This is a genomic window from Corallococcus praedator, assembly GCF_003612125.1.
GTDB lineage: Bacteria > Myxococcota > Myxococcia > Myxococcales > Myxococcaceae > Corallococcus > Corallococcus praedator.
This window is the reverse complement of record NZ_RAWI01000005.1, coordinates 1-55,616: the sequence shown is the minus strand read 5'-3', so window position 1 is coordinate 55,616 and position 55,616 is coordinate 1. Positions and strand designations below refer to the sequence as shown.

Here is a 55,616-nt window from a genome sequence, read left to right as displayed (position 1 = left end):
GCCTGGTCGGTCTACCTTCTTTTCATCAAGCAGCTTCGATACGTCCCTTTGAGGGATTACGAGGAAGATTGATGGTTTCTCGCCATTCAGAAGAACAATCACGAGAACGTCGAATTTGGCGCTAGGTCTTATTTGGGTGGCGATTTTTTGGGGCCAGTCGACGGATTTTACTGATACGCGAAGCGGTGCGCTTCGGTTGTGCAGAATTACTCCGATGTCCCAGTCGCGCTGTGTTTTTCCGAGGGCAAGGTATGCCTCTATTTTTCTTTTTAATAGCTCCCCAAGCACAAGAAATTCACCCGCGTTGCCATGGAATCTCTTGGTCTCTTCTGGACTGCCTGCATGTGTCGTGGTCGATTCACTCATTCTAAGCCTCGCTGGTTGCCACCGCTGTATCGAATGTCCCACATGCTCTAGGATCCTGCCATGCCTCTATCTATCCCAGCGGGCGGTGCGGCATAGTTACTTCTAATGCAGCCTCGTATGGGCGCCTGTCTCTTGGGAAGGTTTGCAGTTCAATCGTGCGTGGTCCAGTTCAACAGCTTCAAGAAGCCGGAGAGCTAATTGTGGGAGACTCGGGCTTCCAGTGCGGCAGGTGCAGGGCCCCGCTCCTCAGGCGCGGTACGGAGCGCCTCGGGCACAACCCAGACTCGGCGCCGCACGGTGGCCACGCTCTGGATGCGCTTCCGGAAGCCGAGGTCACGCAGGACGCTAGCAATTTCCCTGTCCGTGGCCGCGTTGAGGTTGCCCTTCATGACGCCCAGCGCCTCCTCCGCCACCGTCAGTAGGGGCACGTCCACCGGGCGTCGCGCGGGCGGCATGCGCAGGAGCCACTGGACGATGGCATCCCGCTTCCCGTCGTTCGGCGTCTCGCTGCGCTCCTTCGCCTGGGACTCGGCGCGGGGGATTTCCTCCTCCGACAACCACCACTTCTCGCCCTCTCGGAAGCGCGCCACGGCCTCCGCCCAGAGCTGCGCGCGGTCCGCCTTCAGCGCCTCGATGTCGATGGACGTGCAGCGCACCGGCCACCAGCGCCGGTAGCCGCTCGGGTCGTTGCGCAGGTACTCCTCGCTGTTGGTGGTGCCGACGAAGACGCAACGCCGCGCCGTGCGAACCGTGACGCGCCCGTAGGGCGGCCGGTAGGTGTCCTCGCTTCGCGACACGTAGGCCTTGAGGGCCTGCACATCCGACGCGCGCCGGACGGCGTCCAGCTCCGCCAACTCGATGACCCAGAACTGGGATGCGAGCGCCGCGGAGTCCTTGTGGCCGATGTCCAGCGTCGCGTCGCTGAACCACTCGCTCGCCAGCACCCGGAAAGCCGTGGACTTCCTCAGTCCCTGGGGCCCCTCAAGAATCAGCACCGTGTCGACCTTGCAGCCCGGCTTGAGGGCCCGCGCCACGGCGCTGATGAGCCACTTGGGACCGATGGTCCGCAGGTGCGCCATGTCGCCGCTGGCGCCCAGGTAGCGCTCCAGGAAGGTGTCGATGCGCGGCGTCCCGTCCCAGACGAGTCCCTCCAGGTAGTCGCGCAGCGGGTCGTAGGCGTTGGCGTGGGCTACCTGGCGAAGCACGTCGCGCACCTGGGCGGGGCGCGGCATGAGACCCAGGCGCCCGTAGCTACTGCCCTGGACCCAGACGGCGATTTCCGTATCCAGGTCGTCCTGGCGCACGTCCGCGCGCAGCGGGCTGCCCGTGTGCTCGATTTCCTTCGACGTCTCATTGAAGCGCAGCGTCCCCCGCCACTCAGGCGAGCGCAGGAGCACCATGGACAAGTTGGCCTCGCAGTTGCGCAACTTCGTCTCCCCCTCGCGCGTCTCGTAGGTGAGCAGCGCCTTTCCCCATGCCTCCGGCGCTTCCTGCCCCTCGTCCGCTGGGATCAGCTTCTCTGCGGACGACGCTGCCCCGGAGGATGTGCCCAGGAGCGCGACGAGGTCATGGTTCTCCGCGAGGCGCTTCGTGTCGCGTTCCACTTTGCGTGCTCGGGCCCGGTGCAGCTTCTTCAGGGCCTGGGTCATGAGGTGCTCGGTGCCGTCGCCCCAGTCCGTAGCGGCGAAGCACGGGCGCAGCAACTCGATGACGGCCACGTCCGGCGTGTCGTTGGGCAGGCAGAAGGCCACGGTGCTCATGAGCTGCTGCAGGGAGGTGTCCTGGCTGCCGCGGGGAGCCAGCGCCTCGCCGCGAAGCGCCCGGCCGACGAGCGGCTTGTTCTCCGGGCGCGCATGGCGACGCAGCAGCGTGGCCAGGTGCTGCATGTCCACGGTGGCTGGCGGCAATGGGAGCGGCAGTGTTGTGCGCGGCGACGCCAGGAGGGCCTCGACGTCCAGCGGCTTGCCCTCCGCGCTCTCCGCGAAGCACTCCGCTCCCTCGGGCGCGTCGGGCAGGAAGTAGAGCCGCGACAGGTCCTTCGTGGCTGGGTCTGCCTGCACGCGTAACAGCGCCAGGGCTGCGGTCCGTACCGTGGGCCATTCGCGCGGGAGCACCGGGCGACTCAGCGGCATGACGAGGCGCATGCAGAAGTCTGGTGGTCGGTGGCTGTGCGTGCTGTGCAGGGCGTAGGCGTAGCCGCCGCTCTCCAGCGCTTCGAGGGGTGCGAGTTGCTCCGCCTTCAGGTGGTCCAGGTCGAAGACGGCCAGCGTGACGGCACGGACGAAGTCGTTGCCGCGTCGCTCGCCGATGTCCACCGGGCTCCAGGCGGGGCCATTCTTCGCGGGGCAACGGCCGGGGCAGGGTATCTGGGGGCACCGGCTGCGACGGTGCTTGGTGAGCAGGGCGCGCAGCCGTGTCCAGTCCCAGTCCTCAACGCGTGGGGTGTTGTCCTGGGCTGATTCGTAGAATGCGACTTTCATGGGTGATGTGTGCTCCAGCCGCGTGGCGACGGGCCACGCCCGGCATGGAGGAGACCTCGCCATGCTTCAATGGGGGCACTTGTCGCGGATGGCTCGCAGCGCTGTCCGGCAGTCTCATGCGCGCGAGACACACGGCAACACCACACACAGGGCACTATCCCTATCTCCTATTGGCCTACGCGCGTATATATGTAGTTCTCTTTCATTCTCTCTATAGAGATAGAGAACGAGAGTGATGTGTGTGAAGGGCTCGCCGCCCTCCGGCCTTGGCGCCCGTCGCGGAAATGCCACGCCGGAAGTCCGCCCCCATTTGCAGGGGTAGGTGGGCCGCTGCCCCGGCGCTACAGGCCGCGAGCCCCATGTCAGAAGGGGATGTTACTCCCCAGGTCCTGGCGAATGGAGGAAACCATGCGGGTCGAACAGGACACGGCCGGGCGGCATGCCGGCTGCCGCGCCCTGTCACACGAGGGCGGGTGTTTCACTCTCGGCGGAGCACTGTCCTCCGTGGGTGACATGGCAGGCGCATTGCTTGGTGTTGCCCACATTGTCGCATGGGGTGCGGCGGTTTTCTCGAAACACGGAAGGAACGGGGAGTGATGCGACGTCGTGCAGCGAAGGGTGAGGCCCGTGTTTCACGAGGTGGGACGGCGCGGCCGAGCCCGGATGAGCTGGTGAGCGAGATTCACGGACGACACGCGGCGGGAGAGGCCTCGCGAGCGCGGCAACTGACGGACGCACTGCTGCGCCTGCTGGAGCCCCAGCTTCGTCGGCAGGCGAGGACCTTCGAGAAGCTGAGTGGTTCGCTGCTAGAGGATGACCTCGTGCAGGTGGCGCTCATCGAAGCGCTGAAAGCCGTGGGCACGTATAAGCCCGAGAAGCGCGGCGGGCAGACGTTCGCCACGTGGGTGGAGTGGCGGGCCCGGCGCGCCATCATGGACCAGATTCGCATGCACAGCGCGGACGTCCACCCGTCAGACAGCGCGCAGCGTGGGCGCAAGGGCAAGGCGAAGACGCCACGCGTGCCGCTGCTGGTGAGCCGCGACTCGCCCACGGAGTTACTGCCCAACTCCGCCACGCAGCTTCACGACGCAGCCCTGGCGCTGGAGGTGGCCACCGTCGAGGAGCTGTATGCCGTGCAGGAGGAGTGCGCCCGCCTCCGGCGCGAGGTGCTGAAGTTGGATCCGCAGCTGCGCGAGCTGGTGTCCCGCGTCCATGGGCTGGGCCAGAAGGCGCATGGCGTGCGGCAGGTGGCCATCGAGTGGAACCAGCCGCGGAGCCAGCTCGACGTGATGCTGGCCCGTGCTCATGAGCAACTGCGCGAGCGGATGGAGGCGAAGGGCCGCTGATGCCCGTCCTCGTCGCCCAGCGTGGCGGCCCCTGTGCCGCGTGCGGCGCGCTCGTGCTGAAGGGCGAGCGCATCGAGTACACGCTGGGCACGGGACCGCGTCACCTCGCGTGTGCCGACAGGACGCCGGAGCTGCGTCGCAACCGGCACGCTGCGTCGTGCGTCCTGTGTGGCGTCCAGGTGCCGAGGGGCGCCGGAGCCCTGGCCGTCACCGAAACGTGCGAGGGCGGGGCGTATACGCGGCGCTGGGCGGTGTCCTGCGTGGACTTCCTGGCATGCCACGAGCGCATCGTGACAGGTGCCTGAGTCGTCACCGATTAATGCGATTGCAAACTTGATTTGGTGCGCGGGCCCGATGCGCGGTGATTAGCTGAGTTTCGAGCATGCGGCGCTTTTCCAAGTTTGGTTCGCGGCGGATGAGTTTGATGACAGGATCAGGTCCCAAGCAGTCGATGTTCTCTCGTGCGGATAAAGGAGCGCGATGCTCGACGTTTTCCGACTCCCCATAGCGGACGCGACCATTGCGCCCAATCTGCATGTACACACCAGGAGTGCGCTTCTTCCTTGAGCGAGAGCTTGTCTTCAGCAATTTACGGGTTAGGTAGAAGCCGAAGGCTGCCAAGACAGGAACGGGAATGCTCATGCTCGGATGCTACAGGTTGATTTCAGCCTGTGGGAAGGTTTGGTTTAGCCCTGTGGGCGTCTCCCCAAGCCGCATGTAGCTGTCACACTCTATATGTGCGCGGGAGTGGGTGTGATGCCCCCCCCCCGGTCCAGATTTGGGACGGTCGTCCCTTTTCAGCCTTGCTCGGCGGGCCCCCACGCTCGAAAAATCTTGAGAAAAATCGGCCCCGGCCCGCGCCGCCCTGAGTTTTGTCGGGCGTAGCGCCGAATTCTTCAGCGAAACCGCCCCCATTTCACAGGGGAAATGGCTCGCCCGTCCAAGCTGACTCCCGAAGTTCAGGCACTTATCTGCGGCCACCTGGAGCGCGGCCTCTTCCGCAGAGCCGTCGCGGGCCTCGTTGGCATCAACGAACAGACGCTTTCGCGCTGGTTTCATCGTGGTGCGGGGGAGGAACGCGGCGTTTACCGCGACTTCCACCTCGCGGTGAGCGCGGCGGAAGCGAGGTTCATGCAGTCCGCCACGGACATGCTGATGGCGGCTGCCGCGCACAACCCGAAGCACGTCCAGTGGCTGCTCTCCCGTCGCTTCCCGGAGCTGTACGGCCGGCGCGACAACGTCGAGGAGAAGGCGCCCGAGGACAAGGCCGCCGACGAGGTCGCCCTGCGCGAGCTGCTCATGGAGCGGCTGGGGCGCTTCCTACCGGATGCTCCGGAGCCCAAGGCGGATGCCAGCGAGGCAGGGAGCGACGATGCCCCGTGACGCCCCTTCCTGGGAAGTCGCCCACCGCGAGCGCCTGCGCTTCTCCGGAATGGTGGAGACGTTGGCCCCGGACGAGTCCCCCGCCGAGCACCTGGTGAAGCACGCGGGCACGCGCCAGGGCCTCGCGCGCCTCTTCGGGAAGCTCACCCATCCCGAGGTGGAAACGCTCGTCCACGACCTGGACTTCTGGGCCCGGCGCGAGCAGGTGCCCCCGGCTTCCTTCTCCACCTGCTTCATCATGGCGGGGCGGGGCTTCGGGAAGACTTGGAGCGGGGCCCGCTGGGTGATTCAGAAGGCCCGCGAGGCGAAGACGATTGGCGCCCTCATCGGCCCCACGGCGGCCGACGTGCGCGACACGATGATTCGCGGCTCCAGCGGCATCCTGGCCCTGTCGCCGCCCTGGTTCCTACCGGTGTACGAGCCCAGCAAGCGCCGGGTGACGTGGCCCAATGGCGTCTACGCCATCTGCTACTCGGCGGATAAGCCGGACCGGCTGCGTGGCCCCAACTGCGGCTGGGCCTGGGGCGACGAGCCCGCTTCCTGGAAGCACGAAATGGCGGCGCTGGACCAGCTCCCCATGGTGCTGCGCATCGGCACCGCGGCGCGTCCTCCCCAACTGCTGCTCACCGGCACGCCCCGGCCGTTGAAGAAGCTGGAGGAGCTGCTCTTCGCGGACGCGGAATCGAAGGCGCTGCGGCCCGGCGTGGTGCTGCGCACGGGCTCTTCCCTGGCCAACCGCGCCAACCTGGCGCCCAGTGCCGTCGCCACCATGCGCGCCCTCATGCACACGCGCTGGGGTCAGCAGGAGGTGCTGGGCCGGCTGCTCATGGATGTTCCCGGTGCCATCTTCGGCTCGGCGAAGTGGGGCAGGGTGGAGGCGGATGCCCACGAGTACGCGCGGGGCCTGGACCGGCGCATCGTGTCCGTGGACCCGGCGCCCACCAGCGAGACGGGCTCGGACGAGACGGGCATCGTCGTCCAGGGCGTGAGGAGCAGTCCGCTTGCCGGGATGGATGGTGCGCCCCTCAAGCGCATCTCCGTGCTCAAGGATGCGAGCCTCCGGGGCTCGCCGCGTGAGTGGGCCGCCGCAGCGATCCGCGAGTACCTGGCCTTCGGCTGTGACGCCCTTGTGGCCGAGGTGAACTCGGGCGGGGAGATGGTGGAGACGACCATCCAGACCGTGGCCTCGGAGATGGGCGTCCAGGTCAACGTGAAGCCGGTGCGCGCCCGGGAGGCGAAGTCGAAGCGCGCCGAACCGGTAAGCGCCCTGGCGGAGACGGGCCGAATTGAACTGGTGGGCACCTTCCCGAAGCTGGAGGCCCAGCTTGCCAAGTTCAGCGGCATCAACGGCCGCCGCGATGACCGTGTCGATGCCCTGCTCTGGGGCGCGCACGAGCTGGTGTTCGCTGATTCGTTCTTTTGCTTGTGAGGGTGGACGGGATGGGACTGTGGAACCGGATGAAGTCGGCGGTGGTGCGCCAGCCGCGACAGGGGACAGGGCTTGAGCTGGCGCGCTGGCAGCAGGCGCCGCCGCGTCGTGGCACCACCCAGCTCCTCGCCGCGTACCGCGAGATGCCGTGGCTGCGCACGGTGGTGGATACCGTTGCGGACTCGGTGGCCGCAGTGAACTGGCGCGTGTACCGCCGCGTGTCGCGGGATGGGCAGCCAGTGAAGGACTACGCCCTGCGCAGCGCGACGCGCGAGGTCCGCGCCATGCGGCTGAAGTCCATGCTCGACGCGGGCGAAGTCCAGGAAGTGCCGGACCATCCCGTTCTACGGATGCTCGCAGACCCTAATGACTACCTGACGGGCCGCTCCGTGACGAAGCTGGTGCAGGTGTACCTGGACCTCGTCGGAGAGTCCTTCCTGGTGCTGGAGCGCGTGGCGGGCTTCCCCGTGGGCTTCTGGCCGGTGCCTCCCAACGTCGTCACGCGGCTGCCCGCGATGGACGTCCCGCGTGAGCAGCGGACCTTCACTGTCACCGTGGGCGGTGTGTCGCGGCAGGTTCCAGCGGCGGATGTTCTGCACCTGCGCAATCTCGACCCGGAGGATCCGCTCGGGCGCGGTGTGGGACCCGCCTTCGCGCTGGGCGACGAGCTGGACACGGATGAGTTCGTGGCGCGGTTTCTCCGAGCGAGCTTCTGGAACAACATGCTGCCGCCCGCCATCGCGTCCATTGAGGGGCTGACGGACGCGAACAGCGCGGGGGCGAAGGCCTTCAAGGAGTCTCTGGCCCGCGAGCACCAAGGGCCGGACAAGGCGGGGAAGCTGCTGCTGACCAGTGGGCGGGTGACGTTCGCCCGCCTGGATACAAGCTTCCGCGACATGCAGATGGTGGAGCTGCGGAAGTTCCTCATGGGCTTCGTGCGGATGACGTACCGCGTGCCCCCCGAAATCGTGGGTGACATCTCCAGCTCGAACAAGGCGACGGCCTTTGCGGCGCGGGAGAACCTCGCCGAGCAGGCGACGTTCCCCCGCATGGAGTTCCTCCGCACCGAGTACCAGATGCGACTGATGCCACTGTTCGGCGACGCGGAGGTCATTCTCGACTACGACAGCCCAGTGCCTGCGGACCGCGAGCACCAGCTTCGCGTCATGGGCACCATGCCGGAGGCCTTCAGCTACACGGAGTGGCGGGAGCTAGCGGGCTTCAAGCCGGACCCGAACCGGCAAGGCTATCCGCTGCCAATGCCGGGACAGGCCCTGGAAAACGATCAGGATCCCAAGTCGGAGTAGGGACGTCCCTCTTCAAGAGGATCTGAGAGTCGCAAAGGCGAGTGTCAGGTTGCAGAGAGGACTGTTGAAGCGCTCATCGATTGCTCCCTTCATGGTCCGGATGGGGCCTCCGCAGGGCTACGACTTGTCCTGAGCGGCGCACATCAGGAGAATGGGCGCAACCGAACGACCAAGGCCCTGGCCAGTCAGCCTGGGGACATAGAATCTTAATATGGCCTACTGGTGGGAATCCGAATCTCAGGAATGCTTCTGGTGCGAGGTCACTGGTCGCGACGATATTGGTGCGGACTTGAAGTGCCCTTCTCGGGATGAAGGAGGGCGAGACTATTGGTCGTACTCTTTGATCCAGGCCATCTGGACGGGCGACGTCGTTTTTCATTACTCGACGGTAGCTAAGGCGTTCGTCGGTGCATCAGTCGCTGGCGGCCCACTTGAGGATCGCCCTATTGATTGGACGCCCCATGGCACCTATGGACGCGCAAAACATGCGGGAGCGGAGCGCCCTGGGTGGTGGCTGCCCCTTCATCGATATACACCTGCCGCTGAGCCGCTCTCGCTCGCACGGTTAGCCGAGCTCCAAAATCGAGACTGGATACTTCAGTGGCTAGACGGCATGAAGAAGAGGCATGATTTCATCGCCGCTCCAATATCACGATATGCGGATACGTTGAGGGCAGGGCAAGGCTACCTTTTTAAGATGCCTGCCGAGTGGGTTGACCACTGGCCTGAGTTATCTTCGCTAACAGCCTCTCTTGATGAAACTCAAGAGAGGCTGGCTGCTTTGAGCCCAGTCGTTGGCGCTCCCCGGGCGCTGATGGCCAGATTTCCACGAGCACTCGGTCAGTTTCGACTGAAAAATGATGCTGATTACGAGGCCGTAATTCGCGGCGGTTTGCAGAGGCGTACGCGAGGTCACGAGAAGTTAGTGGCAGTAGTGGGTAGTGCACTGCAATCCGCAGGTGCTCACGTCACCATGCCGCATCCTTTGGATCTTGTTGTTCATAGCCCCGTTCAAGTAATTTTTGAGGTCAAGACACTTGGCGGGCGGGATTCACTTTTTGCTGTGCGTGAAGCTGTTGGGCAGTTGCTTGAATACCGTCACTTCAGAGGGCCCAGTAGCGCGTCCCTTGGGATAGTGCTTGGAGAAAATCCTGGCAATGAGATTGTGTCGTACGTCGAAGAGACTTTGGGGATGTTGCTGATTTGGTGTGAGGGGAAGGTCATCCGAGGAGGTCCGCTCACTGCGAAGCGATTGTCCGCCATCGGAGTTGTGGGGCTTGGAATATGAATGTGATAGCATTCATATTCGCTCTCTGGGCGTTCTGGACATGGCTGGGCGGCAACCTCGACTGGTACGAGTCGCACGGTTGGAGAGTCCTGGTGCCGCTGAACCTTGGGATTTTATGGTTCTTTGGATTCCTGCCTTTTGTCATCATTTTCTGCGATCTCCAATGGTCAGCCTCAAGTGGCCGCGCTGGCCTCCCTTGGGGTGAAGCGGTTGGCGTGGCGGCACTTTGGGTGGCTGGGATGCTCTTTTTTGATCGCTGGATAGATTTCGAGTCAAGCCGCGCGAAGAGGCTCAGTGTAGAGCGTGAAAGATAGACTGGCTTCAGTCATTCGTGGGCGTTGCTGCCGATTCATGTTGGTTTGTCATGTGTGGAATTCGTCCCTATTGAGGAGGTAGGTGTTTAGTATTGTTTATGGCTGTCTCGAAGAAGTGGAAGCGAGGCAGGGTAGAGGCTTGATGTGGTTTTTATTTGGTGTGCGCTAGTCGTGTCTCCGGGATAGGCCTCTTGCCTTGCTCAATAGGTTGTCGATGAGCCAGTCGTATGTGTGTACTTTGACGGACTCTCGGATTAGTGACTTGAGTCGAGGGGCTGCACTGGTGGCTGCCGCGTCGCGGCGGCCCAACAGGATTAGTGCGGGTGTATCGATTTCAATATCGGAAAGCCCAAGTCCGCCGTGGGCGATTGGGCGACGAGCAATGTCGATATTCTCGTTTAGCCATGCTCTCCAGTTTTTGATTCGGTCGTACGAGATGCCGAGCTGCTGTGTTGGGAATCCCTGAGGATCGATGCTCGTGGCGAGCGGACTGCCCAATTCGACAATCTCCCATTCGAACCCGATGCTGGATTTTTCGGCAACTAGATAGTCGACTGGTGGTGAGTTGATGAATTTCTCCCCCGGAATGACGTAGCGCCCGTGCCCTCCGCGAAGATGCTCAATGAGAAGGTGGGGGGTGTTTGAAATGTACTCTCGGAGGAGTGGCTCGGATGCGCTATCGAGTGTGGACGTGAAGTTGTGAACTTCTGGTTCGGTGACACGATCCCACCAAATGTGGAATTCCTTATGCGGGTCTCGGTCTAGGATTTCTTGAAGAGCATCCCCCGCTGGTCTGAATCCCGGTGATTTCGGGCGGGGCTTGGTGGATTTTTCGTCTTTGAATCTCTCTGGAAATAGCTCCTTAGCTGGGGAAAAGGAGGTGTTTGATTCGGCGGCGCATCGCGCTTTTCTTTCGATGAGTTCTTTGAGTCCTACATTTCCGTCAAGTACGGCGTCGATGTCGTTGAAGTCCATGCAGAGGATATTCGTTGGGCGGCCGTTTGAGAACGTTCTCAGGCCTTTGTCAGAGAATCCGCTGATGCTGATTAGTAGGCCCCGTGTCCACTCAGCTTTCCCCCCTACCTTGGTGGCTATGGCCGATAGGTCTGCAAAGTCGGCTGGCTTGGACTTTAGCTTTGCCTCTACGAGATATGTGTTGTTGTTTAGAGTGAAGCTGCCGTCTATTTGCTCGCCGATATTTCGGAAGCCAGCACGTGGGTGTAGGCCAGACCAAGTAAACAGGGCGAGAAGGAACTTCTCGAATTGGTAGCCACGCTCCTGCGGATCTTCTGTGCAGATAAGCTCTATGAACTGATCGTGGATCGTTGTGCCCGTGGCCATGAAGTTGGTCCTCTTCTGTGAGCTTGAATGCTCTGATTGCTACGAATCGTTAGGGCTGCTCATCTCGCTTGCTGGCCGGGACGCTAGTTCGTTTGAGCAGCTCGCGGGAAGTGCCCCCATTGAAGAGGTGAATGCCTAAGTCTCTTCAGAGGACCCGCCGCCTCGTCGCTAAGAAGCACGCGCCTGCCCCCGATGATGGGGGCCCGAAGGTCTTCACCTTTCGGGCAAACGACGCCGATTTTGACCGCTACAACGACCGCCTGTCCGTCCAGGGTTGGCAGCTTGATTCCTATGCCGCGAACCCCGTCGTCCTCTACATGCACGACGACGGTTCCGGAGGGCTGTTCGGTGCGGGTCGCACGGACATTCTGCCAATCGGTAAGGGCCGCGCCTATGTCCAGGGCGATGCCCTCCTGGTGGATATCGAGTTCGACCAGGACGACGAGTTCGCCCGGCGCGTCGAGCGCAAGGTGGAGAAGGGCATCCTCAACGCGGTGAGCGTGCGCTACCGGATGCTGCGCTACCACGAGAACGAGCGCGGCGGCTTCGACTGCGACGAGCAGGAACTGCTGGAGATCTCCGTCGTCACGATTCCCGGCAACCAGCGCGCGGTGCGGCTGAAAAAGCACTCCGACGAGCGCGCCGCCCTCATCCGCGACATCACTGACGCCGTGGTGAAGGCCGTGGGCCGCAAGGCGCGGAAGAAGCGCAAGGCCGCGCCGCCCGCAGCGCCTCCCACTCTGTCCGAGTCCGACACCCAAGCCCTCGCCGCGCACACGGCGCGGGCCCTGTTGCAGCACCTCCAGGAGAACGCATGACCCCCGAAGAGATGCAGGAGATGGCGAAGTCGCTGGGGCCGCTGGTGGCCGCGCAACTGGTGGAGCAGTCCAAGGGCCACCGCGAAAGCTACGCAGCCCTGCTGAGCGCGAAGGCGGCCGACGCCACGCCCGAGGAGCCCCGCCGCGCGCCGATTACCGGCAAGCACATGACGGAGGGCACGGGCCTCAACCTCATCCGCTTCGTGAAGGCGAAAGCCGTCGCGCGCATGGATGGGCGCAACGTGGTGGACGTGCTGAAGGGGTGGGGCGACGAGGTGGTGAGCAAGTCGCTGTCCCAGGGCAACTACTCCGGCCTAGGCTCGACGGTGCATCCCCAGTTTGCCGCCGAGTTCATCGAGCTGCTGCGCAACAAGGCAGTGGTGCGGCAGGCCGGCGCGCGCGTGATTCCCATTGGCGCCTCGCTCACCTTCGACCGGCAGTCCAGCACGGGCACCGCCTTCTACGGCGGGGAGACGAGCACCATCCAGGAGTCGGAGCCGGGCACAGACTCGGTGAGCCTCTCGGAGAAGAAGCTCACGGCACTGACGGCGGTGCCGAACGACCTCATCCGCAACGCCTCCATCAACGCCGAGGAGTTCATCCGTAACGATTTGCTCAACGTCATGGCGCTGCGGGAGGACGCGGCCTTCCTCCGGGGTAGCGGCACGCAACTGGAGCCCCGCGGCATCCGCAACCAGGTGGACACGGCCCACGTCTACGCGGAGACGGTGGCCACGGCGGGCTCGCCGACGCTGCTGGAGATGAAGAAGGAGCTGAACAAGGCGAAGCGGAAGCTGAAGAAGGCCAACGTGCCCATGGTGCACCCCGTGTGGCTGATGGCTCCGGGCGCGGAGACGGCGCTGCTGGACGCGGTGGGACCTGGTGGCGAGGGCTACAACTCGCTGGAGAAGGAGATGGTGGAGCGCGGAACGCTGCGCAACGTGCCCTTCTTCGTCACGAACCAGATTCCGGAGACGCTCGGCACGGGCAACAGCCGCTCGGAGCTGTACCTCGTGGACATGGCCGAGGTGCTCATCGGCGAGTCCATGGCGCTGGAAATCGACGTCTTCCCCAACGGCGCCTTCACGCGTGGCGGCCAGGTGGTGTCCGGCATCTCCACGGACCAGACGGTGCTGCGCGCCATCACCAAGCACGACCTGGCCATGCGCCACCGGCAGAGCGGCGTGGTGGTGACGGGCTTGAGCTGGGGCAGCAACTGACCGGGGCTGGGCCCCAGAAAGGAAGGACATCATGAGCGCACCGCACATCAGCCAGATCGGCGCTTTCATCGCAGCTCGCCTGGGCTCCTCGCCTGCCGCGACGCCTGCCGGGACTCGCCAGGGGACGGGCTACGATCGGCTCGTCCTGGGCGAGAGCTGCGTCCTCGTCGCCGCGACGGGCGCGGTGACGGGTAGCCCCACGGCACAGGGCTACGAGGTGACGCTTCAGCACTCCAGCGACAACGGAGAGGATGACGCCTGGACGGACTACGTGCCGGCCGGGTCTGGTTCGGCCTCCGTGCAACTGGCGGCGGCTAATGCCTTTGCGGAGAAGGACGTGGACCTCGGAGCGGCGAAGCAGTTCGTGCGCGTGCTCGAAGCCACGACGTTGACGGGTGGGACGGCGCCCAGCCTCCATGTGTGCTCCTTCATTGTCTTCGGCGGCGCCATGACGCTGCCGGTGTGAGGCCATGCCGAATCCTGCTGACCTGTGCCTTGCCGCCACCGTGGCGGAGGACCTGGGCGTGGCGGTAACGCTGCGCCTAGAGTCCCTCGTCACGGCGGCGAGCCGCGCCGTGGCCGGCTACTGCGGCCGAGTCTTCGAGCATGGCCAGGGCCTCGTGGAATACCCGGCCGGCTACGGGCGCCCGTTGCTGCTCTTGGAGCGCCCTCCTGTCGTCCTGGTTGTGGGCGTCTGGGAGGGCGGGGCCTTCGTGCCAGCCGAGGAGTACGAGAGTCACGGGAAGCTTGCTGATGCCGGCATGCTGTACCGCAAGGGCGGTGTGTGGCGGATGACCGCGCGCTGGGGCGGGCAGGTGGTGGCGATGGCGGACAGCTTCCTGGGCGAGAGCGGAGAGGCTGGCATCCGCGTCGTCTACGACGGGGGCTTCGTGACACCAGGGCAGCGCGCTCTGGATGCCTCGCGAGTGGTGACGCTGCCGGAGGACGTACAGGAGGCCACCATCCTCACTGCGGTGCAGATGTTCCGCTCGCGCGGCGTGGACTCGATGGTGGCAAGTGAGTCCATCGGTGACTGGTCCGTGAGCTACTTCGCGGCGAAGGCTGAAGGGAAGGGTCCCATCCCCGGTACCGCGCAGGCGCTGCTCGCGCCCTACGTCATTCATCGAGTGAGCTGATGGCCTCTCCCACGGACACGTTTCGGCAACTGATTACGTATGCGGTGCTGACGGGGAGAGATGCCTACGGCAAGCCGTCCCTTGGTCCCCAACTGGCGGCGCGTGCTCGCGTGCAGCCGTCCCGACGTCTCATCCGCGACGCCAACGGCAACGAGCACCTGTCCGCGCACGTTGTCTACACGGACGCGGCCATCACGTTGCTGCACCGTGTCTGGTTGCCGGGCGAGGACGTGGCCGACTTTAACCGTGCCCGTCGGCCCGTAGCGGTGGACGAGAGCGTGGACGGTTCTGGAGTCGTGCGATTCAGGAAGGTGTGGTTCTGATGCGGGACATCGCTTCGGAGCTTGCGGTGCTGCTGGAGGGGACCGGGCTCGGCCTGATGCGACCTCCAGCTCCAGACGCGAATCTCTTCACAGCCCCCTTGCCGGAGGCTGATGGCGACGTGCCAGATATGGCTGTTGCGCTAATGGTGATTGGTGGCGATAGAACACAATTTTATATAGGTGCGTCTAGGGCGATTCGCCTCTCGCTAAACTGCCTGATTCGGGTTCGATCGGCTTGTGAGGATTTTAACGGAGGGCAGCAATTGGCTTATGGTTTAGTTGAATCCATCGGCAAGTCACTTGGGATTCCAAATGCATTCGTCTGTGCCGAGGAGGGCGCCCCCGAATACTCAGGGGCGGATGATTTAGGTCGGCACCGATGGGTGATTCATTTGTCGGTGAGAGTGCTGAGACGCTTTTAGATGCAGACCTTTATCACATTTTTTGCCATTTTGTCGTAGGCGCCTCGAATTTTCTTGATCTGATCGAGCTGCTGTGGTGCCCATCCCCGTTTGTTTTGCAGGTCCATTAGTTGCTGAACCTTGTCCAGGCGGCCGACGGGTACGCTTTGCCAAATGCTGTTTTGGACAAGAACGTTCATGTCTTCTGTTGTTCCAACGCAGAAGTCACCAGGAAGGTTGCTGGGGATTGGATTGTATCCCAGTGTTGGGGCTGCGTTGTTTAGTTTGGCGACAAGGTCATCGCGAATGGCCTGAGTTAGCCTGTCTTTGTGCACTTGGTCGGCTCTTACGACGTTCCCGGCGCGAGTATCAAATCCGTTAAATACCCAGCCAGCAAATTTAGGTTGACCAATTGAATCGAATTCTGTGATTGAAGGGTTTGAGATTTTGAATCGATTCATTCCTTGCTTCCAGTCGGCCATGAATGCGGGCAGCATTTGTCCGATTAGGCCGATGCAGTAGGCGCTGAAGTTGTCGGAGGTGCACGGGACAAGAAAGTAGTCCGACGTATATAGCGCGGCGCGAACGAGTGAGTTGAACGATGGTGGCAGATCGAGCAGGACGAAGTCGAATGGTTTGCCCATCTCATGATTTGCCTTTTCGATTATTCTCTTGAGGATGGCAAATCTTGTGATGCCTGTGCCGGACAGGAGATCGTTGCCTACGGTTAGTGATTCGGCGTACACGTTTAGCCAGAAGTCTCCCGCTACGATGCGTAGGGATGGGGCGCTCTGTGTTCCCCCTTTATGAAGGAAGAGCTCTTCCTTGCCTGTGCTTTGGAGGAAGTGCTGGAGATAGGATCTGATGCATGATCCATAGGATGTTGTGTTTTGCGGGAGGAGGCTGAAGAATCGCGTTTCACCAAGAACAGCAATGGAGAGATTGCACTGGGGGTCGAAATCGATAAGGAGAACGCTTTTCCCGGTTTGTGCGATTTGTTCCCCGAGATTCCAGGATGTGATTGTTTTTCCTACGCCCCCCTTGTTGTTGAAGATCGTGATGACTTTGGTTTTGACCGGAGGTGCTGCTGGCGTTGTGCTCATGTTTGGCTCACTTTGAGATGCTTGTGTGAAGTTCGGGATGCAGTTGGTGGTGGGGTCGGAAAATCCTTGCGGTGATTCGTTGAGATAGATGCATGCACTTCAGGCTTCGTGCTTAATCTCGTGCATGCTGGAAAATGGCTGATTGTGGCGCCGTTTGCCTGGGGATATTTGCAAAAATTCTCGTCCAGTTTGTCGCCGCTCGCAACCCCTGCCCCCATTGAATGGGGTAGATGCCCATCCGAGTCAAAACCGACGTCCTGAGGATGGAGCGCCTGCGACGCTCGCCCCTTGAAGTGCTGCGCGCGCTGGATGCGCCATGTCGGGACGTCGCCCGCCTCGCCCTGGACTACTCCCTCTTCCTCGTTCCGGTGGAGGAGGGCCACCTGCGCGGCAGCGCCTTCCTGAGTGGCCCCCTCCACAACCTGAGCCCGCGCCTCTCTACGACGTGGACAGCAGGCTACGCGCACCCGTCCGCAGGCCCCATTCACGAGGGTTGGCACTGGGGCGCACAGCTCTTCAATCCGCCGCCGCACTTCCTCCGCAAGTCCTTCCGTCGTGCCCGGGGCAGCGCTCGCCGCCGTGTGGCAGCCGTCCTGAAGGACTTCCTCGCGCAGCGCTTCCCCTCCCAATGACCGGAGCCACCACTATGCCCGAACCCCGAGAGGCCTTCTTCGACAAGCTCTATATCCGCGCCACGGACACCGCGCCCGTTGAGGCGGACGCTCTGGATGGCGTCCTGGAGGCGCCCATCAACCGCGCCAAGGACACCGTGGATGCCAACTATTTCGGCAGCGACGGATGGAAGCGCTCGAAGGGAACCTGGAAGTCCTTCTCCATCCCCCTGTCCGGCCACGTCTTCAAGGGGAGTTCGCCGCAGCAGGTCCTGCGCGACGCCTTCGAGAGCGATGCCACCGTCTTCTTCACCCTCGTGGAGGACGAGATGGCGCCCGTGGGCACCCAGGGCTTCCGCTACCCGGTGAAGGTGACGTCCTACGAGGAGGGCCGCAGCGCCTCCGACGTCGTCACCTTCTCCGCCACCCTCGCCGGCCAGGGCGCGCCCGTCGCGTTGTAGCCGGCCTTTTTTCCTTCACACCCGAGGCACCACCATGACCGCACCCACCATGCACCGAAAGCCCTTGGGCTCCCGCCGCACCCTCCACCAGCGCGTCACGCTCGACGGGGCCGATTACGACCTCTGCCGGCCCACGCTGGGCGAGAAACTCGACGTCCTCTCCGCTGCGAAGGCGGCCCGCGAGCTGGGACCGGACCGGCAGCCCGTGGATGAGCCCGCGGGGATGATGATGATCGCTCGCATCGCTGTGGCCTGCCTCTACCACCCGGGCACCGCTACACGCGTCTTCGCGGAGGACGACGCGGGCCAGGTGAAGAACGAGCCCTGGCTGGAGGAAATCCAGAGCGCGCTCACCCAGGCCTTCGCGGGCCCGACCCTGGAGACCGCCAAGGGAAACTCCGAGACCACCCCGAGCTGAGAGCGTTGCACGGGGTGGTGAAGCTGACGGGCCAGTCGCCCGAGGCGGTGCGCGGCTGGGATTGGGAGGACGTCGTCCACCTCCTGGCGCTCTGTGCGCTGGAAGTCGATGAGGCGCGCAGCGCCCGGACGCACGGGCCCGCCGCCCCATCCGGCCCGCAGACAACGACAACCGTTTTCAAGAAGCGTCCCAAGAGGTGAGGCATGGGCGGAGGACTCCGCGTAGGCGATTTGTATGTGGCGGTGACTGCCTCCGTGGGCGAAGCCCTGTCCAACCTCGGCAAGTTGGTGGAGGCCGTCGAGAAGTCCGCCAAGCAGGTGAAGGAGAAGTCGAAGGGCCTGGGCGAAATCGGTGCGGCGGTGTCGGCGGGACTTGCCGGCGCCGTCGCGGCGGCGGCCACGTCCAACGCGGACATGGCGCGGGAGACGGAGCGGATCACCGCGCTCCTCTACACGCTGGCGGCGGACATCGGCGACGCCTTCCTGCCAGTGGTGAAGCACGTCGCCGACGGCGTCGAGCGCGTGGTGGCGAGCTTCCAGTCCCTCTCCCCCGACTTGAAGGCTGCCGCCTCCGACATGCTGGTGTGGGTCGCTGGAGCGGGCCTCGCAGTCGGGATGCTGGGCAAGGTGGCTGGAGTGGTGGAGGCCGTCGCGGGCGGCGCGGGGCTGCTGGTGAAGGTGCTGGGCGCCCTCAACAAGTCCGTGGCCCTGGCCTCCCTCGCGGCTTCCGTGGACAAGGTGACGGCCTCCATGGGCGGCATGGTGGCGAGCACTCCATCAGTCACCGGCAGCCTGGGGCGCATGGCCCTGTCCGCTGGTAGCTTGCTGGTGCCTCTCGCGGCGGTGGCCGCCGCCGTGGCCGCCCTGGTGCTGCTGGCGGGCAGCGTCTACGCCGCCTGGGAAGACAGCAGCACGGGTCTGGCTGACTTCTTCCGGAGCATTGGTGAACAGTTGGCGAAGTGGGCGGCCCGCATTGCGGACGGCTTCTCGCGCGCCTTCGTGGCGCTGGGCGACTTCGTGACGCAGGCGGCCCTATCCGTCCTGGACGGTGTCGCGGCGCTGGTGCGTGGCGTTTCTCGTCTCCTGGAGCCCGTGGCACGTCAGGCGGGCTTCCCGGAGCTGGCGTCTACCTTCCAGCAGGTATCCACCCTCACGGGCCGGGAACTGCTGGACACGCTGGGGCAGGGCGCCCAGGTGCTTTGGGACGGCGCGCGGCAGACGGCAACGGCGGTGGGAGACGCGGTGGCCAGCGCCGGGCGCGAACTGGAGGAGAGCGTCACCTACGGCCTGCGCACCAGCGCGGCGGGGGCGAAGAAGCTCGGCGCGGACCTCGCTCGGGCCCTCAACCTGGAGGGCGTCACGTCGCAGATTCAAGCCCTGCTGGCGAAGCTGATGGGCGGGGCCAGCGCGCAGGGCAAGGCGCGGATCCGCAAGCCCACGGACAAGGCCGCCCTGGAGGCCGCCCAGAAGCAGGATGCGGCCGAGCTCGCCGCCATGACGAAGCTCCAGGCCCAGGCCAACGAGGATTCGCGCCGGGAGTACCTGGCCAGCGTGCGCGCGGATGAAGCCGCTGGCGCCGCTGCCTTCCACGAGATGCGCCTGGAGGCGGAAGGCCTCGCAGCCGCGGCGGAGCAGGCGATGGAGTCCGCGCGCTCGGCGCTGGTGGACCGGTTCATCGGAGGCCTGGGCCAGTTGGGCGACCTCATCAACGCCGCCGTCCAGGGCATGCAGTCGGGTGGCATCTACGGCGCCATCATCGCCGTGGTGGGCGAGCTGCTCATGCAGTCCGAGGGCTTCAGGGGCGTCATCGAATCCGTCAACGTCATCATCCAGATGGTGGCCGACTCGCTGGGCACGTTACTGGAGCCGCTGCAGCCCCTGCTGGCCGCAGTCACGGTCATCATCGACGGCTTCCTATCCGTTCTCACGCCCGTCTTCGAGATGCTCGGCGAGGCCATCGAGCCGCTGGTGCCGCCGCTGATGCTGCTGGGCGACATCGTCAAGGGCCTGGCGCCCCTCTTCGAGATCGTGGCCAAGGTCTTCATGCTGATTATGGCGCCGCTCAGCATGCTGGGCGGGCCCGTCATGAAGGGCCTCTTCACCGTCCTGAAGTTCGTCGGCGCCGTCATCCTCACCGTCGCGAAGGCCATCGGCGCGGTGTGGAACGCCGTCGTCGGCGCGGTGCAGACCGTCATCCGGGCCATCTCCTCCCTCGTTGAGTGGACGGGCTTCGACGGGCTGAAGAGCCTCGCGCGCTCGCTCAACAAGCTGAAGGTGGACACGGACAGCATGGGCGAGTCCCTCCAGGTGCTGGAGGACGCGACGTGGGACTCCGCGAAGGCGAGGGCCGAGGAAACCGCCCAGGTGGACGAGCACACGGAGGCCGTTGCGCGCGCCACGGCGGCCCTGACCAACGTGCCGTCCGCGTGGAAGGTGGCGCTGCGTCGCTTCGAGTCGGAGGACACGCAGGATGGCCCCACGGTGCCGCCCAAGCCGAAGCCCACGCCCGGGAAGCCCGACGCCGGGGCGCCGGATGAGCCGGAGCAGTCGCCCGCCACGGGGGCTGTTCCGGAGTGGCTGCTGGGCATGTTCCCTCCCCATCTCCAGCAACTCATCCAGGGCCAGATGCCCGCGCTGCCCGAAGTGCCGGGGTGGCTCGCGAGGTTGCTGCCGCCCGGCCTGGACGGAAGTGGCCGGGTGCGTGCGCCGGAGACGGGCAACGTCTCCGCCATGGCTGCGCCCGTCACCTACAACATCACCGGCTACGACATCGATGCCGCCATCGAGGCGACGCGTCGGGACGAGTCGCTGCGCCAGCAACGCGCGGGCGTGCGCACCGTCGGTAGCCGCGTGCGTCTCGCGACGCGCTTCTCCGCCTTCTGAGGCCCCCCCCATGCCCTCTGCCCTGTCCCTTTCTGGCATCCCCTTGCCCATCTCAGCGGAGCGCGGCCTCACGTACACGCCGACGTTGCTGGGCGAGCACCGCCGCGCCTTCTCCGGGTGGCTTCGCAGCAGCGAGCGGCGCGAAGTCTTCACCCTGGCGGGCAACACGGGCCCGCTCACCCAGGAGGAGGCTCGCGCGTACCGCGGGCTCCTCAAGGGCGAGGGCCAGGTGTGGAGTTTCGAGGAGGGGCTCCGCAGCCACGCCTTCCTCTCGCCGAGCGCTACCTCGGGCAACGTCTCGGCGGTTGAGTCGGCGGGCCGCTTCGGCGGATGCATGCGCATGGACTCCGGGGCAAGCGTCACGTTCCCCACGGGCCTCGGGGCGAAGTGGACGGTGGCCTGCTGGTGGAAGCGCGAGGGGACGAAGGACCGATGGCGGCACCACGTCCACCGCGCGGGCATGGGGCTCAGCGTCAACGGCATTCCAGGGACAAGCCCCCACGCGGATGGCTTCCTCGTCGCGGAGGGACTGGCGAACCTTCCCCAAGGCGCGGTGACGCTGCGCAACGCGGAGGCGGGTGAACTGCTGGTGGATGAACTGGTGGTGCTGCCGTGGGTGGTGCCCACCGCATGGATGGCGCCCTGGTACGCCGCTGGAGAGCCCTTCGGCGCGCCGTACCCGTACCACCGGGCTTCAGGTGCTGCCCTCTACGAGCCGCTGCAGGTGCTGGGACGAATGGGGGCAGGACGCGCCGTGCAGTGGTGGGAGGGCGGCGTCCTCGTCCTGGGGCAGGAGTTCGACTTCGAGTTGCAGGAGCGCTGACACATGCGTCCATTGACGTCCTTCCAGGCCGCCCTGCTGGGCAGTCCTTCCGGCTACTCCACCCATCCGCGCGTCTGGGTTCGCGACGGGGCAGGGGTGTGGCGCAACCTGCAAACCCTCCTGGGCTTCGACTGGGTGCTGGGCGTGCGCGTCAACGAGAAGCTGGACGCGCCCGTCGCGGAGGCCGAAGTGTCTCTCCTGAGCAGCGGATCCGCTGGCCAGCGCCTCTCGCTCTCGCCCCTCGTGGTGCACTCCCTCGTCAACACGTCCGCTTCCGGCAGCTTCGCGCCGCTGCTCGTGGAGGGCGCCTACTTCCGCATCGAGCTGGGGCTTGCGCCGCTCGGCACCGTGCCGAGGACGGAGGACTATTTCGAGGTCTTCCGGGGCCGCATCGATGAAGTGGACGCTGGACCCGAGGAACTGCGGATCGCGGGGCGCGACCTGGGCGGCCTGCTTCAGGACACCACCATCGAGGTCGAGCGCGAGTATGGCAATGACACGGTGGGCGTGGCCGTGCAGTCCATCATCCAGGCCCTGCTCAACGACAACGGCATGGGCTCGTTTGGCCTCATCACGCCCGTGGACCCGATGTCCCAGCGTGGCCGGTACGTGCAGCAGGTGGAGCCGGTGCTGGATGCGGCTCGCGCCCTGGCGCAGCAGATTGGATGGGACTGCCGCATGCGGTGGCAGCCCTCCGTGAGCGGCTACGCGCTCACCCTGGCTGCTCCGGACAGGCTCCAGGTGGAGGAGGACTGGAGCTATGGGCCGGATGAGTACGGCAACCTCGACAGTGTGACGCGGCAGCTCGCGGACATCCGCACGGACGTGGAGGTCATCTACAGCGACAGGTACGACCTCGACGCCTCGGGCGTGCCGAAGCGCAAGAAGGTGAAGGCCAGCAACCCCACGGCCCGTGCCCAGGTGGGCCGTCGTTGGATGCAGGTGACGGAGGACGCCTCCAGCAACATCGACACTGCGGCGGAAGCACAGCGGCTGGCGGATGCGGCCATCGCGGACCTCTCCGTGTCGCCCCTCACTGTGACGATGACGGTGGATCCGCACCCGGGCATTGAACTCGCGGACCTGGTGCTCGTACAGCCGGACGGCGTCCGCTTGGACATGCCGCAGCGGCTCGCGGTGCAGGAGCTGGAGCACCAGTGCGCCACGGACGGCACGGCGCGCATGCAATTGGTGCTGCGCGGCCAGCCCTCCACCTCGGTGCGCGAGTGGTTGGAGCGAGACAGCCGGCCAGGCATCGCCCCGAGCGCCTCGTTTACCGGCCCCGCGGCGCCTCAGCAGGTGAGGGTGACGCCGACCGTCAACGGCTTCGTGGTGACGTGGACACCCGCCGTGTCCGGCCCCGCGTGGGACGAGTACGAGGTGCACGCCTCACGCACGCCGGGCTTCCTGCTGTCGCAGGACACCTTCCAGTCGCGAGGCAAGACGACGCGCGTCCCGCTCTCCGAGTTGCGCCCCGGCGCCACGTACTACTGCCGCGTGGTGGGACGCGACGCGAAGGGCAACCTGGGCGCTCCTTCCTCCGAGGTTGCCGTCACCACGGGTTACGTGACGCCCGCCACGCTGCAGCCCGGCGTGGCCTTCGGCGAGTCGCCTCCCAATCCGGACTTCGAAGCGCACTCCTTCGAGGAGCTGCCCCCGGACGCATGGACGATGGGCACGGGACTCTGGGGCGCGCACGCCCAGGTGACGGCCGACGCATACACGGGCGCGCGCGCCATCCGGTTGGTGGCGAGCGGCACACGGCTCGACTCGCAGGCGATGATTGCGCGGCCGGGCGACAGGTACAGCGTGGATACCCTGGCGAAGGCGACGCAGCTGGGCACGGGACTGTCCGTCCAGCTCGTCTGGTACGACGGCGCCTTCAACGTGCTGGGGACGGTGAGCACAACCCGCGCGCTGCCCGCGAATAGCTGGGAACGGCTCTCGGGCTTTCACAACGCGCCCGCTGGCACGCGCTACGTGCAGGTGCGCCTGCTGGCCAACGTCACGCAGGGGGCTCCGTGGGTGTACGTCGATTCGGTGCGGCTGGAGCGCATCGGCGGCCTCGTGGAGCCCTGGACGGCCATCCGCACCGGGCAAATCAGCGACCTGGAGAATGGCTGGACGGCGTGGGACGCAGGCTGGCCCTTGGGCTACTACCGCAACAGCGACAACGAGCTGTCCATGCGAGGCCTCCTGCGGCCCGGCGCGGTGGGCTACGTGACGGCCTATCGCTTCCCGAGCGGCTCCCGTCCCAGTAGCGCTCGCATCTTCACGGTGCCGACGAGTCATGGGCTGGGGCTGGCGCAACTGCTGCCGGACGGAGCCCTCCAGGTTTACAGCGTGCCCGTGGGGGCAGGTTGGGTGGGCTTCGACACGGTGCGCTTCCGTGCGGAGCAGTAACGCGCACGCCACCCATCAAAACCCGCCCCCATTCAGTGGGGGATGATTCCCAACTCGGACCTGTTCTCCCGCATCGACTTGAAGCCCCTCTACCCGCCATTCCAGGCGGTGATGGGCGAAGTCATCGCCCGCTGCCGCACGCGAGGCGCGGACTACGTCGCCACGCGCGGCTTCGCCACCTTCGCGGAGCAGGGCTCGCTCCACGCGCGCTACCTGCGAGGGGAGGGCGGACGCGCGGCCCCGGAAGGCCTCTCCGCGCACAACTACGGCCTGGCCAATGACTTCTGCCGCGATGCCGACGTGACGCGTCCCGGCCTGCAACCGCGTTGGGATGGGCCGGCCTACGCCATCCTGGGCGAGGAGACGCGGCGCGCGGGCCTCGCCTGGGGCGGCTCCTTCGGGGACGCGCCGCACTGCCAGTGGCCGGGCCTCGTGAGCGGCAGCCAGTTGGAGCCCGTGCGCGGCCTCTACCTCTCGGAGCCGGCCAGCACCACGGATGCACAGCGGCTCGCCGCCGTCTGGCGCTTCCTCGACACGGTGCGCTCGATGCCCGAGTGGCGCGCCATGCACCCGGCCCTCGCTGCTTCGCTGGCCCGACTCGGCTTCTGACTTCCCGTGCGGCGCTTCGCCGCACGTCACTCACGAAAGGTATGCCCATGCTGCGACGTCTCGCCGTCCTCTCCCTTTGCCTCGTCTTCCCGTCCATCGCTTTCGCGCAGGTGGCCACGTCGCCCGACCCGGGCAACGTCGAATCCTTCGCGCGGCTCGTCCTCGACGCGGTGACGGCCCGGAACTGGGCCCTCGTCGCGTCCCTGGCCGTCGTCGGTCTCGTCTACGTCCTGCGGCGCTTCGCGGGCGCGTGGTGGCCGCTGCTGCGCACCGCACGAGCAGGGGCCGTGCTCGCGGTGCTGGTGTCCGTAGCCGGTGCGGTGGCCAACGCGCTGATCGCGGGCGAGGGCTTCACCGTGGCGCTGCTGCTGAAGGCGCTCGCCATCGGCCTCGGCGCGGCGGGTGGCTTCACCGTCATGAAGACGCTCGTCTTCGGTGATGAGGTTGAAGAGGCGGCGCGGAAGGCTGGGGAGGCTGCGGCCGGGGAGATTGCCGGCAAGGCAGCGGCGGTGGCCGCGCTGGACGCCCTGCGTCCGGGCGACGGGCGGTGAGGCCCTTGGTGCTGGCGCTGGCCCTGATGATGGCGGGGCCGGCGCGTGCCGAGGGGGAGGTGCTGGACGTGGCCCGCGCCACGGTGACGCTCCAGGATGGGCGCACGGTGGCGGTTTCCGAGGGATGCTGGCTCTCCACGGAACGCTGCATCCTCACGGCCCGCGAGTTGCGCCGCCTCCAGGCGGAGAACGAGGTGCTACGCCAGCAGCCCCGCCCCGCTCCCGTCGTGGCCGTGCTGATGGCCGTGGCGCTGGGTGTCGGGGTGGGCTTCACGGCGGCGCGAGTGCTGCGCTGATGACCTTTTAAGTCCCAGTTATATGGACTTTTCAGGTCCGTTGCGTCCAGACTCCTCGGGTGGCGCCGTCGCGCCGTCCCCCTTGCCCCCGAGGAGTCATGTCCACGTCCACCTCCGATGACCTGGTGAGCACCCGGGAGTCGCCGCGCCGGAGGGCGGCCCTCCCGGCCACGCCCGAGCGGCCCCGCTCCCTCTTCACCATTGACGGGGTTCGCTTCGAGGCCATTCGCGAACTGGTGCTGATGCAGACAGGAGAGTTGCTGATGCTCGCCCGGCGCTTCTCGGGGCGGGGCGACGCACTTCCCGGGCTCTGCTTTGTGCGACGGTTGGCCAACCCCTCCACCTTCATGCGCCGTACGCGGCTGGGAGAGGAGATTCAACTTGCCTTCCGGCTTCGCCATCCCGCCATCGCCCAGGTGTTCCACCGCAAGGTGCACCAGGACGCGCTGCACGTCGTCATGGAGTACGTGGACGGTCCCTCGCTGGAGACGCTGGTGAGCGCGGGTGTCGCGCGCGGCAAGCCTGTCTCCGAGGCCTTCGCCCTCTACGTCGGAGCGGAGCTCGCCGAAGCGCTGCATCACGCGCACACGCTGACGGACGAGGACGGCAAGTCACTGGGCATCATCCACCGCGACGTCAACCCTCGGCACGTGTACGTGGGCACGCATGGCGAGGTGAAGCTGGTGAACTTCGGTGCGGCCTACTCGCTGGTGGTGGGGCGGGAGGAGTCGCCCGCGAGCCTCGTCCGGGGCGACGTGGCCTATGCCTCGCCCGAATACCTGGAGCGGCTGCCGCTCACGCCGCGCTCCGACGTCTTCAGCCTGGGCGTGCTGCTGGTGGAACTCTTCACCGGCAAGCACCCCTTCGACGTGCAGGATGTGCCCCGGCAACCCGAGGGGATGAGCGTTCTCCACTCGGAAATCCTTCCCTCCCTGCCGCTGACGCAGATGCGGGTGCTGCTCGCGAGCTTCAGTCCGGCGGACGTGGAGGCTGGGGTGGAGAAGCTTTCGCCCGACGTGAAGCAACTGCTGCACGCGGCCCTTCGCGCTAATCCGGAGGAGCGCTTCGCCACGGCGGCGGACATGCGCGACGTCATGCGCGTGGCTCTGGCGCGGCGACACCCTGGCTACGGGCGCCAGGAGGCCGCTACCGAATGGGCCCAGGTGCTGGCCGAAGGCAGCGTCCTTCGTGACACGGTGGAGTTCGGCGAGGGCGGCTTCTTCCAAGAGGGTCTGGAGGAGCACGAGTTGAAGGCGCTGGTGAAGAAGTAGCGCTTCAGCGCGCCAGCGCGGAGGCGACGTGGAGGAGGGCGTCCAGGTCCTCCTCTTCCAGCTTTTGGGCGAGGTGGAGGAGGCGGCGCAGCTTCGGCCCCTCTTCCTCCTGGGGGCGCTGAGACTTCCGACCGCTGGCTTTCGGCGTCAGGCCCATCAACGTCTCGGGTGAAACCCGCAGCTCCCCGCAGAGTCGGTAGAGGGAAGGGACGCTGGGCAGCATCTTCCCGCGCTCCAGGCGGCTGTAGACGGCATGCACCAGCCCGATGCGCTCGGCGACTTCGGCCTGCGTCAGTCCCAGGTGCTCGCGGGCGGCGCGTGCCGCGGTGCCAATGGTGATGGCCAGTTCTTCGTTCATGGAGGGTGCCGAGCGTAACCGAGAAGCCCGCGCCCAGCCCGCGCTACCGAGGCTCGGGGAGGAGCTGAAGGAGGGCGCGCACCTGGGACTCCTTCAGGTGGCGGACGCGAAGGAGAAGCTGGTGCCGGGCAGGGAAGTCGCTGCGGGCGGAGACGGAGCGCCCGTGGCCCATCAGCTCGTCCGGAGAGGCGCCCAGCGCGGCGCACAGCCGCTGGAGGGTGGAGACGCTGGGAAGAATGCGGCCCCGCTCCATGCGGCTGTAGACGGCGGAGGCGAGGCCCACGCGCAGGGCGACTTCGGCCTGGGTGAGGCCCAACCGGGTGCGAGCGGCCCGTGCCGCGTCTCCGATGGTACTGGCGAGAGGTTGGGAAACGGCGGGCAGCGGGGACGGGGCTGGCATGGTGCGAGGGTAGCGCATGGCATGCCAAGGGTGAATGCTGGAGGTTGGGTGAAAACAAATGGATGCTGCGAGTCCACAAGGGACTCCGCCCACGAGGAGGGATTCCCGGGTTTCTCGCGCCTCTGGTAGCGTGCGCACGCCGTAGGGAGGACGTCGCATGCGAGTGGCCGGCAACCCCGAAAGAAGGACGCCATGAGGCCGCCCGCCATCTGGGCGCCTGGGGCCCAGGTGCTGGGCTACACGGTGGAGCGGCAGTTGGGGCAGGGCGGCTTCGGCACGGTGTACCTCGCGCGGTGTGAGGGCCAGTCGAGCGCGCTGAAGCTGCTGCACCTGAAGCGGGTGGGTGAGCGCGCGGAGCGTGAAGTCTCCATCCTCACCCGCCTGCGCCATCCCAACGTGGTGGGGATTCTGGGCCATGGCTACTGGCCGGTGGCGGAGCCGCAATTTGCCGTCATCGCCATGGAGTACGTCGCCGGACGCCAGCTGGACGTGTGGGCCCAGGAAGAGAATCCCACCGCGCGGCAGGTGGCGCGCGTGGCGCTGGACGTGGCACGGGCGCTCGCGGCTGCACACGCGGATGGGGTGGTGCACCGGGACGTGAAGGAAGCCAACGTCATGGTGCGCACCGCCGATGGCCTGGCCAAACTCGTGGACTTCGGCATCGGCGACTACGAGGGCGCGCGCTCGCTGACGCAGGACATCCTGCCGCCAGGAACGGTGGACTACCGCTCTCCAGAGGCGTGGCGCTTCCTGCGCAGTCACCGGGACGTGCCGGATGCCCGCTTCACGGCCGGCCCCGCGGATGACTTGTGGGCGTTGGGCCTCGTCCTCTACCAGCTGCTGACGGCGCGCTTTCCCTTCGACGGCCCGGATGCGAACACACTGACGGAGGCCATCCTCTCCAGCACGCCCACGCCGCCCCATGAGGTGAACGAGCGCGTACCTTCGGCGCTGAGCGACGTGTGCCTGCGGCTGTTGGAGAAGACGCCCGAGGCGCGGACGTCGAGTGCCCAGGCTGTTTGCGCGTCGCTGGAAGAGGCGCTGCGCGGCGCCGACCCGACGTGGGATGTACCGCTGTGCGAGGCCTACGACGAAGGCTCCGCGACCACGGAAGGTGGCGGAGACAGCTTCGAGAAATGGCGCCATCGGCCACGGCATCGGCCACGCCGGGGCAAGCGTGCGGCGCCAGAGAAGCGGCCAGCCCCGTCTGCCGACGTAGATCCGGACGCGGTGGCCGAAGCACCGCCGCAAGTGACAACCGTGCGCGTGTCGCCGCGGATGGCCCGCCCTTCGCGTGCCTGGGCGGCGCTGGCGCTGGCCGTGGTGGTGGTTGCCATGGGCGCGGTGCTGGTGCGGTGGACGCCGCGCGCTTCAAGTCCCGTGCCCACCCGTCAGGAAGTAGCGCCTTCTGGCAAGTCGCCTCAAGCTGGTTTGGCCGCAGCTCCCACCGGGCCCGAGGCCATCGCTGCGGCCGTCGCCCTCCCCGCGACGCTCCAGGAGGTTTCAGCCACCGTGACGACGCAGACGACAGACTCCCCGCCCCTTCAACTCCCGTCGAAGCCCACGAAGAAGGGCATGAGCGTCATGGCCCGTGCGGTGAGCACGGCGGCGGCCTGCACGGCGCTTGCGTGCCCAGGGCCACAGGTGCGCCCGGCGCCGCCTCCAGAACCGTGCCCAGCGGGTGCTGTGAAGGCCATGGCGAAACTAGGCATCGGTTTGGAGCGCAAGCACGAAGCAGTTTTCACCCTTGACCTTCCGCAGGTCATCTCCGTTCAAGAAGGCCCTACTCAGTTAATCTTATTCGGTGATTGGAAGGATATGCCGAGCAAGACAACTCTGTCAGGCCGGCTCATCGTGCGGGACCGCGTTTATGGGCGACTCACCTGGGCGACGACGCCGAAAGGCGAGAGCTTTCCTGTTTGCCTGGAGGTTCTTGCGGAGGAAGGGGCGCGAGGAATGGCACGCGAGCCTGGAGACGACTCACCCTCTAGTGCCCGTATCTTCACGAGCGCCCGCGTGAAGGCGGTGAGCGAGTTTGAGTAGCAGGACCACCTAGGAGTAATCGCCGAGTGTCATCTTCTTCCTTCGTCGTTCTCCTAGGGCTTCTGTTCGTAGCCGAAACGGCAGTCGCTCAGTCAGAAGGTTCAGCGTCGGTGCCGGGAGCACGTCGCATCGAATTGACGCCAGACGACGTTCAATCCGCTCCTGAAATCGCAGTCAGCTCCGGACTCTCAACTGCCCTCTTCTTCGACTCTGACCTGATGCGCGACAGCGTCGAGTTGGAAGGTCGCGATCGCTTCACTCTCATGGATGTGGGGCAGGCCACCATCCGATTGGTGCCTTCGTCGCGTGTGACTCCTGGCGAGAGGTTTCGTCTGGTCGTGCGATTCAGGGATGGCGCAGCGCCCGTGAGTGCATTCTTCCTTCTTCGAGTCCATCCAGCAAAAGCAGAGTCTGTAATTGAGGTCTATCGCGGGAGGCGGACGATTGAGACGTATCAGCAAGAAGCCCGCGAGGCTCATGCGGAACTGGTGCGCTGCCAAATAGAGAACGCGAGACTGCTGGTCGAGCACGATGCTCCAGGCGGGCTGGCGGGCCTTATCTCCACTGGAGGAATGGATGAGCACGGTGTGACCGGGCGAGTCGTGACCCAGGACATTTCCCAATCGGCAGGGAGTGATCTGAGGGCTTCCTACGTCACGACCTACCGCTCCACTACAGGTGTGGCTGTGGACATCCAGTTGACGGTGAAGGCCGGGGCTCGGCCATGGATCGCAAAGGGGACAACGCTCAAAGGCAAGGCCGGGGTGGAGTTGACGGTGCTGCGCGTGTGGCAGCAAAGGCCAATTCCGGCAGGAGAAATCGGGCGCGTTGTTATCGAAGCCGAGGCATCAGCAACAACTCGGGGGCCCTTCACCCTCAAGCTCTGGGAGGAGGACGGGCCGCGCACCGTCACTCTCGGCAACGTGACGTTCCCATAGTGTCTCTAGCTAACGACGCGCTAACGACATCGGGTAGACTCATGGGGACGCGTCTGGACGGGTCCGATACTGCAAAGGTCGCAGTGCGGGGGCGTAACCCCTCTGAAGTATTGGCGGTAGGGCACGAGAATCGAACTCGCCAGGGACGCCTCTCGACGCCCCTCATCGGTTTTGAAGCCCACGGTCTCAATACCGCTTCGCCTCACTCCCAATCGGGCCGCCACACGGGCCTCGCCGCGCGAACCCGCACCCGGATCAGTTCAGCCACCAAGCCGCCGCCGCCGCGAGCAGGCCTCCCGTCACGGAGAGCGCCACCCACTTGCGCCAGGACTTCTCCGGCGCGCGTGCCGTGAAGACCCGGGGGCCCACGAACTGGGTCGGTGACTCCGAGCGGGGCGCAGGGGCCGCGCGCTCCACGGGCCTCGTGGGCAGGGCCTCCGTGCGCATCACCTCCGTGGCCGGCGGAGGCACGGGCGCCGCTGCCGGCACGGGCCCAGGTGGCGCCCGTCGCGGCTTGGGCGGCATGGGGACGGGCGGCTCCATCAGCCGGGAAGGGAAGAGCGGAGATTCACCCAACGTCGCCAGCTCCGCGCGCAGCGCCTTGGCCACCTCCGTCGCTTCCGTGGGCCTTGCCCGTCTGTCCTTCGCGAGCAGCGCCTCCACCAGCGACACCAGCGACGCCGGAATCCCGGGGCGCAGCGGCGTGAGCGGCGGGGGCGCGTCGTACAGCACCGACTCCATCACCGCCCGGCCTCGCTGGATGGGGAATGGCCGCCGTCCCGCCAGCAATTCATAAAGACAGACGCCCAGCGAGTACAGGTCCGCCCGCGCATCCAGCGGCTCGTCGCGGATCTGCTCCGGGGACATGTACGCCAGCTTCCCCATCACCACGCCCGACGTCGTCTGCGTGCCCTCGGACGTCTTCACGATGCCGAAGTCCGCGATCTTCACCGTGCCGGTGAAGGACAGCAGCAGGTTGTCCAGCGACACGTCGCGGTGGATGAGCTCCATCCACTTGCCCGACTCTGGATTGACGAAGCGGTGCACGTACGCAAGCCCGTCACACGCCTGCGCGATGGCATCCAGCACCGGCGCCAGCGGCAGCAGCTCCGGCCGGCTCGCCGCGTGGACGTGCGCGAGGCTGGAGCCCGCCACGTACTCCATGGACAGGTAGAGCTGGTCGTCGATGACGCCCGTCTCCAGCACCCGCACCACGTTGAGGTGGTGCAGGCCCGCGGCCACCTCCGCCTCCCGCAGCAGACGGCGGCGGAAGCGGATGTCGGCCGCGTGCTCGGAATGGATGCGCTTGAGGACGACCGGCGCGTCCCAGCCCTCGCGCTCCGCGAGCGAGACGCGCCCCATGCCGCCTTCGCCAATCTCCCGCAGGACGCGGTACGGCCCCAGTTGCTGGACGTCATTCATTCCGGGGCAAGCCTACCGCCACTGACGCCAGGGCCGCTCGGGGAGGACAGACGTTCGTCCCGTCAGCCGTTGGAGGCCACCCGGGAGCTGTCCTGGGGCGGGGCCGCGTCTTCCTCGGCTCCCTCGCGCGCCTGGGAGCCCTTGGAGTGCGTCGTCCCCGACGACCGGCTGCTGTCGCCCGTGGAGATCCGACCGCCGCGAGCCCCCTCGGCGGGCTCCTCCGTCGAAGGCTCGGCCTGCAGCGTCTTCACCAGCTCCGCCACCGCCCGGGCCAGCTTCGAGCTCCACTCCGCGCCCTTCGACTTCGGCGCGGCTTCCCCCGCCTTCCCGTCGGGATCCACGAAGTTCGCGCAAACGGTTCCGGAGTGGCCACCAGACCTCACGCTGGAGCCTGACGCGAGCGGATCGGTCCCTGCGTCCACGGGGCGGAAGGGATGCGAGCCCCCTTCGAAGTGGTCCGCCTTCGCCTGGATGGCACTCTCGGGCTTGAAGGACGACAGGACTGCGTTCGAGGCGCCACGCCCGCCGACCGCGACGCTGTTGCCCGAGGCACCCAGCACGCGATCAGAGGGGGCGCTGGGCGGGGAACCGGGACGGTCGAAGAGGTCCTGCTTCACCGGTGCCAACCGGCCCTGCGGAGGCGGGACCGCTGGAGGATCCAACCGCGGAGGGGACTGTACGGACGGCGTGGCACTCGACGGCGGGCGGATGATCTTCACGGAGCACCTCGGACGACGGATTTCCCTCTCCCATCATCGTTCCGGGAGTGTCCGGAGTTTCCCCTGTCTCCCTGGAAAGCGAATTTCCGTGCCCTACCTCCCACGGCGGGCCGCGTCAGGGCTGGCCGGGGAGGGGACGACACGGATCCGGATCAGGGTTTTCCCCTACGCCGGAGCCGCGCGAAGCCAGCTACCGGGCCTCGGGGGCCAGTGCAGGGCAGGTGACGTGGGCGGGCATGGACCACAGGGCGTTGCCCGGAGGCCCACCGTTGGCGACGAAGAAGATCCGGTCCCCGACGCGCCTGAACGACTGGGGACTGGAGCCTCCGTCTGGACCGATGTCCGCGACGCGGCCCGTGTTGGCGACCGTGCCGTCCGTCACCCAGGGCTCCTGGCCGTCGTTGGGGCCCGCGCTGGTGAAGAGGAGGGTGCCGCTGCCGGTATTGAAGAGGGTCGACCAGTTCTCATCCGACGTGCTCAGTCCCTGGTTCAACTGCAGCGTCCCCGCCGCCGTGCCATCCGTCACCCAGAGGTCCACCCTGCGAGGCGCGGGCCCCGGCGAGCCAATGGCAACCGAGAGGTAGAGCTTGCTGCCCGCAGCTGTCGCGATCTGGAGATACGGCTGCGCGCCGGGCTGTCCCGCGAAGGGGTTGGGCAGGGTCGTCACGGTCGCCTTTCCTCCCCCCGACAAGGACACGCGCGCCAGTCGCAGCCGGTCATCCGTCGTGCCGTAGGAGACGTAGACGTGGGAGCCGAGGACGCCGAGCAGGCTCGACACGTGGCCGAACGTCTCCAGACGCACGGTGCCCGCGGCCGTGCCATCCGACTTCCAGATCTCCGTGTTGCCCGCATCCCGCAGCGCGAACACGATGCCGCCGGTCGTGCCCCGGACGTCGCTCACCAGGGGTTCGCCCGCGTCCAGCGCCTTGATGACGGAGGTGCCCGCCGCCGTGCCGTCGGTCCGCCACAGCCGCGTGCCATTCACCGCGTCCTGGAGGAAGAACAACTGCACGCCTCCCGCGATCACGGTGCTTGCCTGAAGTGTGGCCTGCGTCCCGAAGTCCACCACGCGGACCGTCCCGGCGGCCGTGCCATCCGACCGCCACGACTCCAGCCGGGTCCCGGAGGGCGCCAGGGGCACCCTGCGGAAGAAGCTCAGCGCGCCGCCCAACTGCGCGAAGGACGAGAACTGCGTGCCCTCGGCCCCCGGGGTGAGGTCCACGACGGGCCGCGTGCCCGCCTCCGTGCCGTCGGTGACCCACAGCTCCCGGCCCAGCACCGTGTCATTGATGCTGAAGAAGAGCTGGGAGCCCACGGCGGTGAAGCCGCCCAGCTCCCGGTCGCCGGTGGTGCCCTGCGCGGGGTGCGCGGGGAACTCCGTCACCACGACGGTGCCCGCGGTCGTCCCGTCGCTCTTCCACAACGAGGCCTGGCCTCCGACGACTTCCGTCGCGAAGTAGAGCGTGCCCTGAAGCTCCGACAGGCCGTAGGGACTCGGACGCCAGGGCGGCGGAAGCGGGGTCCCCGGAGCGATGACGTCCTTCACCTTCACCGCCACCCCGGGGGCGCACGCCTGGGCCTGGACGGTCGCATCCCGTGGGGCCATCTCCGCTTCCGCCTCGGGCTCCACTCCGCCACATCCCACCAGCCCCACACCGACCACGGCCCACCAGGCCTTCACGCGCATGTCCGCTCCTTGGCTTCACGACAGCCGACGGACGGTGGGGGGCCTGGGATTGGACGGACACCCGTCCTCGAGGGCATGTGGGTGCTGCCTTTGCGACATTCAAACCCGCCACCGGAGTGCAGAGACAGTCCGGTGGCAGATGTCGCAGGGCAGCGTTTCCTGCGCGGCGCGGCTAAGGGGAAGCCGCGACAGGCGCGCCCGGATGGGCGTCCACGCCAATCACGTCGCGCACGGAGGCGAAGCCGTCGCGGGCCAGCAGCGCACCCAGGTCCATCAGGATGCGGCCCACCATGCCCGGGCCTTCGTAGATGAAACCCGTGTACACCTGCACCACGGTGGCACCCGCGCGCAGCTTCTCGTAGACGTCCTGCGCGGTGAACACGCCGCCCACGCCGATGAGGGGCAGGGTGCCCCGGCTGCGCTGGTACGCGCGGCGGATGACGGCGTTGGACAGCTCGCGCACGGGGGCGCCGGAGAGCCCGCCGGCCTCCTTCGAGTGCTTGTGTTCGAAGGGCCGGGTGATGGTGGTGTTGGTGGCGATGAGGCCGGACAGCCCCCGCTCCAGCGCCACGTCCACCACCTCGTCCACGGCCTCCGGCGTGAGGTCCGGGGCGATCTTCAGGAACAGCGGCGTGCCCGGCGCCACCTGGCCCATCCGCTCCTGCACCGCGCGCAGCAGGGCGGACAGCTGCTCCGGCTCCTGCAGCGTGCGCAGGCCCGGCGTGTTGGGCGAGGACGCGTTGACGACGACGTAGTCACCCAGCGGCGCGAGCGCGTCCACGCACGCCACGTAGTCATCCACCGCGCGCTCCAGCGGCGTGTCCTTGTTCTTGCCGATGTTCACGCCCAGCGGGCCGGGCTTCCACGCGCGGCCCGTCAGGTGGGCCGCGGCGGTGGCCGCGCCGTGGTTGTTGAAGCCCATGCGGTTGATGACCGCGCGGTGCTCCGGCAGCCGGAACAGGCGCGGCTTCGGGTTGCCCGGCTGGGGCTTCGGCGTGACGGTGCCAATCTCCACGGCGGAGAAGCCGCAGGCGAAGAGCCCGTCCACGGCCTCCGCGTCCTTGTCCAGCCCGGCGGCGAGCGCCACCGGGTGGGCGAAGCGCAGCCCGGCCAGCTCCACGGACAGGTCCATGGGCGCCTGGCGCAGGGTGCGCTCGCGCATCGACTGGCACAGGGACGGCATGCGTCCCAGGGCCGCGAGCCCGGACATGCCCAGCCGGTGTGCGGGCTCCGGGGGCAGGGTGAAGAGCAGCGAGCGCGTGAAGCCGTACATGCGTCAGGCCGGGATGAAGGACGCCTCGCGCGCCCACGCGAGTGCCTGGTCCACCTGCTCGGTGGTGAGCAGGCCGTTGGACTCGACGATCTCAATCTCCCGCCGCATGTCCGTCTCCAGCAGGTAGGGGCCGTCCGTGTTGATGGTGAACTTCACCTTGCGGTCCCACAACGTCTGCATGATGTGCTTGAGCTCCGCCAGGTCCGCCACCGCCTTGGTGTGGATGTTGGACGTGGGGCACAGCTCCAGCGTGATGTTGTTCTCACGCAGGACCTTCATGGCGGACTCGTCGTAGGCGGCGCGGATGCCATGGCCGATGCGGTTCGGCTTGAGCTTCTCCACCGCCGCCATCAGGCCCTCGGAGCCCGTGCCGGCCGTCTCGCCGGTGTGCACGGTGCACTTGAGGCCGCCCTTGCGCGCGCGGGCGTACAGGTCCTCGTACTCCGCGAGCGCGGGCTTGTGCTCCATGGCGTCGCGCTCCGTGCCGGCCAGGTCGATGCCGTACACGCCGCGCGAGCGGTACTTGATGGCCTTATCCACGATGATGCTGTTGAGCTTGTGGTCGAACTCGCGGGCCAGGCAGAAGATGAAGCCCACCTTCACGCCGTACTCCAGCACCGCGCGGTCCATGCCCCGGAGCGCGGCGTGGATGATGTGGTCCAGGTCCAGCTCGGAGGACAGGTTGCGCTTCATCGGGTTGAAGCGCAGCTCGATCTGCGTGACGCGGCTGCCCCGGTACTCCTTGCCAATCACCTCGTAGACGGAGCGCTCGATGGCGCTGGGAGAGGATTGGATCTTCTCCGTCCAGGTGTGGAGGATCTTCAGGTAGTCGTCGAGGCTGCCCACCTTGCCCGGACGGGAGGTGATGAGCTCCACGAAGTCGAAGTAGTTTTTGACCGGGAGCTTGAAGCCCTGCTGGTGGGCAATGGACCACAGGATGTGCGGGGCTACCGCGCCACCCACGTGGATATGAAGGTCGATGAGGTCGCGAACCATGGCGGCATGTATGCACAGCCACGGCCACGCGTAAAGCTATCGGCGCAGCAGCACGTACACCGCGCCCGTCCCGCCGTCCTGCGGACGTGCGCTGGCGAACGCCAGCACCAGCCGCTCCATCCGCTTCTGCGCCAGCCACACCTTCATGCCCTCCTTCAGCACGGGCACCTGGTCCTTGGAGTTCAAACCGCGCCCATGGACGATGAGGACGCAGCGCTTCTTGGAGCGCTGGCTGTCGGACAGGAAGCGCTCCACGGCGCCCCGGGCCTCGGCGGCCGTCTTGCCGTGCAGGTCCAGCGTGTCCTGGACGGAGAAGTCCCCCCGGCGCAGTGAGCGCAGCAGGTTGCGGTCCACGCCGGGCGCGGCGCCCTCGATGAACTCGTTCGAGTCCGCGACGTCGAAGCCGCCCTCACCGGCGACCAGCTCCGACAGCTGGGCCAGGGCCTCCGCGTTGTCGTCGATGATCTCCGGCAGGCGCGGGTTCACCTTGGGGGCCTCTCCCCGATTGGTGATCTGGTGCACGCCGTCCATGGCGGAGAAGAAGAGGCCCACGTCGTCGTCCTCGGGACGGGCCTTGGCGGCCTTCACGGGCTTCGCGACGACCTTCTTCTTCGCGGCGGCTTCCGCGGCGGCCTTCTGCTGTTCCTGCTTCTCCTGGTCCTGGAGCGTCTTGATGGCGGACTTGAAGGGGTTGTTCTGGAAGGCCGCTTCCTTCTTCTTCGGGGGCTGCTTGCTCATGGGGTTCCCTGTTTCTAACCCGGCTACAGGTCGCGCAGCTTCCGGATCGTCTCGTAGGCGTCGCGGACTTCCTGGAACCGGCGGGCGGCCTTCTCGGCGGCCTTGGGGCCCAGTTGGGTGAACTTGTCCGGGTGGTGGGCGGCGGCGAGCTTGCGGAAGGCGGCCTTCACCTCCGCGTTGGTGGCGTCCGGCTTGAGGCCCAGGCACTCGAAGTGGGGGGCGTCGTCGCCCAGGTGCTGGCGGGCCAGGGCCTGGATCTGCTCATCCGGGATGCCCAGGCCGTCCGCCGTGCGGCGCAGGACCTCCGTCTCCGAGCGCTGCATGTGCCCGTCCGCGAGCGCCATCCCGTAGAGCGCGTCCAGCAGGCGCAGCCGCTCGTCCGCGGGGAGGGCTTCCTGGCAGGCCTTGAGCGAGGCGGCCGCCTTGAGCGAGGCGGGCTTGGCGATGAACGCCTTCAGGTAACGGCCGACCGCCTGGATGGTGTGGGGGTCGGCGTGGAGGACCTCCTCGAAGTAGCGGCGGATCTCCCGGACCTCCTCGCGGCGCAGCTCCCCGTCCGCGCGGGCCACATCCATGAAGACGGCGACGATTTCCCGGTCGAGCGGATCCTCCGGCGGGGTCTCCACGGCGCGGTGTTCCCCGGGCATGGGGCCGTCCCCCCTGGGGGAGGGACGCTTGGAGGCGGTGGGGAAGTCGGAGAAGTCGGAGAACAGCTCCGGGTTCGAGGGAGGAGGGGCGTTCTGCTCGTCGAAATAATGGCCGACGGCGATGCCCGCGATGAGGGCGAGCACGATGGCCAGGGGCCCGCCCATGAGGAGGCCGACCACGAGTCCAAGCATCGCCCCGAGAACTTTTCCAGCGCCCATGCCTTCGCTTCGCTCCCTTGAATCCGCCCAGTTTTGCATAAGGTGGGCCGCATGACGGCCCAGTTGATCGACGGCAAGGCAGTGGCGGCGCGCGTGCGGGCGGAAATCAAGGAGGAGGTGGCGCGCCTGAAGGCGGAGCGCGGCATCACCCCCGGGCTCGCGGTGGTGCGTGTAGGTGAGGATCCCGCCTCCAAAATCTACGTGACGGGGAAGAAGAAGGCCGCCGAGGAGGTGGGCTTCAACTCCTGGGAGCACCACCCGGACGCGTCCATCACCCAGGACGAGCTCCTGGCGCTGGTGCACCGGCTGAACGAGGACCCGGCGGTGCACGGCATCCTGGTGCAGCTGCCCCTGCCCAAGCACCTGGACGCGGACGCCATCATCTCCGCGGTGAAGCCGGAGAAGGACGCGGACGGCTTCCACCCGATGAACGCGGGCAACCTGCTGCTGGGCCGGCCGGCCACGCGCGCGTGCACGCCCTGGGGCGTGATGCGGCTGTTGGAAGAGGTGGGGTGCAACCCGGCGGGCAAGCGGGCGGTGGTGGTGGGCCGCAGCAACATCGTGGGAAAGCCCCAGGCGCTGATGCTGCTCCAGAAGGACGCGACGGTGACGGTGTGTCACCGCAAGAGCGACCTGCCGGCGGAGGTGGCGCAGGCGGACATCCTGGTGGTGGCCGTGGGCGTGCCGGAGCTGGTGAAGGGCGCGTGGATCAAGCCCGGCGCGGTCGTCATCGACGTGGGGATGAACCGCAAGGCGGACGGCAAGCTGGTGGGCGACGTGGAGTTCGCCGCGGCCGCCGAGCGCGCTTCGTTCATCACCCCGGTGCCCGGCGGCGTGGGCCCGATGACCATCGCCATGCTGATGAAGAACACGCTGGAGGCGGCGCAGCGCGCCGGGAAGTAGGTCGCGCGTGGTAGGCCTCCCTGCCCGTGTCTGGCAGGGAGGCGGTCATGCCCTGGAGCGTGTCTGGAATCACCACTCCGGACAGACGGGCGGGCCTCCGGCGTTCTTGCGGACATCCGCGTTGATGCACCCGCCGTCGGGCGTCTGATCCGCGAACATCTGGATGCCGTTGTTGCAGGTGACCTTGTTTCCGGACACGGGACACCAACCGTCGTCCTCGAACGGGTCACAGCTGTCGGGTGGGGCCATCGCGTGGACCCGCCCGTCTGTCATTGAAGTCCCGGCAGGCGGCTCTCCGTCGGGTGGCGCTTCCGTCGCGCCGGGCCCTCATCCCGGTTGCTCAATTGCTACTTGTGCTACCTGCTGTGTGGCCCATCAAGGAATTGCAGGGCTGTCGAGGTGAATGGAACCTCGGGATCATCAATGGGAACGTGGTCGCCGCCAGGAATAATCCATAACGCCGCATCCGGTATGGAACGGTAGATGCTTACAGGAATATCAACGGGGAAAAAGCGGTCGCGATCACCGTGCACAACGAGCGTACGCGCTGCAATGGTTGATAGGCTTTTCGCACTGAAATTCATATCGTCGTGGTCTTCGCTTAACGCATTGAGCTGCGCAATGAGTTGACGAATCTGTTCATCACCGCGGTGTGCGCACTCCCGATACATCTCTTGCACTTGTTGGGGAGTGGTGCCAAACGAAGCTCTCCGCATGATGGTCCTTGCCTGAGTCGGGAAAATGGGAGGTTGCACTGAACAACACCATTGACTCGATGCGCTTGGGTTGGCTCGTCGCCATATGAAGGAGCGTCATGCCGCCAGAACTCATACCCATCGCCGAGAAGTGACCGACCCCCAGCTTCTCAAGCAACCGGTGGGGGCAACCACCTTGTGCAACAGCGGCCCGTCCTTCTGACGCGGCCCTCTTCAGGGCGACGGACTCCCTGTAGGGGGCCATGGGCGTCCGGTACTTGAGCGCTTGGTGGGGGCGCTCCTGGTTGAAGAATCGCATGTCGCCGCCGATACCGCCCCGGGCCACCCGCACGTCCTCGTAGGCGAGGAGGTATACCTCCTCGTACTGAGGCTCCTCCACAGCCACGCTACCAGCACGTTCGAGGTGAAGTGGCTGGCCACCGCGCAGTGCGCCGTTGCAATCACAGCCGGAGCAGAGGTTGGCTCCAGATGCGACGGACCGTTCGGCCTCGCTCAGGGACGCATCGCAACCGGAAGGCCCCACGTTGAGCCGAGCACGCCGCGTGGTCCTGCACCCGTGTGGAATACGGCCTCAGTGGAGGTGAGGTCGGGTCAAGCGCGTGCGCGTCTTTCGGTGCGCCGCGCGCGAAGCACGCGGCGCACCGATTCTCCTACCGAGACCGCGCTGAAATCAGGGCACACCGTCCCATCGCGGCATCGCGGACAGCGACTTAGAGTCCGTTGGGGACCACGGTCACGGTGCCGGAGCCCCTGTTGGTCAGGATGAGATCGGCGTACCCATCCGCGTCCATGTCCGCGGTGGCGATGGCGTTGAGGCCAGGCGAGGCGCCGGTCGTGACGACGGTGCCCGCGGTGAAGCCTCCGTTGCCGTTGCCGGTCATCGGGCGGACGCCGCCCGAGGCCGCTGTCACGAGGATGTAGGCGTCGAGCTTGCCATCGCCGTTGAAGTCATCGGCCACGACGCCCAGCGCCGAGTTGGCGGCCGTATTGGTCGCGGCGGTTGACTGAACGCCGCTCGCGAAGGTGCCGTTGCCGTTCCCTCTGAAGTAGAAGAGGAACCGGCCGGCCGCGCCGTTCGAGAGGATGTCGAGCGTGCCGTCGCCGTTGGCGTCGCCGAAGGCGATGCCCGCTGTCTGGCCGCTGGCGGAATTGCTGTAGGCGACGGGGGCGGCGAACGTGCCGTCTCCCTGGTTGATGAGGACCGACAGGCGTGCGCTGGCGGGGCTCGTCACCACGAGATCGGAGAAGCCATCGCCATTCAGGTCACGGCAGGCGATCGTCGACTGCACGCCGCCGGTGCTCGGGATGCCGATGAACGTGGGCGCGCCGAAGCTGCCCGCGCCGGTGCCGAAGAGCACGCTCACCTGGCTCAGGGTCACGCTCGTCGTGGCGATGTCAGCCACCCCGTCGTGATCGAAGTCCCCGGTGCAGAGGTGGACGGAGCCCGGGGTGCCGGTGGTGAAGCTCGTCGGCGCGCCGAAGGTCCCGGGCGCGCTCGGGCCCAGGTTCTTGTAGACGCTGATGTTTCCGTTGATGAGGAGCAGGTTGGTCTGGCCGTTGACGGTGACGGCGTCGAGCCACCCGTCGCCGTCCACGTCCACGGCCACGACCGCGTTGCTGGAGAGCGAGGCGCTCCCGTAGTTGACCTCCGACTGGACGCTGGCGTCGCCGTTCCCCAGGAAGACGGAGAGCGAGCCAGAGGGGAACAGGATCGACCCGGATTCGGCGTTGGCCACCAGGATGTCGAGCTTGCCGTCGCCATTCACATCGGCGACCGCCGGGGCCAGCGGGTTGTGGTTCGCGGGGGAGCTGACCGGCGTGCCGGGGACCTGGCCGATGGGGGCGGTCTGGCAGGTGGCGTTCGAGCAGATCTGGCCCGTCGAGCACACGATGCCGCAGGCGCCGCAGCTATTGGCGTCGCTCTGGAGGTTCACCTCGCAGCCGTCGGACGAGTTCCCGTTGCAGTCCCCAAGGGTGCCGGAGCAAGACTGGCAGATGTTCCCCTCGTAGGTGGGCGCGCACTTGCAGGTGTAGCTCCCCACGCCGTCGATGCAGGTGCCACCGTTCAGGCAGGGGCTTGCGGCGCACTCGTCGATGCTGGTGCAGGTCACGCCGTCGCCCTCGTACCCCGCATTGCAGGCGCAGGTGAAGGAGCCCCCGCTGTTGGTGCAGGTGGCGTTTTCGTTGCAGTTGTCGGTACCGGCGGCGCACTCGTCGATGTCGGTGCAGGTCACGCCGTCGCCCTCGTACCCCGCGTTGCAGGCGCAGGTGAAGGAGCCCACGGTGTTGGTGCAGGTGGCGTTTTCGTTGCAGTTGTCGGTACCGGCGGCGCACTCGTTGACGTCGGCGCAGGTGCCGCTCTGGCACGTGAGGCCGTCGCAACAGGGGACCGTGGCGTCGCACGGCGCGTTCACGGACAGGCAGCCCTGGCCGCTGCACGTCGGGTCGTAGAGCGGCGAGGTCGGGTCGAGGCTGGTGACGTAGTCGCCGTTGTGAGCGCTGTGCGCGTTGATACACGCCTGTTCGCTAACACGGACGATCGTGTAGGGATGAACCGCCGAGCTGGTCTTGTGGCAGATCTGGACCTTACCTTGGACATCAAAGTAATCGCACTGCTCGGCGGTGAGGGCGGAGTCGGCCGAACCGACGTACGCGTCATTGTCTCCGACGGAGATCGGGCTGCAACCGCCGATGAGGCCGAGCAAACCGGCCCCCGCGAGCATGACGAGGAGAGAAGAGGATTGACGTTTCATTGGGAACCTCCTGAAAGAACGCACCACGGCCTGCGCGGAGGTCGCGGGTACCCAACAGACTGTTGTTGACTGCGGGTCCGCCTGAATTCACCCCCAGAGAAACGTACTACAGCCTCGCTGGCAATTTCAACAAGCACTACTTCATGCCGCGGCCGGAATCCTGCCAAGTCGCCACAATGACTGCATTTCCGCACAGCGACATTCGTGCATGCTCCGGCGCAAACCCATCACGTTCGACGTGGGGCCGGACGCGCGTCGGCGGCGACGAATGATTTGTGAATGAATGAATGGAGCGGGGGTTCAGTTTCCTGGCCATTCTTTAGATTGGCAGATGCTTGATCGAGCGGTGCGGCCCTCCACCGGGCGCGGTTGTCACCTCGTCCGGGTGGCACGTAGAAGCAGCAATCGTATGGGCCCAGCCGCTGTCCCGTGCGGGTCTGGGCGAGGAGGATTCGCTCGCCGACACGCCCTTGCCCCAAGTCCCGGAAGAACTCGTGGGAGGTGTCGCCATTCGTGAAGAGGACAACACTCCCGGCATGCCGAGCGTCAGACGGATTGGACATGGGCGGGAAGCTCCGGTGCCCATGCGCGAGGGATTCGCGCAAAGGCACGCAAAGGTACTGCCGGCCCATGCCGGGAGGAACGACGTGGCCCACGTCCCGCGCGTGAAGCTCTTCCGGACGGAGAAGCCCGCCTTCGATCTCCTCACCTTTGAGGAGGCCGAGCGGCTTGTCGCCGACGCCGAGCCGGAGTGGCGGCCGGTGCTGCTGGTGGCCCTCAAGACGGGGCCGCGGCAAGGAGAGCTGATCGGGCTCCATTGGAGCGACGTGGACTTGCAGCGCGGCAAGCTGCACGTCCGGCGCACCCTCTGGCGCGGGGTGACGGGCTCCCCCAAGGACGGGCGCGAGCGGACGGTGGATCTGCCAGCCTCGGCGGTGGACGCACTCAAGGGACACCGGCACCTGCGCGGCCCCTACGTGTTCTACCTGCCGGACGGCCAGACTCTTACCGAGCTCCTGAGGAGGTCATCAAGGCGGCCATCCGGCTGGGCCACGACACGGACACCACGGCGGCGGTGGCGGGCGGCATCGCGGGCCTCCAGTACGGGCTGAAGGGGATTCCGCACCGGTGGCGGTCGATGCTGCGGGGAGAGGAACTGGTGGAACCGCTCCTCGCCCGGTTGCTGAAGCCCGCTCCCTGACCGCGAACCTCAGTCCGGGAAGATCTCCAGCACGTCCTTCAGCATCGCGGCGCCCGTGCCCCGGGCACCCTGTTCCGCGTTGATGATCGTGTTCACGCCGTGGAGGTCGCTGCGCAACACCGCGCCCATCTCCATCGCGCCCAGCCGGGACAGGGGATGGGACGCGTCAACGACGGTGGGCCGCACGCTCCAGTCCCACCGTCCGTCCCCCAGGGGCTCCGCGCGCGCAAGCAGCAGCACCTGCCCGCCCTTCGCCCGCGCCGCGTCCAGCTCCGCGCGCGTCACGCCGCGCATCCCCGTCACCGACACGTCCTTCAGCGTCGTGGGCACGCGCATCACCGCGTTGGCCAGGATGACCAGCTTGCTCGCGGTGTCCCAGCCGTCCACGTCCAGTGACGGATCCGGCTCCGCGATGCCCAGCGCCTGCGCTTCCGCCAGCGCCGCCTCGTACGTCCGGCCCTCCGCCATCCGGCTCAGGAGCAGTTGGCTGGTGTTGTTGAGCACGCCCTCGAACCGGCCCAGCTTCCCCAGGGCCAGGTCCCTCATGCCCATCGTCACCAGCGGCATCGCCGCACCCGCCGCGCCACTGAAGCGCAAGGGGGGCCGACCCGGTGACTCCAGGTCGCTCATCGCCGCCAGCTCCTGGTAGCCCAGCACCAGCGGCCCCTTGCTCGCGAGCACCGCGGGCATGCCCCGCATCAGCGCGTCCCGCGTGATGTCCAGCCCGGGCTGCCCGTCCTTCAGGCTGGTAGGCGTGGCCTCCAGCAGCAGGTCCGCCTTCACCTCGCGCACCAGCGCCTGCCCGGTCATCCCCGGACGTCCCACCACCGGCAGCGATGCCACCGAACACTTCGCCCGCTTCGCCGCCAGCACCGCCGCCACGTCCAGCCCGTGCGGCGACACCGCGGCCCCGCCGGAGTCCGCCAGCCCCACCGGCAGCAGCTCCAGCCGGTAGCGCTCCATCAGCAGCGACGCGCGCGACTGGATGATTTCGAGCAGCGGCACGCCCACGTGCCCCACGCCCGTCAGCAGGAAGCGCACCGTGCGCACGGCCCGGGGATTCATGGTTCGAAGGCCTGTCGCACCCCGTCCCGGCGCAGCGTGAAGAGCATCCACGCCGCCACCGGCACCCCCACGAAACACCCGGGCGTCAGCGTGTACATGGCGCAGATGGCGCCCACCATGGCGAGCCCGTACCCCTTGAGGTTCATCGCGCTCCACGCTCCCCAGATGGCCAGCACCCCGCAGAGCACGCCGCACACGATCGCCAGCGTGAGGCCCAGCGTGAACTCCAGCACCGCGGGCGCCTGGCCCGGGGCGGAGAAGGGCGATGCCACCTTGAGCGCCGCGAGCACCGCCGCCAGCAGGCTGAAGGTGACGTGCAGCACGCCCACGATGAGCTGGAAGAACGCCGGGAAGCGCACCATCAGGAAGATCCTGATGCGCGGATCCCCCGGCGCCAGCTGTGGTCCCGGGCCGCTCATGAGCGGGCCCTCAGCGCGCTGACGATCATCCGCGTCGCGGGGGACTTGTTGAGCGTGTAGAAGTGGATGCCCGGCACGCCGCGCGCCAAAAGCTCCATGCACTGCACCGTGGCGTGCGCGACGCCCAGCTGCACCACCGCGTCCGGTTGATCCTTCACGCGCTCCATCTGCAGCGCCAGCCGCATGGGCACCGTGGCGCCGCACATGCGCGTGAAGCGCTGGACCTGCTCATAGTTGGTGATGGGCATGATGCCGGGGACGATGGGGACGTTGATGCCCGCCCGTCGCGCCCGCTCCACGAAGTCGAAATAGAAGGCGTTGTCGAAGAAGAGCTGCGTCACCACGAAGTCCATCCCCGAATCCACCTTCGCCTTCAGGTGCTTGAGGTCGTCCTCGCGTGAAGCCGTCTCCACGTGGCCCTCCGGATAGCACGCACCCCCCAGGCAGAAGTTGAAATCCTCTTCTCGGACGAATCGCACCAGCTCCTCCGCGTAGCGGAAGCCCCCCGGCACCGGTTCGAAGGTCTGCTGCCCCTGCGGTGGGTCCCCACGCAGCAGCAGCAGGTTCTCGATGCGCGCCGCGTCGAGCCGGCGCAGCACGTCACGAAGCTCGTCCCGGGTGTGCCCCACGCACGTCAGGTGCGCCATGGCCTCGATGCCGGTGTGCTTCTTGATGTGCGTCACCAGGTCCACCGTCCGGTCCCGCGTGCTCCCGCCCGCCCCGTACGTCACCGACACGAACCCCGGATTCAGCGGCGCCAGCTCCTCCACCGTGCGCAGGAGCGAGGCCACGCCCGCGTCCGTCTTGGGAGGAAAAAACTCGAACGAGAAGCACGGCTGGGAGGGATTGAGGCAGTTGCGGATCTTCATGTCCGGAGCAGTTTAGACCCTTCCGCGTCGGCCTTGATCGGAGAAGGTGCGTCGCTATAGTCCGCGCCGTTTCGCCACCCCCTGCCATGGAGAAGTCAATGACCCGGCGTACGCCCCTCAACGAGGCCCATCGAAAGCTGGGGGCCCGGATGGTCGACTTCGTGGGGTGGGACATGCCGGTGCAGTACAGCTCCGTCATCGCCGAGCACGAGGCCGTGCGCACCGCCGTCGGCCTCTTCGACGTGTCGCACATGGGCGAGGTGGAGTTCCGGGGCCCCGGCGCGCTGGAGACGGTGAACCGGCTCATCTCCAACGACCTGGCGCGCATCCAGGACGGTCAGGCCGTCTACGCGGGCCTGCTCAACGACCTGGGCGGTTTCGTGGACGACGTCGTCGCCTACCGCTTCAGCCCGGAGCACATCCTCATCTGCGTCAACTCCAGCAACCGCGAGAAGGACTTCGCCTGGATGAAGGCGAGAGCGGAGGGGGTGACGCCGGTGGACCGGGGGGACGACTTCGCGCAGATCGCCATCCAGGGCCCCAAGGCCTTTGGCCTCGTGCAGCGGCTGACGAAGGCGGACCTGTCCAAGGTGGGCACCTACCGCTTCACCGAGGGGGAGGTCGCGGGCGTGAAGTCCATCATCTCCCGCACGGGCTACACCGGTGAGGACGGCTTCGAGCTGTACTGCGCCACCGACGACGCGGTGAAGCTCTGGGACGCGCTCCTGGAGGCCGGCCAGCCGGACGGCGTGAAGGCCTGCGGCCTGGGCGCGCGCGACTCGCTGCGCACGGAGATGAAGTACGCGCTGTACGGCAACGACATCGACGATGCGCACACCGCCCTGGAAGCGGGCCTGGGGTGGATCGTCAAGCTGGACAAGCCGGGCGGCTTCATTGGCAAGGACGCGCTCGTCGCGCAGAAGGCCGCCGGCGTGCAGCGCAAGCTCGTGGGCTTCGAACTCACGGGCGCGGGCATCCCCCGCCACGGCTACCCCATCCTCAAGGACGGCGCCCGCGTGGGCGAAGTCACCAGCGGTACGCAGGGCCCCACGGTGAAGAAGCCCATCGGCATGGGCTACGTGCCCGCCGCGCTGTCCACCGAGGGCTCCACCTTCGACGTGGAGATCCGCGGCCGCGCCGTGCCCGCCGTCGTCGTGAAGACCCCCTTCCTGAAGAAGTCCTGATTCATCCCTTCCATCCCTCCGCACCTTCGCGAGGAGCAACCTCCATGTCCGATTCCATCCCGCAGAACCTGAAGTACACGAAGGAACACGAGTGGGCCCGCGTCGAGGGCAAGACCGTGGTGGTGGGCGTCACCGCGCACGCGCAGGAAGCGCTGGGCGACGTGGTCTACGTGGAGCTGCCGAAGCTGGGCACCCAGCTGGTGGAGGGCAAGCAGTTCGGCGTCATCGAGTCCACCAAGGCCGTGTCGGACCTGTACGCGCCCATCAGCGGCACCGTGGTGAAGGTGAACGATGAGCTCACCAACAACCCGTCCATCATCAACAGCGACCCGTACGGCGCGGGGTGGATCGCGGAGATCGAGCCCTCGGATGCCGAGCAGGTGGGCAAGCTCCTGGATGCCTCCGCGTACGGCGCGCTCCTGAAGTAGTCCTTCGCGCAAGAACTGGCGCGTCCCGGTTGTTAGAGACGCTCCACGAGGCCCCGACCCGTTCGGACGCCGACTCCTTCCGCACCTCCCGCGAGCCCCTCCGACCATGTCCTTGAACTGGAAGTACCAGGAGTCCTTCGCCGGCCGGCACATCGGCCCGGAGGCCCCCGAAGTGAAGCAGATGCTGTCCACGCTGGGTGTGGACTCGCTCGATGTGCTCATCGAGCGCACCGTACCGCCCGCCATCCGCTCCCAGGAGCCGCTGCGTCTGCCCCCCGGCCGCGGTGAGATGGAGGTCCTGGCGCAACTGGAGACCCTCGCCGCGAAGAACCAGGTGTTCCGGTCCTTCATCGGCATGGGCTACCACGACACCCACGTCCCCAACGTCATCCTGCGCAACATCTTCCAGAACCCGGGCTGGTACACCCAGTACACGCCCTACCAGGCGGAGATCGCCCAGGGCCGGCTGGAGGCGCTGCTCAACTTCCAGACGATGGTGACGGACCTCACCGGCATGGAGGTGGCCAACGCCTCGCTGCTCGATGAAGGCACCGCCGCGGCGGAGGCCATGGGCCTCGCGCTGCACGCGGCCAAGGGCGACACCACGGGCGCGGCGTTCTTCGTGTCCGACGCCTGCCATCCGCAGACGCTGGACGTGGTGCGCACGCGCGCGCTGCCGCTGGGCGTGGAGGTCGTCGTGGGCGACCACCGCACGGTGGACCTGTCCGCGAAGAAGTTCTTCGGCGCGCTGGTGCAGTACCCGGCCACCGACGGCGTGGTGCACGACTACCGCGCCTTCGGCGAGCAGGTGCACGCGGCGGGCGGCCTGCTCATCGTCGCGGCGGACCTCTTGAGCCTCACGCTCCTGACGCCTCCGGGCGAGTTCGGCGCGGACGTGGCGGTGGGCACCGCGCAGCGCTTCGGCGTGCCGCTGGGCTACGGCGGCCCGCACGCCGCCTTCTTCGCCACGAAGAACGCCTACACCCGCGTGATGCCGGGCCGCCTCATCGGCGTGTCCGAGGACTCGCAGGGCCTGCCCGCGCTGCGCATGGCGCTGCAGACGCGCGAGCAGCACATCCGCCGCGAGAAGGCGACGAGCAACATCTGCACCGCGCAGGTGCTGCTGGCGGTGATGGCCGGCATGTACGCCGTCTACCACGGGCCGGACGGCCTCAAGGCCATCGCGGAGCGCGTGCACGGGCTCACGACGGTGCTCGCGCGGGGCCTCGCGAAGCTGGGCTTCAAGCCGCGCCACGAGCAGTTCTTCGACACGCTGCGCGTGGAGCTGACCACGGCGCAGGTGCGCGGCGTGCTGGCCGCCGCCGAGGGCGCGAAGATGAACTTCCGCCGCATCGACGACAAGACGCTGGGCCTGGCGCTGGATGAGACGACGCGCGCCAAGGACGTGGAGGACATCCTCACGGCCTTCATCCAGGGCGCGAACAAGTCCGCGCAGCCGGTGGTGCTGGAGGACGTGGCTGTCAACCTGGAGAGCCCGCTCGTCCCCGAGGTGCGCCGCAAGAGCGCGTTCCTCACGCACCCCATCTTCAACCGCTACCACTCCGAGACGGAGATGCTGCGGTACGTGCGGCGGCTGGAGGCGAAGGACCTGTCGCTCACGCACTCCATGATTCCGCTGGGCAGCTGCACCATGAAGCTCAACGCCACCGCGGAGATGATTCCGGTGACGTGGCCGCAGTTCAGCAAGCTGCACCCGTTCGCGCCCACCTCGCAGGCGGCCGGCTACAAGGTCATCTTCGAGCAGCTGGAGCACGCGCTGTCGCAGGTGACGGGCTTCGCCGGGTGCTCGCTCCAGCCCAACGCGGGCAGCCAGGGTGAGTACGCGGGCCTGCTCGTCATCCGCGCGTACCACCAGGCCCGTGGGCAGGGTCACCGCGACGTGTGCCTCATCCCGTCCTCCGCGCACGGCACCAACCCGGCCTCCGCGGTGATGGCCGGCTACCAGGTCGTCGTCACCAAGTGCGACGAGAACGGCAACATCGACCTTGCGGACCTGAAGGCCCGCGCGGACGAGTACAAGGACCGGCTGGCCGCGCTGATGGTGACGTACCCGTCCACGCACGGCGTGTTCGAGGAGGAGATCCGCGAAATCTGCGCCATCACCCACGAGCGCGGCGGCCAGGTGTACATGGACGGCGCCAACCTGAACGCGCAGGTGGGCCTCACCGCGCCGGGCCTGATTGGCGCGGACGTGTGCCACATCAACCTGCACAAGACGTTCTGCATCCCGCACGGCGGCGGCGGACCGGGCATGGGCCCCATCTGCGTGGCCAGCCACCTGGTGAAGTTCCTGCCCGGACACCCGGTCATCCAGACGGGCGGGGCGGACGCCATCGGCGCCATCTCCGCGGCGCCGTGGGGCAGCGCCAGCATCCTGCTCATCTCCTGGATGTACGTGCAGATGATGGGCGGCGAGGGCCTCACGGAGGCGACGAAGCTGGCCATCCTCAACGCCAACTACATCGCCGAGCGCCTCCAGCCGCACTACCCGGTCCTCTACCGGGGCAAGCGCGGCCGGGTGGCCCACGAGTGCATCGTGGACCTGCGGCCGCTCAAGAAGACCGCGGGCGTGGAGGTGGAGGACGTGGCCAAGCGGCTCATGGACTACGGCTTCCACGCGCCCACCGTGTCGTTCCCGGTGGCGGGCACGCTGATGATCGAGCCCACGGAGAGCGAGTCCAAGGCGGAGCTGGATCGCTTCTGCGACGCGATGATCGCCATCCGCCAGGAGATCCGCGACGTGGAGGAGGGGCGTTCCCCCAAGGACAACAACGTCCTCAAGAACGCGCCGCACACCGCGCGCACGCTCACCGCGCCGGAGTGGAACCGCCCCTACACCCGCGAGCAGGCCGTGTTCCCCACGCCGTGGGTGCGCGACAACAAGTTCTGGCCGTCCGTGGGTCGCCTCAACAACGTGCTCGGGGACCGGAAGCTCGTGTGCTCGTGCCCGCCGATTGAAGACTACGAGTCGCCCGCGCAGAAGGTCGCGTAAGCGCTCGCGTCCCTCACGCTGTCAGCACCGGGGCCGTCTTCCTGAATCCATGGGAAGGCGGCCCTCGTGTTTCCGGCGGGCCCTCAGGGGTGCCCGGCGGGCTCCACGTGCACGACGACGTCCACCACCTGCGGGTAGGCGCCGTGCAGCGTCTCCTCCACCTTGTCCGCGACCTCGTGGGCCTGCGCGGTGGTGAGCTGGGGGTCCACTTCAATCTTCAGGTCCACGTAGACGCTCTCCTCCATGCCCCGGCTGCGCACGTTGCGGCACGAGCGCACGCCGGACACCGCGAGCGTGTGCTGGGACACCTGCGCGGGGTCCAGGCGCGCCGTGTCGGAGAGGATGCCCACCGCCTGCCGGACGATGCCGTAGGCCACCCACGCGACGAAGACCATCACGCCCAGCGCGATGAGCCCGTCCGCGCGAGGAAAGCCCAGCGCCACCAGGCCAATGGAGACGAGCACCGCGATGCTCACGAACACGTCCGACAGCGTGTGCTTCGCGTCCGCGAGCAGCAGCGCGCTCTTGTACTTCTCACCGTAGTGCCGCTCCACGCGCGTGACGGCCAGGTTGATGAGGAGCGTGAAGACCATCACCCCCGCCATCGTCGCCGTCACCGTGGGGTGCTTGTCGTGCAGGAGCGAGTCGAACGCCATGCGCCCCAGCTCCAACATGCCCACGCCAATCATCGCGCCGATGCCCAGCGACGCGAGCGCCTCGAACTTGCCGTGCCCGTAGGGGTGGTCCGCGTCCGCCGGCTGGGAGGCCACGCCCATGGCCACGAGCCCCAGCACGTTGGAGCCGCCGTCGATGAACGAGTGCAACCCGTCCGCCGTCACCGACGCGGAGTGGGCGAGCAATCCGAAGACGAGCTTGGCGACCGCCACCACCCAGTTGGCCACGAGGATGGCCAACAGGACGAAGCGGACCTTGCGGTTGCGCTCCTGGAGCGCGGCAGTTCGGTCGACGAGGGTGGCTTCCACGGCGGGGCAGGGTAGTGCCCCCGCTTCCCGGGCGCGAGCGTCAGTTGGGCCCGGGTGCCCGACGTCGGACGGTGCGGCTACTGTCGGAAGAGCCGCATCCGCGGGCCGCCGCCCATTTCCAGGAAGAAGCCGAACTGGAAGCGCACCGTGGCGTCCTGGGTCAGCAGGCCGGACGGCGGGTTGGGGAAGGGCTGGGCGCGCTTGAACGACGCCACCGCCTCCATGTCCAGGAAGTCCAGGCCGCTGCTCTTCTCCACCTGGATGTCCTTCACGGCCCCGCGCTCATCCAGGGTGATGCTGAGCAGCGTCTGCCGGTCGCGCCCGGAGTAGATGTTGCCCGTCGGGTCGCGCACGCGCAGCTGCTCGTTGGGGTTCCAATGCATCCCCACGCTCTGCTTCACGCGGTTGAAGAAGCTCGCGTACTTCCACTCGCGCGTGTTGAGGAAGGTGCCGTCGCCTTCCTCCTGGTCCTGCAACATGTCGTTGGGCGCCGCGCCCACCACGCGATCCATGGCGGCCTGGGAGGGCATCAGCGTGGCCAGCCCCGGTGAGCCGGTGCGGCCGGTGGAGCCGTCCTCCTCGCTGGTGTCGCCCTCGCCGGGCTGGATGCGCAGGCGCTTCGCGTTGCCCGGGGTGGCGTGGCTCTCCGACTGGTTCTTCACCGCCATGCCCGGGCCGCGCTCGCGCGGATCCGTCTTCATGGCGATCTCCTGCTTGCGGCGCGTCTCCGGCATCTCGAAGGAGGGCTTCTGGCCGCCCTGCGTCTGGGGCTTGTCGTCCGCGCCCTGGCCGTTGTTGCCGGACACGCGCGGCGGCTGCACCTGCTCCGTGGGCGCGCCCTCCTGCTTCTGGGGCGCCGTCTTCTGCGGCATGGCGTTGCGGTAGAAGGCCGTCTGGTCCTTGGCGCGCGTCTCCTTCTGGACGGTGTTGTTGCTCTCCGCCAGGTACTTCGCGTCCGGGGACACCTGCTCATTTCCCGGCGCCACGTCCACCACCTGGCCCTCCGGCTTCTTCTCCTCCGGCTTCTTCTTCTCCTCCGGGGTCTCGCGCTTCTCGGTGGGGCGGGGCTTCACCTGGGGGGACGTGGGGCCCCGGTTCTTCGCCCATTGATCCGACGTGAGGGGGCGCACCGCCACGGACGTGGGGCGGGGCGTGGGACGCTTCTCGCCCGCAAGGTTCGTCTGGAGGAGGGACGCCAGGAGCACGAAGCCCACGATGGCGGCCTGCCCCAGGAGCGCCAGGACGGCCGCCACCAGATAGCGCCACGGCGCGCGCTTCTTGCGCCGCTCCCGCCAGTCTGTCGAGGAACCCTTGCCCACGGCCTGATGATAAACCTCCGGACCGCCTCTTCAGTCCCGAACGTGCGGCCCACAACACCGGAAGTACCGAAGAGATTCGCGTGCCGGGCATTGGATGCGCACGAATTGTCCTCTTCGGCTCAGTAGATGGGCGCGACCTCCGCGCCGTTGAAGTAGTAGCGCAGGATCTCCGGATAGCGCTGACCGGCTTCCGCCCGGCCAATGGCGCCTGTCTGACACATGCCCACGCCGTGGCCCCAGCCTCCGCCCCGGAAAAGCCACCCGGTGAGGCGGCCCTCGGCGTCCCGCTCGGCTTCCACCGTGGCCATGCTGCTGTTGAGCATCCCGAAGAGCCGCCGGATGTTCAGCTCGCCCCGGACCTGCGTCGCGCCCTTCAGGCCGGCCAGCGTGAGCAGCTTCGCCCGGCCGGAGACCCCACGCTCGGACAGACTCAAGGCCTGGATGGGCCCCACGCCCAGCTTCTCCGTGAGCGCGTCCACCTGCGCTTGCGTGAAGCGCTTCTCCCAGCGGAACTTCGTCGGCTGGGCGAAGCTGGACAGGCGGCACGCGGCGGGCACGTCCGGCGCGGCCAGCCACGCCTTGAGGGAGGACGGCCCGGGCACGTCCGGCGCGGCCTCCAGCAGGTCCGGCCGTCCGCGCAGGCTGGGGTCGGGCGGGCCTCCCCAGACGACGTCGTTGTCCTCGGTGTGGCCGCCGCACACGGCGCTGTAGACGGAGTCCACCAGCCGCCCGTCCTTGCTGAAGAGCGCCTCGCCCCGGGTGGCCTCCACCGCGGCGGTGGTGCTGGCCGCCTCTCCGGTGCGGCCCCGGTACACCGCGCAGTGCTGCTCCGAGCACAGCAGGTACGGATCCGCCAGGTGCTTGATGCCCACCTTCGCCAGCACCTCGCCCCGCGCGGTGACGGCCTGGGCCTTGAGCGCCTCCGGGTGCGCGCGCGCGAAGATTTCGGATGGCACCAGGCCCTTGAGCAAGTCCTCCAGCGGCACCACGTTCACCACCGCGAGCTTGCCGCTCCGGTCCGCCGCGAACTGGAGCGCGCCCCGGAAGCTGCGGTCCTCGAAGGCGTGGAAGTCGTAGCCCACGCCGTACTCCACCTGCCGCACGTCGAAGCCGCTGCCATCCGGCGTCTCCGCGTCCAGCCGGTCCTGGGCAAGCCCCACCACCGCGTCGTTCTCGTCCTTCACCTCGAGGATGGCGCTGGACGGCTTGCGGACCTCCTCGAAGAGGGTGGTGCGCAGGCCGTAGCGGCGCAATAGCTCCGCCTGCTTCTCCGCCGCGGCGTGGGGCGTGAGGGCCTCTTCACCCAGCAGCAGGTAGCGCCGGTTGTCGATGACCTTCCCCGCGATGCCGTACACGGAGCCCAGCGTGTGGGTGCGCACCGCGAGCCCCCGCGCGCGCCACGTCTCCTGCGCCTCCGACAGGCCGGCCTTGTCCGCGAACCGGAACTCGCCCAGCTGCAGCCGCGCGCTCCACTGCGCGGGTTCTCCTTGCGTCACCCGCACCGTCCACCGGGAGCCCGCGGGCGCATCCAGCATCTTGTCGTCCGGCCCGCCGAAGCGCAGGCGCATCCGGCCGCGCGGCGAGAACGTCACCGTGTCGCGCCCTTCCATCAGCTTGATGGGCAGCCGGGGCTCGCCGTTGCGGAAGTCCAGGCGCTTCAGGTCCTGCGGCCCGGGCAGACCGGAGGTGAGCGGATCCGGGAGCGCGCTCCCGGCCGTGGGCGCCACGCCCGCGTCGGGGGTGTTCGGGGAGGCGGCGGGCTTCGTGCTCGAGGAGACCTCCGGCTCGCCCAGTCCGCGCGTCGCGGGAGCAGGGGCGGGCGCCGGAGTGGCACAGGAGGCGAGCAGCAGGGCGGTCAGGAGGAGGACGGCTTTGGACACGGCGGGCGGCACCGTAGCCGCCGCGCGGTCAGGCGTCACGGTCCTCCCTTCCAGTGCGGCGCGTCTCGCCCTGGATGACCGGCAGTGAATAGAACGGCCGACGCCATGCGTTGGCCCTGTTCATGCGAATTCACGGAGGCAACGGCTTGACGAAGCGAAACACCCTGGTGACCTCCCTGGCTGCCTGCACCCTGGCCCTGAGTCTGAGCGCTTGCGGTGGCGGTGGCGGCTCGGGCGGGTCATCGGACTCGGGGGGCTCCTCCCAGACTCCCGCGTCCAACGCCAACGCTCCCACCATCGAGAAGTCCACCACCGCCCCGGGCAAGGCGCCCCCCATCGGCGTGCAGCCGGTGCCCAACACGCCCGCCGCGGAGATGCCGGCGCACGCGGACCACACCCCCATCGCGGAGCCCGGGCCCCAGCCCGCGGTCAGTGCCAAGGCGATGTCGGCCGTCGCGGCGACGACGCCCGCCCATGAGTGGGTGGTGTCGCCCGGCGGCAACGACGGCGCCGAGGGCACGGCCGCAGCGCCGCTGCGCACCATCGCCATGGCGGTGGGCAAGGCCGCTCCCGGCGACCGCGTCCGCGTGCTGGCCGGCACCTACGCGGAGCGCGTCGTCCTGGGCGAGAACGTCCAGGGGGGCACCGCGGAAGCGAAGATCACCCTCCAGGGCGAGGGCCGCCCGAAGCTCACGCCGGGCAGCGGCTCGGGCGCGCTCATGCAGGTGCGCCGGCCGAACTGGGTCATCGACGGCTTCGACATCGATGTGCAGTCGCAGCCCATCTTCGGCGTCTCCTTCGAGGGCGACGTGCAGGGCACGGTGCTCGCCAATTCGGAGCTGCACCACGGGACGGGTGGGGCG

54 protein-coding genes, 1 tRNA gene and 1 pseudogene (1 of these 56 running past the window's edge) are annotated in these 55,616 nt (G+C 67.2%); 32 read left to right on the top strand and 24 right to left on the bottom strand.

Features of this window, described 5'->3' with window-relative positions; translation table 11 throughout:
- Window positions 1-366, bottom strand: partial view of a hypothetical protein gene (locus tag D7Y13_RS45060; protein WP_147444200.1) — the 5' portion only. Its footprint begins 174 nt before the window's first position; the window shows 366 of its 540 coding nt (coding positions 1-366); it begins with the start codon at window positions 364-366; its stop codon lies beyond the left edge, outside the window.
- A gap of 194 nt (window positions 367-560) precedes the next feature.
- A complete protein-coding gene (locus D7Y13_RS01505; RefSeq protein WP_120582550.1) occupies window positions 561-2,846 on the bottom strand; it encodes a virulence-associated E family protein in 2,286 nt (761 codons plus the stop codon).
- A gap of 671 nt (window positions 2,847-3,517) precedes the next feature.
- Between D7Y13_RS01505 and D7Y13_RS01500 the strand changes: the two genes are divergently transcribed.
- On the top strand, window positions 3,518-4,192 hold the full coding sequence (locus D7Y13_RS01500) for a sigma-70 family RNA polymerase sigma factor (RefSeq protein WP_158620287.1): 675 nt from the start codon (window positions 3,518-3,520) through the stop codon (window positions 4,190-4,192).
- Window positions 4,192-4,497: a hypothetical protein gene (locus D7Y13_RS01495; RefSeq protein ID WP_120582548.1), complete on the top strand. Its 306-nt coding sequence runs from the start codon at window positions 4,192-4,194 to the stop codon at window positions 4,495-4,497. The genes D7Y13_RS01500 and D7Y13_RS01495 overlap by 1 nt, the downstream gene beginning before the upstream one ends.
- 4 nt (window positions 4,498-4,501) lie before the next feature.
- Here D7Y13_RS01495 and D7Y13_RS45055 read toward each other — a convergent pair whose 3' ends face one another.
- Window positions 4,502-4,834 (bottom strand): hypothetical protein, encoded by a 333-nt coding sequence (locus D7Y13_RS45055; protein WP_147444199.1) that lies wholly within the window; start codon window positions 4,832-4,834, stop codon window positions 4,502-4,504.
- A gap of 285 nt (window positions 4,835-5,119) precedes the next feature.
- Between D7Y13_RS45055 and D7Y13_RS01490 the strand changes: the two genes are divergently transcribed.
- From D7Y13_RS01490 to D7Y13_RS45045, 5 genes are all read left to right on the top strand, one after another.
- The gene (locus D7Y13_RS01490) at window positions 5,120-5,575 is read left to right on the top strand and encodes a hypothetical protein (protein ID WP_120582547.1); all 456 of its coding nucleotides are present in this window, start codon (window positions 5,120-5,122) and stop codon (window positions 5,573-5,575) included.
- Window positions 5,565-7,004: a terminase large subunit domain-containing protein gene (locus tag D7Y13_RS01485; protein ID WP_233595326.1), complete on the top strand. Its 1,440-nt coding sequence runs from the start codon at window positions 5,565-5,567 to the stop codon at window positions 7,002-7,004. Before D7Y13_RS01490 ends, D7Y13_RS01485 begins: the two co-directional genes overlap by 11 nt.
- Before the next feature lie 11 nt (window positions 7,005-7,015).
- On the top strand, window positions 7,016-8,311 hold the full coding sequence (locus D7Y13_RS01480; RefSeq protein ID WP_120582546.1) for a phage portal protein: 1,296 nt from the start codon (window positions 7,016-7,018) through the stop codon (window positions 8,309-8,311).
- A 211-nt stretch (window positions 8,312-8,522) separates the two neighbouring features.
- Window positions 8,523-9,599 (top strand): hypothetical protein, encoded by a 1,077-nt coding sequence (locus D7Y13_RS45050; protein WP_147452415.1) that lies wholly within the window; start codon window positions 8,523-8,525, stop codon window positions 9,597-9,599.
- 92 nt (window positions 9,600-9,691) lie between these two features.
- Window positions 9,692-9,913, top strand: coding sequence for a hypothetical protein (locus D7Y13_RS45045; protein ID WP_147452414.1), 222 nt, complete (start codon window positions 9,692-9,694; stop codon window positions 9,911-9,913).
- A 165-nt stretch (window positions 9,914-10,078) separates the two neighbouring features.
- Here the strand turns inward: D7Y13_RS45045 and D7Y13_RS45040 are convergent, their stop codons facing one another.
- A complete protein-coding gene (locus D7Y13_RS45040; RefSeq protein WP_147444197.1) occupies window positions 10,079-11,254 on the bottom strand; it encodes a restriction endonuclease in 1,176 nt (391 codons plus the stop codon).
- 131 nt (window positions 11,255-11,385) lie between these two features.
- On the opposite strand from D7Y13_RS45040, the gene D7Y13_RS01475 reads away from it, so the two are divergent.
- The 6 genes from D7Y13_RS01475 to D7Y13_RS45035 are packed head-to-tail and all read left to right on the top strand — an operon-like array spanning window position 11,386 to window position 15,173.
- Entirely contained in the window at window positions 11,386-12,072 is a 687-nt protein-coding gene (locus tag D7Y13_RS01475; protein ID WP_120582545.1) for an HK97 family phage prohead protease, read from the top strand.
- Window positions 12,069-13,292 (top strand): phage major capsid protein, encoded by a 1,224-nt coding sequence (locus D7Y13_RS01470; protein WP_120582544.1) that lies wholly within the window; start codon window positions 12,069-12,071, stop codon window positions 13,290-13,292. The genes D7Y13_RS01475 and D7Y13_RS01470 overlap by 4 nt, the downstream gene beginning before the upstream one ends.
- A 31-nt stretch (window positions 13,293-13,323) precedes the next feature.
- Window positions 13,324-13,758 (top strand): hypothetical protein, encoded by a 435-nt coding sequence (locus D7Y13_RS01465; protein ID WP_120582543.1) that lies wholly within the window; start codon window positions 13,324-13,326, stop codon window positions 13,756-13,758.
- A gap of 4 nt (window positions 13,759-13,762) precedes the next feature.
- Window positions 13,763-14,428, top strand: a complete 666-nt coding sequence (locus D7Y13_RS01460; protein WP_120582542.1) for a hypothetical protein — start codon at window positions 13,763-13,765, stop codon at window positions 14,426-14,428.
- Window positions 14,428-14,751 (top strand): hypothetical protein, encoded by a 324-nt coding sequence (locus tag D7Y13_RS01455; RefSeq protein WP_120582541.1) that lies wholly within the window; start codon window positions 14,428-14,430, stop codon window positions 14,749-14,751. Before D7Y13_RS01460 ends, D7Y13_RS01455 begins: the two co-directional genes overlap by 1 nt.
- Window positions 14,751-15,173: a hypothetical protein gene (locus D7Y13_RS45035; protein ID WP_147444196.1), complete on the top strand. Its 423-nt coding sequence runs from the start codon at window positions 14,751-14,753 to the stop codon at window positions 15,171-15,173. The genes D7Y13_RS01455 and D7Y13_RS45035 overlap by 1 nt, the downstream gene beginning before the upstream one ends.
- Here D7Y13_RS45035 and D7Y13_RS01450 read toward each other — a convergent pair.
- Window positions 15,170-16,255 (bottom strand): ParA family protein, encoded by a 1,086-nt coding sequence (locus D7Y13_RS01450; RefSeq protein WP_120582540.1) that lies wholly within the window; start codon window positions 16,253-16,255, stop codon window positions 15,170-15,172. The genes D7Y13_RS45035 and D7Y13_RS01450 overlap by 4 nt on opposite strands.
- A gap of 230 nt (window positions 16,256-16,485) precedes the next feature.
- Between D7Y13_RS01450 and D7Y13_RS01445 the strand changes: the two genes are divergently transcribed.
- The 10 genes from D7Y13_RS01445 (at window position 16,486) to D7Y13_RS01395 (ending at window position 26,580) form a co-directional block, all read left to right on the top strand.
- Window positions 16,486-16,887, top strand: coding sequence for a hypothetical protein (locus D7Y13_RS01445; RefSeq protein WP_120582539.1), 402 nt, complete (start codon window positions 16,486-16,488; stop codon window positions 16,885-16,887).
- 14 nt (window positions 16,888-16,901) lie between these two features.
- The gene (locus D7Y13_RS01440) at window positions 16,902-17,327 is read left to right on the top strand and encodes a phage tail tube protein (protein ID WP_120582538.1); all 426 of its coding nucleotides are present in this window, start codon (window positions 16,902-16,904) and stop codon (window positions 17,325-17,327) included.
- Between the two features lie 34 nt (window positions 17,328-17,361).
- Entirely contained in the window at window positions 17,362-17,745 is a 384-nt protein-coding gene (locus D7Y13_RS01435; protein ID WP_120582537.1) for a phage tail protein, read from the top strand.
- A gap of 203 nt (window positions 17,746-17,948) precedes the next feature.
- The gene (locus tag D7Y13_RS01425; protein ID WP_147444195.1) at window positions 17,949-20,627 is read left to right on the top strand and encodes a phage tail protein; all 2,679 of its coding nucleotides are present in this window, start codon (window positions 17,949-17,951) and stop codon (window positions 20,625-20,627) included.
- A 43-nt stretch (window positions 20,628-20,670) separates the two neighbouring features.
- Window positions 20,671-21,450, top strand: coding sequence for a hypothetical protein (locus D7Y13_RS01420; RefSeq protein WP_147444194.1), 780 nt, complete (start codon window positions 20,671-20,673; stop codon window positions 21,448-21,450).
- Window positions 21,451-21,453: 3 nt separating this feature from the next.
- Entirely contained in the window at window positions 21,454-23,853 is a 2,400-nt protein-coding gene (locus D7Y13_RS01415) for a fibronectin type III domain-containing protein (RefSeq protein ID WP_120582533.1), read from the top strand.
- A gap of 42 nt (window positions 23,854-23,895) precedes the next feature.
- Complete coding sequence (locus D7Y13_RS01410; protein WP_120582532.1) at window positions 23,896-24,462, top strand: M15 family metallopeptidase; 567 nt, start codon at window positions 23,896-23,898, stop codon at window positions 24,460-24,462.
- Between the two features lie 47 nt (window positions 24,463-24,509).
- Entirely contained in the window at window positions 24,510-25,013 is a 504-nt protein-coding gene (locus tag D7Y13_RS01405; protein ID WP_233595325.1) for a hypothetical protein, read from the top strand.
- Entirely contained in the window at window positions 25,010-25,309 is a 300-nt protein-coding gene (locus tag D7Y13_RS01400) for a hypothetical protein (protein WP_147444193.1), read from the top strand. The genes D7Y13_RS01405 and D7Y13_RS01400 overlap by 4 nt, the downstream gene beginning before the upstream one ends.
- Window positions 25,310-25,407: 98 nt before the next feature.
- A complete protein-coding gene (locus D7Y13_RS01395) occupies window positions 25,408-26,580 on the top strand; it encodes a serine/threonine-protein kinase (RefSeq protein ID WP_120582530.1) in 1,173 nt (390 codons plus the stop codon).
- 4 nt (window positions 26,581-26,584) lie between these two features.
- Here the strand turns inward: D7Y13_RS01395 and D7Y13_RS01390 are convergent, their stop codons facing one another.
- Entirely contained in the window at window positions 26,585-26,938 is a 354-nt protein-coding gene (locus tag D7Y13_RS01390; RefSeq protein ID WP_120582529.1) for a helix-turn-helix domain-containing protein, read from the bottom strand.
- A gap of 43 nt (window positions 26,939-26,981) precedes the next feature.
- Window positions 26,982-27,338 (bottom strand): helix-turn-helix domain-containing protein, encoded by a 357-nt coding sequence (locus D7Y13_RS01385; RefSeq protein WP_199732678.1) that lies wholly within the window; start codon window positions 27,336-27,338, stop codon window positions 26,982-26,984.
- A 192-nt stretch (window positions 27,339-27,530) separates the two neighbouring features.
- Between D7Y13_RS01385 and D7Y13_RS01380 the strand changes: the two genes are divergently transcribed.
- Together D7Y13_RS01380 and D7Y13_RS01375 are read left to right on the top strand one after the other, a co-directional pair.
- Window positions 27,531-29,381, top strand: a complete 1,851-nt coding sequence (locus D7Y13_RS01380; protein WP_120582527.1) for a serine/threonine-protein kinase — start codon at window positions 27,531-27,533, stop codon at window positions 29,379-29,381.
- Between the two features lie 26 nt (window positions 29,382-29,407).
- Entirely contained in the window at window positions 29,408-30,319 is a 912-nt protein-coding gene (locus D7Y13_RS01375; RefSeq protein ID WP_120582526.1) for a DUF2381 family protein, read from the top strand.
- Between the two features lie 111 nt (window positions 30,320-30,430).
- Here the strand turns inward: D7Y13_RS01375 and D7Y13_RS45600 are convergent.
- The 8 genes from D7Y13_RS45600 to D7Y13_RS01340 all read right to left on the bottom strand — a co-directional run bounded on the left by D7Y13_RS45600 (window position 30,431) and on the right by D7Y13_RS01340 (window position 37,993).
- Window positions 30,431-30,523 (bottom strand) — tRNA-Sec (locus tag D7Y13_RS45600).
- A gap of 51 nt (window positions 30,524-30,574) precedes the next feature.
- Window positions 30,575-31,741 carry a serine/threonine-protein kinase gene (locus D7Y13_RS01370; RefSeq protein ID WP_120582525.1) on the bottom strand — a complete coding sequence of 389 codons (1,167 nt, stop codon included), beginning with the start codon at window positions 31,739-31,741 and terminating at the stop codon, window positions 30,575-30,577.
- Window positions 31,742-31,803: 62 nt separating this feature from the next.
- On the bottom strand, window positions 31,804-32,460 hold the full coding sequence (locus D7Y13_RS01365) for a hypothetical protein (protein WP_147444192.1): 657 nt from the start codon (window positions 32,458-32,460) through the stop codon (window positions 31,804-31,806).
- A 190-nt stretch (window positions 32,461-32,650) separates the two neighbouring features.
- The gene (locus tag D7Y13_RS01360) at window positions 32,651-34,147 is read right to left on the bottom strand and encodes a hypothetical protein (protein WP_120582523.1); all 1,497 of its coding nucleotides are present in this window, start codon (window positions 34,145-34,147) and stop codon (window positions 32,651-32,653) included.
- A 172-nt stretch (window positions 34,148-34,319) separates the two neighbouring features.
- Entirely contained in the window at window positions 34,320-35,420 is a 1,101-nt protein-coding gene (locus D7Y13_RS01355; protein ID WP_120531753.1) for a quinone-dependent dihydroorotate dehydrogenase, read from the bottom strand.
- Between the two features lie 3 nt (window positions 35,421-35,423).
- The gene (add, locus tag D7Y13_RS01350) at window positions 35,424-36,416 is read right to left on the bottom strand and encodes an adenosine deaminase (RefSeq protein ID WP_120582522.1); all 993 of its coding nucleotides are present in this window, start codon (window positions 36,414-36,416) and stop codon (window positions 35,424-35,426) included.
- A gap of 36 nt (window positions 36,417-36,452) precedes the next feature.
- Entirely contained in the window at window positions 36,453-37,154 is a 702-nt protein-coding gene (locus D7Y13_RS01345; RefSeq protein ID WP_120531755.1) for a Smr/MutS family protein, read from the bottom strand.
- Window positions 37,155-37,177: 23 nt separating this feature from the next.
- A complete protein-coding gene (locus tag D7Y13_RS01340; RefSeq protein WP_233595324.1) occupies window positions 37,178-37,993 on the bottom strand; it encodes a TerB family tellurite resistance protein in 816 nt (271 codons plus the stop codon).
- A gap of 78 nt (window positions 37,994-38,071) precedes the next feature.
- On the opposite strand from D7Y13_RS01340, the gene folD reads away from it, so the two are divergent.
- Window positions 38,072-38,923 (top strand): bifunctional methylenetetrahydrofolate dehydrogenase/methenyltetrahydrofolate cyclohydrolase FolD, encoded by an 852-nt coding sequence (gene folD, locus D7Y13_RS01335; RefSeq protein WP_120582520.1) that lies wholly within the window; start codon window positions 38,072-38,074, stop codon window positions 38,921-38,923.
- A 69-nt stretch (window positions 38,924-38,992) separates the two neighbouring features.
- On the opposite strand, the gene D7Y13_RS48570 is transcribed toward folD, so the two are convergent.
- The 3 genes from D7Y13_RS48570 to D7Y13_RS01320 form a co-directional block, all read right to left on the bottom strand.
- Complete coding sequence (locus D7Y13_RS48570; RefSeq protein WP_255425217.1) at window positions 38,993-39,121, bottom strand: hypothetical protein; 129 nt, start codon at window positions 39,119-39,121, stop codon at window positions 38,993-38,995.
- Window positions 39,122-39,279: 158 nt separating this feature from the next.
- Window positions 39,280-39,639 (bottom strand): alpha/beta fold hydrolase, encoded by a 360-nt coding sequence (locus D7Y13_RS01325; protein WP_199732679.1) that lies wholly within the window; start codon window positions 39,637-39,639, stop codon window positions 39,280-39,282.
- Between the two features lie 710 nt (window positions 39,640-40,349).
- A complete protein-coding gene (locus tag D7Y13_RS01320; RefSeq protein ID WP_120582518.1) occupies window positions 40,350-42,392 on the bottom strand; it encodes an FG-GAP-like repeat-containing protein in 2,043 nt (680 codons plus the stop codon).
- 614 nt (window positions 42,393-43,006) lie between these two features.
- Between D7Y13_RS01320 and D7Y13_RS47625 the strand changes: the two are divergent.
- Window positions 43,007-43,405: pseudogene (locus tag D7Y13_RS47625) on the top strand (tyrosine-type recombinase/integrase); the annotation flags it as partial.
- Window positions 43,406-43,419: 14 nt separating this feature from the next.
- A complete protein-coding gene (locus tag D7Y13_RS48975) occupies window positions 43,420-43,593 on the top strand; it encodes an ADP-ribosylglycohydrolase family protein (RefSeq protein ID WP_369333592.1) in 174 nt (57 codons plus the stop codon).
- A 9-nt stretch (window positions 43,594-43,602) separates the two neighbouring features.
- Here D7Y13_RS48975 and D7Y13_RS01310 read toward each other — a convergent pair whose 3' ends face one another.
- Genes D7Y13_RS01310 through metF form a run of 3 tightly spaced genes read right to left on the bottom strand, consistent with a single transcriptional unit; the run spans window position 43,603 to window position 45,946 of the window.
- Window positions 43,603-44,658 (bottom strand): hypothetical protein, encoded by a 1,056-nt coding sequence (locus D7Y13_RS01310; RefSeq protein WP_199732676.1) that lies wholly within the window; start codon window positions 44,656-44,658, stop codon window positions 43,603-43,605.
- Window positions 44,655-45,020 (bottom strand): hypothetical protein, encoded by a 366-nt coding sequence (locus D7Y13_RS01305; protein ID WP_341870388.1) that lies wholly within the window; start codon window positions 45,018-45,020, stop codon window positions 44,655-44,657. The genes D7Y13_RS01310 and D7Y13_RS01305 overlap by 4 nt, the downstream gene beginning before the upstream one ends.
- 53 nt (window positions 45,021-45,073) lie before the next feature.
- Entirely contained in the window at window positions 45,074-45,946 is an 873-nt protein-coding gene (gene metF / locus D7Y13_RS01300; protein WP_120582515.1) for a methylenetetrahydrofolate reductase [NAD(P)H], read from the bottom strand.
- Between the two features lie 98 nt (window positions 45,947-46,044).
- On the opposite strand from metF, the gene gcvT reads away from it, so the two are divergent.
- The 3 genes from gcvT to gcvP all read left to right on the top strand — a co-directional run bounded on the left by gcvT (window position 46,045) and on the right by gcvP (window position 50,571).
- Window positions 46,045-47,130, top strand: a complete 1,086-nt coding sequence (gene gcvT, locus D7Y13_RS01295) for a glycine cleavage system aminomethyltransferase GcvT (protein WP_120582514.1) — start codon at window positions 46,045-46,047, stop codon at window positions 47,128-47,130.
- A gap of 44 nt (window positions 47,131-47,174) precedes the next feature.
- Complete coding sequence (gene gcvH / locus D7Y13_RS01290; protein ID WP_120531764.1) at window positions 47,175-47,558, top strand: glycine cleavage system protein GcvH; 384 nt, start codon at window positions 47,175-47,177, stop codon at window positions 47,556-47,558.
- Between the two features lie 106 nt (window positions 47,559-47,664).
- Window positions 47,665-50,571: an aminomethyl-transferring glycine dehydrogenase gene (gene gcvP / locus D7Y13_RS01285; protein ID WP_120531765.1), complete on the top strand. Its 2,907-nt coding sequence runs from the start codon at window positions 47,665-47,667 to the stop codon at window positions 50,569-50,571.
- Window positions 50,572-50,654: 83 nt separating this feature from the next.
- Here gcvP and D7Y13_RS01280 read toward each other — a convergent pair whose 3' ends face one another.
- The 3 genes from D7Y13_RS01280 to D7Y13_RS01270 form a co-directional block, all read right to left on the bottom strand.
- Window positions 50,655-51,554 carry a cation diffusion facilitator family transporter gene (locus D7Y13_RS01280; RefSeq protein ID WP_120531766.1) on the bottom strand — a complete coding sequence of 300 codons (900 nt, stop codon included), beginning with the start codon at window positions 51,552-51,554 and terminating at the stop codon, window positions 50,655-50,657.
- Between the two features lie 77 nt (window positions 51,555-51,631).
- Window positions 51,632-52,873, bottom strand: a complete 1,242-nt coding sequence (locus D7Y13_RS01275; protein ID WP_120630623.1) for an energy transducer TonB — start codon at window positions 52,871-52,873, stop codon at window positions 51,632-51,634.
- Between the two features lie 119 nt (window positions 52,874-52,992).
- The gene (locus tag D7Y13_RS01270) at window positions 52,993-54,792 is read right to left on the bottom strand and encodes a SpoIID/LytB domain-containing protein (RefSeq protein WP_233595842.1); all 1,800 of its coding nucleotides are present in this window, start codon (window positions 54,790-54,792) and stop codon (window positions 52,993-52,995) included.
- A 107-nt stretch (window positions 54,793-54,899) separates the two neighbouring features.
- Between D7Y13_RS01270 and D7Y13_RS01265 the strand changes: the two genes are divergently transcribed.
- Window positions 54,900-55,616 (top strand): DUF1565 domain-containing protein (locus D7Y13_RS01265; RefSeq protein WP_244222304.1); only part of this gene is annotated, 717 nt, incomplete at its 3' end.

Excerpts from the sequence above, each read along its gene's own strand:
- D7Y13_RS01355 (WP_120531753.1), bottom strand. The coding sequence starts at position 35,420 with ATGTACGGCTTCACGCGCTCGCTGCTCTTCACCCTGCCCCCGGAGCCC.
- D7Y13_RS01395 (WP_120582530.1), top strand. The coding sequence starts at position 25,408 with ATGTCCACGTCCACCTCCGATGACCTGGTGAGCACCCGGGAGTCGCCG.
- D7Y13_RS45040 (WP_147444197.1), bottom strand. The coding sequence starts at position 11,254 with ATGGCCACGGGCACAACGATCCACGATCAGTTCATAGAGCTTATCTGC.
- D7Y13_RS01405 (WP_233595325.1), top strand. The coding sequence starts at position 24,510 with ATGCTGCGACGTCTCGCCGTCCTCTCCCTTTGCCTCGTCTTCCCGTCC.
- D7Y13_RS01410 (WP_120582532.1), top strand. The coding sequence starts at position 23,896 with ATGATTCCCAACTCGGACCTGTTCTCCCGCATCGACTTGAAGCCCCTC.
- D7Y13_RS01450 (WP_120582540.1), bottom strand. The coding sequence starts at position 16,255 with ATGAGCACAACGCCAGCAGCACCTCCGGTCAAAACCAAAGTCATCACG.
- folD (WP_120582520.1), top strand. The coding sequence starts at position 38,072 with ATGACGGCCCAGTTGATCGACGGCAAGGCAGTGGCGGCGCGCGTGCGG.
- D7Y13_RS01425 (WP_147444195.1), top strand. The coding sequence starts at position 17,949 with ATGGGCGGAGGACTCCGCGTAGGCGATTTGTATGTGGCGGTGACTGCC.
- D7Y13_RS01460 (WP_120582542.1), top strand. The coding sequence starts at position 13,763 with ATGCCGAATCCTGCTGACCTGTGCCTTGCCGCCACCGTGGCGGAGGAC.
- D7Y13_RS01320 (WP_120582518.1), bottom strand. The coding sequence starts at position 42,392 with ATGAAACGTCAATCCTCTTCTCTCCTCGTCATGCTCGCGGGGGCCGGT.
- D7Y13_RS01370 (WP_120582525.1), bottom strand. The coding sequence starts at position 31,741 with ATGAATGACGTCCAGCAACTGGGGCCGTACCGCGTCCTGCGGGAGATT.
- D7Y13_RS01470 (WP_120582544.1), top strand. The coding sequence starts at position 12,069 with ATGACCCCCGAAGAGATGCAGGAGATGGCGAAGTCGCTGGGGCCGCTG.
- D7Y13_RS01495 (WP_120582548.1), top strand. The coding sequence starts at position 4,192 with ATGCCCGTCCTCGTCGCCCAGCGTGGCGGCCCCTGTGCCGCGTGCGGC.
- D7Y13_RS01385 (WP_199732678.1), bottom strand. The coding sequence starts at position 27,338 with ATGCCAGCCCCGTCCCCGCTGCCCGCCGTTTCCCAACCTCTCGCCAGT.
- add (WP_120582522.1), bottom strand. The coding sequence starts at position 36,416 with ATGGTTCGCGACCTCATCGACCTTCATATCCACGTGGGTGGCGCGGTA.
- D7Y13_RS45055 (WP_147444199.1), bottom strand. The coding sequence starts at position 4,834 with ATGAGCATTCCCGTTCCTGTCTTGGCAGCCTTCGGCTTCTACCTAACC.
- D7Y13_RS45035 (WP_147444196.1), top strand. The coding sequence starts at position 14,751 with ATGCGGGACATCGCTTCGGAGCTTGCGGTGCTGCTGGAGGGGACCGGG.
- D7Y13_RS01345 (WP_120531755.1), bottom strand. The coding sequence starts at position 37,154 with ATGAGCAAGCAGCCCCCGAAGAAGAAGGAAGCGGCCTTCCAGAACAAC.
- D7Y13_RS01505 (WP_120582550.1), bottom strand. The coding sequence starts at position 2,846 with ATGAAAGTCGCATTCTACGAATCAGCCCAGGACAACACCCCACGCGTT.
- D7Y13_RS01485 (WP_233595326.1), top strand. The coding sequence starts at position 5,565 with ATGCCCCGTGACGCCCCTTCCTGGGAAGTCGCCCACCGCGAGCGCCTG.
- D7Y13_RS45050 (WP_147452415.1), top strand. The coding sequence starts at position 8,523 with ATGGCCTACTGGTGGGAATCCGAATCTCAGGAATGCTTCTGGTGCGAG.
- D7Y13_RS01445 (WP_120582539.1), top strand. The coding sequence starts at position 16,486 with ATGCCCATCCGAGTCAAAACCGACGTCCTGAGGATGGAGCGCCTGCGA.
- D7Y13_RS01380 (WP_120582527.1), top strand. The coding sequence starts at position 27,531 with ATGAGGCCGCCCGCCATCTGGGCGCCTGGGGCCCAGGTGCTGGGCTAC.
- D7Y13_RS01435 (WP_120582537.1), top strand. The coding sequence starts at position 17,362 with ATGACCGCACCCACCATGCACCGAAAGCCCTTGGGCTCCCGCCGCACC.
- D7Y13_RS01465 (WP_120582543.1), top strand. The coding sequence starts at position 13,324 with ATGAGCGCACCGCACATCAGCCAGATCGGCGCTTTCATCGCAGCTCGC.
- D7Y13_RS01415 (WP_120582533.1), top strand. The coding sequence starts at position 21,454 with ATGCGTCCATTGACGTCCTTCCAGGCCGCCCTGCTGGGCAGTCCTTCC.
- D7Y13_RS01310 (WP_199732676.1), bottom strand. The coding sequence starts at position 44,658 with ATGAATCCCCGGGCCGTGCGCACGGTGCGCTTCCTGCTGACGGGCGTG.
- D7Y13_RS01305 (WP_341870388.1), bottom strand. The coding sequence starts at position 45,020 with ATGGTGCGCTTCCCGGCGTTCTTCCAGCTCATCGTGGGCGTGCTGCAC.
- gcvP (WP_120531765.1), top strand. The coding sequence starts at position 47,665 with ATGTCCTTGAACTGGAAGTACCAGGAGTCCTTCGCCGGCCGGCACATC.
- D7Y13_RS01340 (WP_233595324.1), bottom strand. The coding sequence starts at position 37,993 with ATGCTTGGACTCGTGGTCGGCCTCCTCATGGGCGGGCCCCTGGCCATC.
- metF (WP_120582515.1), bottom strand. The coding sequence starts at position 45,946 with ATGAAGATCCGCAACTGCCTCAATCCCTCCCAGCCGTGCTTCTCGTTC.
- gcvH (WP_120531764.1), top strand. The coding sequence starts at position 47,175 with ATGTCCGATTCCATCCCGCAGAACCTGAAGTACACGAAGGAACACGAG.
- D7Y13_RS01360 (WP_120582523.1), bottom strand. The coding sequence starts at position 34,147 with ATGCGCGTGAAGGCCTGGTGGGCCGTGGTCGGTGTGGGGCTGGTGGGA.
- D7Y13_RS01325 (WP_199732679.1), bottom strand. The coding sequence starts at position 39,639 with ATGCGGAGAGCTTCGTTTGGCACCACTCCCCAACAAGTGCAAGAGATG.
- D7Y13_RS01390 (WP_120582529.1), bottom strand. The coding sequence starts at position 26,938 with ATGAACGAAGAACTGGCCATCACCATTGGCACCGCGGCACGCGCCGCC.
- D7Y13_RS01455 (WP_120582541.1), top strand. The coding sequence starts at position 14,428 with ATGGCCTCTCCCACGGACACGTTTCGGCAACTGATTACGTATGCGGTG.
- D7Y13_RS01440 (WP_120582538.1), top strand. The coding sequence starts at position 16,902 with ATGCCCGAACCCCGAGAGGCCTTCTTCGACAAGCTCTATATCCGCGCC.
- D7Y13_RS01475 (WP_120582545.1), top strand. The coding sequence starts at position 11,386 with ATGCCTAAGTCTCTTCAGAGGACCCGCCGCCTCGTCGCTAAGAAGCAC.
- D7Y13_RS01480 (WP_120582546.1), top strand. The coding sequence starts at position 7,016 with ATGGGACTGTGGAACCGGATGAAGTCGGCGGTGGTGCGCCAGCCGCGA.
- gcvT (WP_120582514.1), top strand. The coding sequence starts at position 46,045 with ATGACCCGGCGTACGCCCCTCAACGAGGCCCATCGAAAGCTGGGGGCC.
- D7Y13_RS01490 (WP_120582547.1), top strand. The coding sequence starts at position 5,120 with ATGGCTCGCCCGTCCAAGCTGACTCCCGAAGTTCAGGCACTTATCTGC.